This window comes from Leptospirales bacterium (assembly GCA_019694655.1).
Taxonomy (GTDB): domain Bacteria; phylum Spirochaetota; class Leptospiria; order Leptospirales; family Leptonemataceae; genus SSF53.
Genome location: JAIBBN010000007.1, coordinates 1 through 56,071 on the forward strand (window position 1 = coordinate 1; position 56,071 = coordinate 56,071).

At 56.8% G+C, this 56,071-nt stretch carries 59 protein-coding genes and 2 tRNA genes; 27 read left to right on the forward strand and 34 right to left on the reverse strand.

All coding sequences use genetic code 11. From position 1 onward, the window contains the following. A partial coding sequence (locus K1X75_11205; protein ID MBX7058623.1) for a pirin family protein occupies positions 1 to 438 on the forward strand: 438 nt, incomplete at its 5' end. 8 nt (positions 439 to 446) lie between these two features. On the opposite strand, the gene K1X75_11210 is transcribed toward K1X75_11205, so the two are convergent. Then, positions 447 to 938 carry a hypothetical protein gene (locus tag K1X75_11210; protein MBX7058624.1) on the reverse strand — a complete coding sequence of 164 codons (492 nt, stop codon included), beginning with the start codon at positions 936 to 938 and terminating at the stop codon, positions 447 to 449. 91 nt (positions 939 to 1,029) lie between these two features. Between K1X75_11210 and K1X75_11215 the strand changes: the two genes are divergently transcribed. Genes K1X75_11215 through K1X75_11230 form a run of 4 tightly spaced genes read left to right on the forward strand, consistent with a single transcriptional unit; the run spans position 1,030 to position 3,858 of the window. Further along, positions 1,030 to 1,713 carry a heme exporter protein CcmB gene (locus K1X75_11215; GenBank protein ID MBX7058625.1) on the forward strand — a complete coding sequence of 228 codons (684 nt, stop codon included), beginning with the start codon at positions 1,030 to 1,032 and terminating at the stop codon, positions 1,711 to 1,713. After that, entirely contained in the window at positions 1,710 to 2,441 is a 732-nt protein-coding gene (gene ccsA / locus K1X75_11220; protein MBX7058626.1) for a cytochrome c biogenesis protein CcsA, read from the forward strand. Before K1X75_11215 ends, ccsA begins: the two co-directional genes overlap by 4 nt. Then, positions 2,438 to 2,893 carry a hypothetical protein gene (locus K1X75_11225; GenBank protein MBX7058627.1) on the forward strand — a complete coding sequence of 152 codons (456 nt, stop codon included), beginning with the start codon at positions 2,438 to 2,440 and terminating at the stop codon, positions 2,891 to 2,893. Before ccsA ends, K1X75_11225 begins: the two co-directional genes overlap by 4 nt. Beyond that, on the forward strand, positions 2,890 to 3,858 hold the full coding sequence (locus tag K1X75_11230; protein MBX7058628.1) for a hypothetical protein: 969 nt from the start codon (positions 2,890 to 2,892) through the stop codon (positions 3,856 to 3,858). Before K1X75_11225 ends, K1X75_11230 begins: the two co-directional genes overlap by 4 nt. Here the strand turns inward: K1X75_11230 and K1X75_11235 are convergent. The 3 genes from K1X75_11235 to K1X75_11245 are packed head-to-tail and all read right to left on the reverse strand — an operon-like array spanning position 3,839 to position 7,961. Then, complete coding sequence (locus K1X75_11235) at positions 3,839 to 5,677, reverse strand: DUF115 domain-containing protein (protein ID MBX7058629.1); 1,839 nt, start codon at positions 5,675 to 5,677, stop codon at positions 3,839 to 3,841. The two genes, K1X75_11230 and K1X75_11235, sit on opposite strands and share 20 nt — an antisense overlap. Beyond that, positions 5,674 to 6,477 (reverse strand): ATP-binding cassette domain-containing protein, encoded by an 804-nt coding sequence (locus K1X75_11240; protein ID MBX7058630.1) that lies wholly within the window; start codon positions 6,475 to 6,477, stop codon positions 5,674 to 5,676. Before K1X75_11240 ends, K1X75_11235 begins: the two co-directional genes overlap by 4 nt. After that, positions 6,477 to 7,961 carry an HDOD domain-containing protein gene (locus K1X75_11245; GenBank protein ID MBX7058631.1) on the reverse strand — a complete coding sequence of 495 codons (1,485 nt, stop codon included), beginning with the start codon at positions 7,959 to 7,961 and terminating at the stop codon, positions 6,477 to 6,479. The genes K1X75_11240 and K1X75_11245 overlap by 1 nt, the downstream gene beginning before the upstream one ends. Before the next feature lie 96 nt (positions 7,962 to 8,057). Between K1X75_11245 and K1X75_11250 the strand changes: the two genes are divergently transcribed. Continuing rightward, entirely contained in the window at positions 8,058 to 8,453 is a 396-nt protein-coding gene (locus tag K1X75_11250; protein MBX7058632.1) for a hypothetical protein, read from the forward strand. Here the strand turns inward: K1X75_11250 and K1X75_11255 are convergent. After that, on the reverse strand, positions 8,450 to 9,418 hold the full coding sequence (locus tag K1X75_11255; protein MBX7058633.1) for a hypothetical protein: 969 nt from the start codon (positions 9,416 to 9,418) through the stop codon (positions 8,450 to 8,452). The two genes, K1X75_11250 and K1X75_11255, sit on opposite strands and share 4 nt — an antisense overlap. Before the next feature lie 115 nt (positions 9,419 to 9,533). On the opposite strand from K1X75_11255, the gene K1X75_11260 reads away from it, so the two are divergent. After that, complete coding sequence (locus K1X75_11260) at positions 9,534 to 10,619, forward strand: alpha/beta hydrolase (protein ID MBX7058634.1); 1,086 nt, start codon at positions 9,534 to 9,536, stop codon at positions 10,617 to 10,619. Positions 10,620 to 10,656: 37 nt separating this feature from the next. Here K1X75_11260 and rsmG read toward each other — a convergent pair whose 3' ends face one another. Beyond that, the gene (rsmG, locus tag K1X75_11265; GenBank protein ID MBX7058635.1) at positions 10,657 to 12,024 is read right to left on the reverse strand and encodes a 16S rRNA (guanine(527)-N(7))-methyltransferase RsmG; all 1,368 of its coding nucleotides are present in this window, start codon (positions 12,022 to 12,024) and stop codon (positions 10,657 to 10,659) included. Between the two features lie 283 nt (positions 12,025 to 12,307). Between rsmG and K1X75_11270 the strand changes: the two genes are divergently transcribed. From K1X75_11270 to K1X75_11280, 3 genes are all read left to right on the forward strand, one after another. Then, on the forward strand, positions 12,308 to 13,474 hold the full coding sequence (locus tag K1X75_11270) for an iron-containing alcohol dehydrogenase (GenBank protein ID MBX7058636.1): 1,167 nt from the start codon (positions 12,308 to 12,310) through the stop codon (positions 13,472 to 13,474). A 94-nt stretch (positions 13,475 to 13,568) separates the two neighbouring features. After that, positions 13,569 to 14,570 carry a ketol-acid reductoisomerase gene (ilvC, locus tag K1X75_11275; GenBank protein MBX7058637.1) on the forward strand — a complete coding sequence of 334 codons (1,002 nt, stop codon included), beginning with the start codon at positions 13,569 to 13,571 and terminating at the stop codon, positions 14,568 to 14,570. 24 nt (positions 14,571 to 14,594) lie between these two features. Further along, positions 14,595 to 15,851, forward strand: a complete 1,257-nt coding sequence (locus K1X75_11280; protein ID MBX7058638.1) for a diguanylate cyclase — start codon at positions 14,595 to 14,597, stop codon at positions 15,849 to 15,851. Positions 15,852 to 15,865: 14 nt separating this feature from the next. On the opposite strand, the gene K1X75_11285 is transcribed toward K1X75_11280, so the two are convergent. After that, on the reverse strand, positions 15,866 to 16,369 hold the full coding sequence (locus tag K1X75_11285; GenBank protein ID MBX7058639.1) for a tRNA (cytidine(34)-2'-O)-methyltransferase: 504 nt from the start codon (positions 16,367 to 16,369) through the stop codon (positions 15,866 to 15,868). A gap of 120 nt (positions 16,370 to 16,489) precedes the next feature. Here K1X75_11285 and K1X75_11290 point away from each other — a divergent pair, with 120 nt between their 5' ends. From K1X75_11290 to K1X75_11305, 4 genes are read left to right on the forward strand one after another with little or no spacing between them, the layout of a single operon-like run. Beyond that, positions 16,490 to 17,710 carry a pyridoxal phosphate-dependent aminotransferase gene (locus K1X75_11290; protein ID MBX7058640.1) on the forward strand — a complete coding sequence of 407 codons (1,221 nt, stop codon included), beginning with the start codon at positions 16,490 to 16,492 and terminating at the stop codon, positions 17,708 to 17,710. A gap of 3 nt (positions 17,711 to 17,713) precedes the next feature. After that, positions 17,714 to 18,757 carry a phosphotransferase gene (locus K1X75_11295; GenBank protein ID MBX7058641.1) on the forward strand — a complete coding sequence of 348 codons (1,044 nt, stop codon included), beginning with the start codon at positions 17,714 to 17,716 and terminating at the stop codon, positions 18,755 to 18,757. After that, positions 18,754 to 19,491 carry an NTP transferase domain-containing protein gene (locus K1X75_11300; GenBank protein ID MBX7058642.1) on the forward strand — a complete coding sequence of 246 codons (738 nt, stop codon included), beginning with the start codon at positions 18,754 to 18,756 and terminating at the stop codon, positions 19,489 to 19,491. Before K1X75_11295 ends, K1X75_11300 begins: the two co-directional genes overlap by 4 nt. Positions 19,492 to 19,522: 31 nt before the next feature. Further along, positions 19,523 to 20,650, forward strand: coding sequence for a tetratricopeptide repeat protein (locus tag K1X75_11305; protein MBX7058643.1), 1,128 nt, complete (start codon positions 19,523 to 19,525; stop codon positions 20,648 to 20,650). Positions 20,651 to 20,665: 15 nt separating this feature from the next. Here K1X75_11305 and K1X75_11310 read toward each other — a convergent pair whose 3' ends face one another. Next, entirely contained in the window at positions 20,666 to 21,892 is a 1,227-nt protein-coding gene (locus K1X75_11310; protein ID MBX7058644.1) for a CapA family protein, read from the reverse strand. On the opposite strand from K1X75_11310, the gene sppA reads away from it, so the two are divergent. Both sppA and K1X75_11320 read left to right on the forward strand, forming a co-directional pair. Then, positions 21,891 to 22,910, forward strand: coding sequence for a signal peptide peptidase SppA (gene sppA / locus K1X75_11315; protein ID MBX7058645.1), 1,020 nt, complete (start codon positions 21,891 to 21,893; stop codon positions 22,908 to 22,910). The genes K1X75_11310 and sppA overlap by 2 nt on opposite strands. A 5-nt stretch (positions 22,911 to 22,915) precedes the next feature. Then, positions 22,916 to 24,412, forward strand: a complete 1,497-nt coding sequence (locus K1X75_11320) for a hypothetical protein (GenBank protein ID MBX7058646.1) — start codon at positions 22,916 to 22,918, stop codon at positions 24,410 to 24,412. Positions 24,413 to 24,428: 16 nt separating this feature from the next. Here the strand turns inward: K1X75_11320 and K1X75_11325 are convergent, their stop codons facing one another. Genes K1X75_11325 through mutL form a run of 8 tightly spaced genes read right to left on the reverse strand, consistent with a single transcriptional unit; the run spans position 24,429 to position 33,302 of the window. Beyond that, entirely contained in the window at positions 24,429 to 26,381 is a 1,953-nt protein-coding gene (locus K1X75_11325; protein ID MBX7058647.1) for a hypothetical protein, read from the reverse strand. Positions 26,382 to 26,384: 3 nt separating this feature from the next. Further along, complete coding sequence (locus K1X75_11330) at positions 26,385 to 26,957, reverse strand: hypothetical protein (protein ID MBX7058648.1); 573 nt, start codon at positions 26,955 to 26,957, stop codon at positions 26,385 to 26,387. 48 nt (positions 26,958 to 27,005) lie between these two features. Next, complete coding sequence (locus K1X75_11335; GenBank protein MBX7058649.1) at positions 27,006 to 28,598, reverse strand: restriction endonuclease; 1,593 nt, start codon at positions 28,596 to 28,598, stop codon at positions 27,006 to 27,008. A gap of 38 nt (positions 28,599 to 28,636) precedes the next feature. Beyond that, positions 28,637 to 29,392 carry a hypothetical protein gene (locus K1X75_11340; GenBank protein ID MBX7058650.1) on the reverse strand — a complete coding sequence of 252 codons (756 nt, stop codon included), beginning with the start codon at positions 29,390 to 29,392 and terminating at the stop codon, positions 28,637 to 28,639. A 16-nt stretch (positions 29,393 to 29,408) separates the two neighbouring features. Continuing rightward, positions 29,409 to 30,320 carry a hypothetical protein gene (locus K1X75_11345; protein ID MBX7058651.1) on the reverse strand — a complete coding sequence of 304 codons (912 nt, stop codon included), beginning with the start codon at positions 30,318 to 30,320 and terminating at the stop codon, positions 29,409 to 29,411. Next, the gene (locus tag K1X75_11350) at positions 30,317 to 31,003 is read right to left on the reverse strand and encodes a phosphopantothenoylcysteine decarboxylase (GenBank protein ID MBX7058652.1); all 687 of its coding nucleotides are present in this window, start codon (positions 31,001 to 31,003) and stop codon (positions 30,317 to 30,319) included. The genes K1X75_11345 and K1X75_11350 overlap by 4 nt, the downstream gene beginning before the upstream one ends. A 5-nt stretch (positions 31,004 to 31,008) precedes the next feature. After that, a complete protein-coding gene (locus K1X75_11355) occupies positions 31,009 to 31,548 on the reverse strand; it encodes a phosphopantothenoylcysteine decarboxylase (GenBank protein ID MBX7058653.1) in 540 nt (179 codons plus the stop codon). A gap of 26 nt (positions 31,549 to 31,574) precedes the next feature. Then, positions 31,575 to 33,302: a DNA mismatch repair endonuclease MutL gene (gene mutL, locus K1X75_11360; protein ID MBX7058654.1), complete on the reverse strand. Its 1,728-nt coding sequence runs from the start codon at positions 33,300 to 33,302 to the stop codon at positions 31,575 to 31,577. Positions 33,303 to 33,447: 145 nt separating this feature from the next. Between mutL and K1X75_11365 the strand changes: the two genes are divergently transcribed. From K1X75_11365 to K1X75_11375, 3 genes are read left to right on the forward strand one after another with little or no spacing between them, the layout of a single operon-like run. Further along, positions 33,448 to 33,750 carry a hypothetical protein gene (locus tag K1X75_11365; GenBank protein MBX7058655.1) on the forward strand — a complete coding sequence of 101 codons (303 nt, stop codon included), beginning with the start codon at positions 33,448 to 33,450 and terminating at the stop codon, positions 33,748 to 33,750. A 2-nt stretch (positions 33,751 to 33,752) separates the two neighbouring features. Further along, complete coding sequence (locus tag K1X75_11370; protein MBX7058656.1) at positions 33,753 to 34,799, forward strand: Gfo/Idh/MocA family oxidoreductase; 1,047 nt, start codon at positions 33,753 to 33,755, stop codon at positions 34,797 to 34,799. Positions 34,800 to 34,824: 25 nt separating this feature from the next. Continuing rightward, positions 34,825 to 35,976 carry a glycosyltransferase family 4 protein gene (locus K1X75_11375; protein MBX7058657.1) on the forward strand — a complete coding sequence of 384 codons (1,152 nt, stop codon included), beginning with the start codon at positions 34,825 to 34,827 and terminating at the stop codon, positions 35,974 to 35,976. Here the strand turns inward: K1X75_11375 and K1X75_11380 are convergent. From K1X75_11380 to lpxD, 6 genes are all read right to left on the reverse strand, one after another. Then, a complete protein-coding gene (locus K1X75_11380) occupies positions 35,966 to 36,379 on the reverse strand; it encodes a hypothetical protein (protein ID MBX7058658.1) in 414 nt (137 codons plus the stop codon). The two genes, K1X75_11375 and K1X75_11380, sit on opposite strands and share 11 nt — an antisense overlap. Beyond that, on the reverse strand, positions 36,376 to 36,828 hold the full coding sequence (locus K1X75_11385; GenBank protein ID MBX7058659.1) for a hypothetical protein: 453 nt from the start codon (positions 36,826 to 36,828) through the stop codon (positions 36,376 to 36,378). The genes K1X75_11380 and K1X75_11385 overlap by 4 nt, the downstream gene beginning before the upstream one ends. 32 nt (positions 36,829 to 36,860) lie before the next feature. Beyond that, positions 36,861 to 36,948, reverse strand: a tRNA-Ser gene (locus K1X75_11390). A 9-nt stretch (positions 36,949 to 36,957) separates the two neighbouring features. Then, positions 36,958 to 37,042 (reverse strand) — tRNA-Ser (locus tag K1X75_11395). A 67-nt stretch (positions 37,043 to 37,109) separates the two neighbouring features. After that, a complete protein-coding gene (locus K1X75_11400; GenBank protein ID MBX7058660.1) occupies positions 37,110 to 37,403 on the reverse strand; it encodes a ferredoxin family protein in 294 nt (97 codons plus the stop codon). Between the two features lie 164 nt (positions 37,404 to 37,567). Further along, the gene (gene lpxD / locus K1X75_11405) at positions 37,568 to 38,644 is read right to left on the reverse strand and encodes a UDP-3-O-(3-hydroxymyristoyl)glucosamine N-acyltransferase (protein MBX7058661.1); all 1,077 of its coding nucleotides are present in this window, start codon (positions 38,642 to 38,644) and stop codon (positions 37,568 to 37,570) included. A gap of 120 nt (positions 38,645 to 38,764) precedes the next feature. Between lpxD and K1X75_11410 the strand changes: the two genes are divergently transcribed. Beyond that, the gene (locus K1X75_11410; GenBank protein ID MBX7058662.1) at positions 38,765 to 39,478 is read left to right on the forward strand and encodes an endonuclease/exonuclease/phosphatase family protein; all 714 of its coding nucleotides are present in this window, start codon (positions 38,765 to 38,767) and stop codon (positions 39,476 to 39,478) included. A gap of 18 nt (positions 39,479 to 39,496) precedes the next feature. Here K1X75_11410 and K1X75_11415 read toward each other — a convergent pair whose 3' ends face one another. The 7 genes from K1X75_11415 to K1X75_11445 all read right to left on the reverse strand — a co-directional run bounded on the left by K1X75_11415 (position 39,497) and on the right by K1X75_11445 (position 45,627). Further along, positions 39,497 to 40,399: a hypothetical protein gene (locus K1X75_11415; GenBank protein MBX7058663.1), complete on the reverse strand. Its 903-nt coding sequence runs from the start codon at positions 40,397 to 40,399 to the stop codon at positions 39,497 to 39,499. Positions 40,400 to 40,464: 65 nt separating this feature from the next. Beyond that, the gene (locus K1X75_11420) at positions 40,465 to 40,971 is read right to left on the reverse strand and encodes a CAP domain-containing protein (GenBank protein ID MBX7058664.1); all 507 of its coding nucleotides are present in this window, start codon (positions 40,969 to 40,971) and stop codon (positions 40,465 to 40,467) included. A gap of 12 nt (positions 40,972 to 40,983) precedes the next feature. Beyond that, positions 40,984 to 41,340: a hypothetical protein gene (locus tag K1X75_11425; protein MBX7058665.1), complete on the reverse strand. Its 357-nt coding sequence runs from the start codon at positions 41,338 to 41,340 to the stop codon at positions 40,984 to 40,986. Then, on the reverse strand, positions 41,337 to 41,762 hold the full coding sequence (locus K1X75_11430) for a DUF721 domain-containing protein (GenBank protein MBX7058666.1): 426 nt from the start codon (positions 41,760 to 41,762) through the stop codon (positions 41,337 to 41,339). Before K1X75_11430 ends, K1X75_11425 begins: the two co-directional genes overlap by 4 nt. A gap of 51 nt (positions 41,763 to 41,813) precedes the next feature. Continuing rightward, complete coding sequence (gene recF, locus K1X75_11435) at positions 41,814 to 42,929, reverse strand: DNA replication and repair protein RecF (GenBank protein MBX7058667.1); 1,116 nt, start codon at positions 42,927 to 42,929, stop codon at positions 41,814 to 41,816. Then, the gene (gene dnaN / locus K1X75_11440; protein MBX7058668.1) at positions 42,929 to 44,044 is read right to left on the reverse strand and encodes a DNA polymerase III subunit beta; all 1,116 of its coding nucleotides are present in this window, start codon (positions 44,042 to 44,044) and stop codon (positions 42,929 to 42,931) included. Before dnaN ends, recF begins: the two co-directional genes overlap by 1 nt. Positions 44,045 to 44,328: 284 nt before the next feature. After that, entirely contained in the window at positions 44,329 to 45,627 is a 1,299-nt protein-coding gene (locus K1X75_11445) for an ATP-binding protein (GenBank protein MBX7058669.1), read from the reverse strand. Between the two features lie 259 nt (positions 45,628 to 45,886). Here K1X75_11445 and rpmH point away from each other — a divergent pair, with 259 nt between their 5' ends. From rpmH to mnmE, 6 genes are read left to right on the forward strand one after another with little or no spacing between them, the layout of a single operon-like run. Next, on the forward strand, positions 45,887 to 46,042 hold the full coding sequence (gene rpmH, locus K1X75_11450) for a 50S ribosomal protein L34 (protein MBX7058670.1): 156 nt from the start codon (positions 45,887 to 45,889) through the stop codon (positions 46,040 to 46,042). Between the two features lie 2 nt (positions 46,043 to 46,044). Next, positions 46,045 to 46,401, forward strand: a complete 357-nt coding sequence (locus K1X75_11455) for a ribonuclease P protein component (protein ID MBX7058671.1) — start codon at positions 46,045 to 46,047, stop codon at positions 46,399 to 46,401. Beyond that, positions 46,398 to 46,655, forward strand: a complete 258-nt coding sequence (gene yidD / locus K1X75_11460) for a membrane protein insertion efficiency factor YidD (protein ID MBX7058672.1) — start codon at positions 46,398 to 46,400, stop codon at positions 46,653 to 46,655. The genes K1X75_11455 and yidD overlap by 4 nt, the downstream gene beginning before the upstream one ends. A 4-nt stretch (positions 46,656 to 46,659) precedes the next feature. Continuing rightward, positions 46,660 to 48,648 carry a YidC/Oxa1 family membrane protein insertase gene (locus tag K1X75_11465; protein ID MBX7058673.1) on the forward strand — a complete coding sequence of 663 codons (1,989 nt, stop codon included), beginning with the start codon at positions 46,660 to 46,662 and terminating at the stop codon, positions 48,646 to 48,648. A gap of 36 nt (positions 48,649 to 48,684) precedes the next feature. Continuing rightward, positions 48,685 to 49,536, forward strand: a complete 852-nt coding sequence (locus K1X75_11470; protein ID MBX7058674.1) for a KH domain-containing protein — start codon at positions 48,685 to 48,687, stop codon at positions 49,534 to 49,536. After that, positions 49,511 to 50,905, forward strand: a complete 1,395-nt coding sequence (gene mnmE, locus K1X75_11475; protein MBX7058675.1) for a tRNA uridine-5-carboxymethylaminomethyl(34) synthesis GTPase MnmE — start codon at positions 49,511 to 49,513, stop codon at positions 50,903 to 50,905. Before K1X75_11470 ends, mnmE begins: the two co-directional genes overlap by 26 nt. An 11-nt stretch (positions 50,906 to 50,916) precedes the next feature. Here mnmE and K1X75_11480 read toward each other — a convergent pair whose 3' ends face one another. Genes K1X75_11480 through K1X75_11495 form a run of 4 tightly spaced genes read right to left on the reverse strand, consistent with a single transcriptional unit; the run spans position 50,917 to position 54,401 of the window. Further along, positions 50,917 to 51,789, reverse strand: a complete 873-nt coding sequence (locus K1X75_11480) for an alpha/beta hydrolase (protein ID MBX7058676.1) — start codon at positions 51,787 to 51,789, stop codon at positions 50,917 to 50,919. 4 nt (positions 51,790 to 51,793) lie between these two features. Continuing rightward, on the reverse strand, positions 51,794 to 52,738 hold the full coding sequence (locus K1X75_11485; protein ID MBX7058677.1) for a TPM domain-containing protein: 945 nt from the start codon (positions 52,736 to 52,738) through the stop codon (positions 51,794 to 51,796). A gap of 38 nt (positions 52,739 to 52,776) precedes the next feature. Continuing rightward, positions 52,777 to 53,745: a TPM domain-containing protein gene (locus K1X75_11490; protein MBX7058678.1), complete on the reverse strand. Its 969-nt coding sequence runs from the start codon at positions 53,743 to 53,745 to the stop codon at positions 52,777 to 52,779. Positions 53,746 to 53,750: 5 nt separating this feature from the next. Next, positions 53,751 to 54,401: a hypothetical protein gene (locus K1X75_11495; GenBank protein ID MBX7058679.1), complete on the reverse strand. Its 651-nt coding sequence runs from the start codon at positions 54,399 to 54,401 to the stop codon at positions 53,751 to 53,753. An 86-nt stretch (positions 54,402 to 54,487) separates the two neighbouring features. Between K1X75_11495 and K1X75_11500 the strand changes: the two genes are divergently transcribed. Further along, a complete protein-coding gene (locus tag K1X75_11500; GenBank protein MBX7058680.1) occupies positions 54,488 to 55,141 on the forward strand; it encodes a DsbA family protein in 654 nt (217 codons plus the stop codon). 34 nt (positions 55,142 to 55,175) lie between these two features. On the opposite strand, the gene K1X75_11505 is transcribed toward K1X75_11500, so the two are convergent. Next, on the reverse strand, positions 55,176 to 56,069 hold the full coding sequence (locus K1X75_11505) for a DUF4349 domain-containing protein (GenBank protein MBX7058681.1): 894 nt from the start codon (positions 56,067 to 56,069) through the stop codon (positions 55,176 to 55,178). Positions 56,070 to 56,071: the final 2 nt, after the last annotated feature.

Genomic DNA, 56,071 nt, shown 5'->3' on the forward strand with positions numbered 1-56,071 from the left:
CAAATCATGTCCGCTGGCGCCGGCATTCTTCACTCTGAATTCAATCATTCTGCAACGGAAGATCTCAACTTCTTGCAGATCTGGATTCTGCCCCGAATTCGCGACATCGATCCGCGCTACCAACAGCTAGCTTTTCAGCCAGCGGATATCGACAATCAATGGCGCTGTCTTGTTGCCCCGGACCGCGAAGATTCTTTGTGGATCAACCAGAATGCCTGGGTGTCGCTCAGCCGAATCAGCTCCGGCTGCCAACTTGCTGCTACTTTGAATCGAAATGCATCACATGCTTACCTGATGTGTCTGGAAGGCGACTTGATGCTGGAGCAGGAACGGCTTGGTCGCCGCGACGCCCTGGCTCTATCCGGATATAGCGAACTTACTTTGAATACCGAGAGCGGCGCCGACCTACTACTGATTGAGTCCCAGTTTGGCGGATAGAGATGCTCCTAGCTCTGGAAAGCCCTCTCTACCATTTGCTCTGCAATTCCAAACATTTTTGCGAACTCGGAAACAGTGGGCCGCCGCAAGGCCAGCGCGCCAAGGGCAATGGCAACCGCAGCGAGGCTGGATACCTCGCCGCTCAAAAAATAAAGCGCGGAAGACAGCATTCCGGCGCCTTCCACAGCCGCCCATTGAATGATTTTGGCGGACTGATACTGCGGCAATATCTGGCCTAAGTTGGCCCCCGTATCTACAGCGCCGGCAAAGGCTTCGCGCCGGCGCAATACAAGTTGAGGCAAAGTCCAGGCAACGATCAATGCGAATAGCACAGCGCCCGGCCCGCCAAAGCGCCCCGCGACTTCCAATCCTTGCGCAGCTCCAGCGTCTCCGGAGCGTAAATAATAGTGCAGGAGAGCCGCTCCTGCCAGGGCAACACAGAGCGCGACATGTATGATTTGCAGCTGACGCCAGCGCGATGCAAGATTCGCAGGATCCATGAACACGGAATTGGCTCTCCGCCTGGAAAGTCAATCGCACTGAGTAGCGAAAGGACGTTGCCGATTCTCACGCCTTGCCATTTTTGACCCCGTGGTTGCAGCACCCGGATTCTGGAGGACCTTCTGGCGCTCATTGCAGCTTGAAATCAGCGTCGAAAGCCGACGCCCGGGCGGTCTGTTCGGCCCCCTATTGTTTACGGCAAGTCTGGCCTTTCTGTTTCGGGCTTCTCTGAACGACGCCAGCGTTGCCGATGCTGCTAATCGCGCTGCGTTGATGCTGGCCGCACTCTATGTTTCAGCGACATTGGCAGCCAGCCGCCGCATTCACGCCGAAACCGAAGCCGGCGCCCTGCAGATTCAACTCATGGCCCCTGCCGACGCTGCCGCTTTCTTTCTTGCGAAATGCGTCCTCGCCTGGCTGCAGCTCAGTGTACTGGCTCTGCTGCTTGAACCGCTTTATGGCTGGTTGCTGGTTGGAATTCCATCCGTCGCGACGCAAAACACTGTCATATTTTGCACCTGCAGTCTGGCCCTCGCGCCGCTGGCGACACTTGGAGTCTACATTGGTCGCGGTTCCTCGGCCCGTGAACTTGTTACGCCCGCCCTGACTCTGCCGGCCGCTATTCCAATCTTCTTGCTCAGCGCCAGCGCCTTGAAACAAAGCAGCGGCGGTCAGTGGCCGGCGCCGCAAACAATCATTGCTTTACTGGCCTCAGGCGCCCTGTATGCTGCCCTTGGCATTCTGCTTTTCACGGCCCTTGGTTCAGAGGAATGAAAGTCGACATTCACCAGCGCAACACATCAGCTCGCCCAATCTGGCGTCGCAAAGGCGCCGCCGCTCTCGATTGGGCGCTGGTCGCGCTGGCAGCGGGGGCCGCCGTCATCAGCTTCGTCAGCCTCACTTATCCGCCAACGCTTGCCAGCCAGGGACAGGCCAGTCGCATCCTTTTTGTACATGTTCCTGTGGCGTGGGTGGCGCTTTATGCACCGTGCCTTTCGGCGCTTGCCGGCATACTGTATCTGCTCACGAGATTGGAGCGTTACGATATCTGGTCTCTGGCCTGTGCACGCATTGCATTTGTTTTCTCTCTGGCCGTTGTTTTGACCGGCGGAATCTGGGGCTCTGTCGAATGGGGAACCTTCTGGTCCTTTCAGGATCCGCGTTTGATGTCCTTTGCTATTCTGGTTCTGACGCTCGGCGGCTATTTCATGGCCCGCGGACTCAGCGAAAATCCGGCGCGAACAGCAACCTATGGCGCGGCTGCATCCATCCTTGCAGCGCTCGCCGCCCTACTCACCTGGTTCGCCATACGGGTTGTAACTCCGGACCTGCATCCGACGCCTGTGATCGGAACCATGTCCAGGAAAATTGCTCAGACTTTCTGGCTTGCAGTAGGCGCCTACCATTTCGTCTTCCTGGCGCTGCTCCGCGCCGCCGTCCGTCACGAACGAATTGCGCGCGCCACACGATGGTTGAACGAACTGGAAAACACAAACTCATGACCATACTCAGAACGCTAACAAACCGGACGACGATCATTGCCGGTCTTTTGCTGCTTTGCGCAGGCGCGCCCGGAGTTCTATCTGCCGCTCCTCTCGATGCGGAAAGCTTCTTGAACTTGCCTGACGAACAAGCCCGCGAGCAAGTCGGACGATTGACTCCCGAAGAAATCAACGATCTGATCTCAGCATTGCGTCTGCATGTCCGCCGCAGTAATCCAGACCTTGATCGATTTTACCTCGCAATGGAGCACCTCGAGTCAATGCGGGCGACGGAGATTGCTCAAAAACGTGTGGATCGACTGGCTCTCGCTTTTGCCTGCATGTTCGCGCTGATTGTCGCCTTTCAAGGCTGGATTTTCATCGATCAACGTCGACTGACGCGACGCCTCGCCGAGAAAGAGACTTCTCCAGCCAGAGGCTCGCAGCGCGATGAAATCTACCGCGGCGAATGAAGGCTTTCGGCTTCCGTCAGGCGCGGCCGCGGCTCTGCGCCTTCTATCTTTTTTGCGTCGGCCTTCTCGCATTTTTTCTGGACTGCAGTCAGCTACCGGTAGCTAATCTTCAGCGTTGTCACTATGTGCCGGGGATTTCACACCTCCAGGATCTGATCATTGATCGTAGCAGCGGCGGCCTTCCCAGACTGCTACTCAGCGTTCAAAATACGCTCGATCGCGACCCCGGCGGACAGCTGTTGCATCGTGGAATGCTGCTCAGCGTCCCGCTTAACACCGAATCTCCCGATACCGAGCCATTGCAGATCGAAAATCGCGACGATTGGCCGTTCCATCCCGCAGGCATTGCAATCATTGAGCTGCGAGCGCGCGACGGCTGGCTCTACGTCCTGAATCAGGCGCTATCTGATCTTTTTGCAGTAGAACTGTATCGAATACAGGGCAATCGCCTGCAATTTATTGATCGCATTCGATCACGTATGCTAGATCGCCCTCGCGAGATCATTGCAATTGCCAAAGACCAATTTATTGTCTTGCAACGCGACCGATCGATCTTCGGCGGCTCTCCTCTGCTTCTCTTTTATGGGGCGACGGTACGGAGCATACCGCTGAATATCTCAGCGCCCATTTCGATGACGCTCAACGGCAGGAAACTATATGTACTTTCCGAAGCCGGCGATGTGGAGAGCCTTGATCTGCAGTATCTTCCGGCGCCGCCTATTTCTGTTGCAACTCTGCCCGGCCAGGCAGCTGCAATTGCCTTGCGCAGCAGCGAACCCGGCCAACTGATTCGAACAAACGCCAACGGCCTCGGTTACTATCTGGACGGCGACGGCGTCCCGTTGTCGACCGCCTTCGGCGATCCGGAATACACGCGACGCGCTTCGGGTATTCTCCGATACCAGAATCGGATCTACATTGCTCGCAATGACGCGTCTGGCCTGGCTATCTGTCAGGCGCCATGAAATCAGGAGTGGCTGAACAAAGCTTCAAGCACAGAGATAAGTAACGGCGAGCAAAGGCAGCGCTGGCTTCCAGCGAACGATAGAATTCGCCGGATCGCGCCAATACTTCCGCCTCCTCCCTGCCTTGCTGGCCAACGCCAGCTTGAAAGATTGCGCGCTGCATTACCCCGCTCGCAAGCTCCATGCCCGCTTTGTGCGAACGGAGTTCACTATCATACTGCTCCAACTGATTCAAGCCAATTGCAGTAGACCGCCGCGATTCGAATTCGGCCAACGCTTTTGCCTGCATCGCAATCCCACGCAATCGATCCAGCTCAGTCGAAACATTCTTAAGATCAGCAATCCACCCTTCCCGATCCAGTTGAAGCGGAACGAACCTCTCCCCTAAGAAAGTTCGGTCGACCTCCCGCCCGCCTTCCAGTTCAATCGTCGAGCCGGGAACTCCTTCCAGCTTCGCGCCGTGCGAGGTCAGGTTGCTAACGCGAATGCCAGCGGCAATATCGACGGCGATACGTCGCTGAAACCAATGATAGAAGATTAGCAACTTGTCGTTGCTGTGCAGGCCGTTCCCTGCCGATCCTGGCAACCAGCGAACGGGCAGTGCATAGAGCTGGCGGAAATTGTGTAACTCGCGCCTCGCAAGTCGATGCTCCGTGTATCGTAGCCGCTCTTCGAGAGTCGACCCCCGCGAGTGAGCCAGGCCGCCGCTGAAAGCAAAATCCTGACCGATCAGTACAACTCGATTTGCACCCAGCCGTACGGCCAGATCGTAGGCATTCGTAGAAACGGAACCTCCAAAGGCAACTTCGCCCACTGTTTCCCGGCAATATCCGGAAAACCGCCGAGCAAGTGCAAATGGCGTCTCAAAAAACCAAAGTCGATCTGCAGGCAAACGGCGCAGTGCGGCCGCCGCGCAGGAGGGATCGACAATGAAATGTACCTCATCCGGAATGCGTTCCAGGTAGAATCGGTTGATTGGTTGCGGATCAACGCAGACGACAAAGTCAGGCTGAAGCCCGGCGTTCAAGAGCGGCTGTAGAGCTGTGTCTGCGGCTATCAGGACTGAACGATCTCTAGCGCCAGGAATACTAAGAACTCGGGCAGCATCATCGCGCAGGCTCGGTCCTGCGCCGGCCACGATGCAACAGACGCCTTCGAATTTGCCATACAGTCGACCGACCGGACGGGCGTAGGCGAGAATAGGTAGGTTTGCACAAAGGTTTCGCATCCACAACCTGTCAAACCGTGCAAGCGTGGCCTGATTTACGTCGCGTCGATTCAAATATCTTTCCAGATGCTGAAGCGCTCGCTGGTATCGACTATCAGCTTGCGCCAGATTTCGGTTGATGAGGTAGCAGATGCGCGAACTCGGAGTGGACTCGAACAAACTACCGAGCCCCGCGTCGTCTGGCCAGCGCTGCAAACACTGCAAGCGTTTGCTGGCAATTGCCTGACGCAGATCAAGCACCGAAAGAACATGATCGCGAAGTTCTGAGATTGGCTCGAACCAAATTACACTCAGCGACGACATTTCCGCTGCTTGCTCCAGAATGTAGCCCAATCCGCCGCCAAATACGACCAGCAGGCCGTCTGTCCGCCCCTGCAGCGCTCGATCTAGTTGCCGGCGCGCTTCCTGTTGCGGATCGTGAGCGCTGTGCAGTCGCCGTCCGCCCGCAGTCGCCAGCCACCGCCCACTGGCGTCTTGCGCGATGTGAAGATCTGAGCTGTGTTCGCCGCGATCCTCGACAGACTCGCTGCAATTCAAGCCCAGCAATTGCCGCTGCTCATCGGCCAGATCCCTGGAGGCTGCAGAATTCATGACGATTCGCGCCAGGTCGTAGCAAAGCGCCGGCCATTTCGATGCAGCTGCAAGGGCAATCCGTAGAGCTCGCTCAATGTTTCCGAGTTCAGGACCTGGTCAATCGGGCCTTGAGCATAAACCCGGCCGGCCTTGAGCATCAATACATGCGTGCAAAAGGCTGGGATTTCGTCCACGCGATGGACGATATTGATGACCTGGAATCTGTCTGCAGCGTGGCGCGACAGAAGCATTTCCAATTCGTAGCGCGATGGCAAATCGAGCGACTCATAGGGTTCGTCCAGCAGCAGCAACCAGGGAACGGCCATCAAGGCTCGCAACAGCAGCGTCTTGCGACGCTCTCCGGTCGATAGCAGTGCAAACAGGCGCTGGCCATCGAAGAGTCTGTTTTGGCCAAAAGCGCTGCGAAAAAGCTCGCTGGCCCTTGCTTGCTCCTCGGCGCTGTAGTCGCGGTAGGGAGCAAGCGTAGCATCAGCGCCGGTCAGAATGATCTCAAGGACAGTCGCGTCGGGGTGGTAGATCGCATGGCGATCCATCTGCGACGGTTGAAACCAGCCGATCCCTTGTCTTTGAATATGTACGGGCGCCGACTCTGGCGACCGACCACGACGTTCAACAAGCCCGGAAGTAGGCCATTCGTAGCCCAGAATCAGCGCGGCCATCGTCGACTTGCCGGCGCCATTGGGTCCCAGAAACGTCCAGTGCTCGCCGCTGTGCAACGACCAATTGATCTTACTCAGGATCGCCGTCTCGCCCCGCTGGAAGCTCAAGTCGTGCAGCTCAAGCAGAGCCCCGGACATTAGGACTTACTCCGAAATCCCTGTTCCAGATCCGCAGTAAGCTTCTTAAACTGCTCTTCGTTGGAGATATTCAATAGATCCAGAGCTTCAGCTTCCAGCGAGTAATAGTCCGCCTGCCCGAGGATAGCCGCATTCAAGGCGACGCCGGCGTACACTGGCCAAACCCATTCGACCTCCTCCTGCGGCGCGGCAAGCGGCCGAAACTGATAGCGGATACAGGAAACAATTTGTTCCGGAAATTGCCATTTCTCGCCCATAAAGGCGCCGATTTCCGCATGACTGATGCCAAGCAAACTTTCCTCCAGAACGCTTGGATTTCGAATCCGTCCCGAGTTCACAGCTCGAGTAATCGTTTTCCATACTTCCGGGCGCAGCGCAACCAGTACGATCCGCCCCAGCTGGCTGAGCAGACCGGCCACAGCGGCCATATCTTGAGCCTGCTGTTTGCCGCGACTGACCCGTCTTGCAATCCAGGAAATGCGATTGGATTCCTCCCAAATTTGCTCCAGATCCTTGATGCGGTATTGTCGTTCCAGTACGTTGCGCGCCCCGGTCACAAGCAGGATATTGCGAATGACGTTGATTCCCAGAACCTTGACCGCCTCTGCGATACCGGGGTTGCGGTTGTAGCGAATATAGCCTGCGGAATGCACCAGTCGAAGCACTTCAGCGGTGAGCGACGGATCCCTGGATATCTCGCCGGCAATTACCTGCATGGAAGCCCCATCTGAATCACAAAGCTGCATGATGCGGCTCACATGTTCCGGATAGGCTGGGAGCGACTCGATCTCCTTCTCGATTCGATTGTAGAAATCTTGCTCGAAACCCTTGCTGCGTAATGGCAACGGAATGCGAAGTTCATTGATGGTAACGCCGTCCTTGGATTGCAGGCGATAGTTCTCGGCTTGTATGCCTGCGTTTTCCAGCAAGGACAGAATCAGGAAGATCCCAAGGCCTGCGCCCTCCGATTCGTCGCGGAGCTCGGAAAAAGCCTTATTGATGTCCCGATACTTCAGATAGCTTTGGATGCGCGACTTGATTCGATCCCACTCAACCGGGAGAATCTGCACGTTGTTCTCCACCTGGAACAGGATCTCGCTCGCATTTGCCACAACCGAAAATCGAATGTAGTAGTTCGACTGCAGCCGGCGATGCTGGTAGCTGTCCCATTCCGATAGGACATCCGCAGAAAAGTGGCGCATTCCTCTCTGGTATTCGACTGCGTCGCCAAGCTTTAGCCCCTTTTCATCAAAGTAGATGCGCTTGGCGTTTGCCTTGGAGCAGTTTGCAAAAATTTCCCTCAAACATACCAGCGTTAGCTCGCTGAGAAAACCGACGTTGAAGTGGGCGAGCAGTCGAAATACAAACCCAGCAATAAACTGAATCTGCTTGTCCGCCACGGGCGGATACTCAAGGACCACCCGTTCGCCAGCCAGAATTCGTTCCAATTCGCGGCCGGAGCGTAAGAGCGGGATGGCGGGCACAATTCCAGGAATTGACCGGAATCCCGAAGAGCAACCGAATTTCCCGGCCGCCCGCCTGTTGACAATTATGTCACAATGGCCTGCTAGGATCGTCCAATGAAGCAATCTCAGATCGATGGCAGCGCGGCGCCACGACCTCCCGGCCGTTGCTGGCGACAGCTATCCGGTCCTTGGGCGGGATTCCTCCGGATCACAGGCGATGGTCGACTGGAAGTGATGGCGCGGATTCGCGGCAGAGAGCAAACCCTGGCCTTTGCTCAGGCGCTGGTTCAATCGATCCATGCGGAGCTTGATCTTCAAGAAGCCCAGTACGAGGCGCAGACAAGACCGCGCCGCCGCCTATCGGAGGAAGCAATGGCAACCGATCCGGAACTGCCGCTGGGCGAAGCGATTGCCCGGCTGCAGCGTAAGCTGGCCAGCATCCCGCCTCTTGCGCCGCTGTCTGCTATCGGACCGAGTGCAGACCGTCAATCCAGGCGCTTCGCCGGTTAATTGTTCCGCAATGGCTGGTGGAAGCCAAATACCCGCTTATAGAGCAACGCTGACTCGCCGGCAGCGCTCCCGCCCTGCTGTCCGGCTTGCTCCGCCTTTTTTGCATCAAAAACCAAGATGGCAGCGCGATTGAAAAAGGCATAGTTGGGACGAAAACGCGAAAAATGATGCGACCTGAAAATCGCAGAGCGTCGCGAAAACTCCACGGTATACTTGTGCTGAATCAGCGTCTTATGAACGCGATTGGCCCGTTCCTCCTGAGTAGGGGGAATGTAGTTGGTTAAGATACTGCGATCCGTAGGCGGACTATTTTCGCCGCTCAAGGTAATTCGCAATCCCTCCGTTGGATGCTGCATCATATAGTGTTCGTACTTCCAAAACGGGGGATGAAAGTCCTCAATTGGAATTACTCCCGCGACTGAATTGCGCATTCTGTTGAGAATCAATTGCTGGCGCTGAAATTCCGGATCCTGATCCGTCCAGATCTTGTCATCAGGTATATCAGCTGGCGAAATTGCGATATGGCGAACCAGAAAGGTCTCGCGGTCAAAGTCGCGGGGCCGCCACGATGGGTAGGGAATCCACTGACGCTGGCGCATATCGACGGCATCCGTCTCATAGAATGCGGCCACAAAGACAAATAGGTCGAGATCTTGAGCAATATTGCTGCGCAAATCGAAAACGACGTCAAGAAACTCGCCCCAACCGTTTCCGGCAAAGCGCCGATCAAAGTTCACGCCGGTCACAACAAAATTCGGACTGGTGACAGCCAGCGGATTGAACTGTTCCAGCAAGACGACGCCGGCTTGCTGCCCCGCGCCGCTGTCTGGTGCAGAGGTCGGGGCGGGCTGGCCGGACTGAATATTTTGCGACAGGAGCGCCGCGCCGGTTCCAAGTCCGGCGACCAGCAAAATCACGAACAATGCGGCGCGTTGGACAGGGCTTCTCAAAGCGAGAAAATGCATGAGTACAAACCTCTGCGTCTATTATCGAAATTCTGGACAGGCTCAGTGAGCAACAGCCGAAAAAAAGCGGCGCAATTGAGGTTGTCGGGACATAATTCGCTGCTTCAGTGGACCGATGAAGCATCGGATCCAGGCATTCCTTCTCCTCCACGCGCTGGGGGCCTGTCAGTTATTCAGTCCAGATGCCGGGCGATTATTGAATGATCGAATCATTCGCGATTTTGCCTCGACCGAACAGCAACGAGTCTTCTTTGGCACAAACCGAGCAGTCCATGGTCGCCCCGATTGCCTGAACCGATCCTTCACTACCGAAACCGGCGAGTCTTTGCAATTGGGCCTCTGCGAAGTCAACAGTCCCAAACGTCGCGCGGTGGGTGAGCTGCCGCAGGCGGACTCGCGCAACGCCAGCAACGACTCCTTCTTCAAGATTGGCCGCTACAGCGCAGCGGATGGGACCCAACTTGCGGCGGCGCTGGCCGCTGAACCAGGCGAAGAAGTACTGGTCTTTGTTCATGGCTTTAACGTCCGCTTTGAGGAAGCCGTCCTGCGAGCCGCGCAAATTGCTTATGATCTCAAATTTCAAGGGGCGGTTGCCGTCTTTTCCTGGCCGGCGGGCGCCAGCGACGCTCCTCTGTCCGATCTGTTGATCAATCAAACCTACGCACAAAATCGTCAAGCGGCGGCGCAGTCCGTTCATCGCTTCAGCGAGTTTATTGAGCTGATCCATCGCAGCAACAAGCGCATTCACCTGCTGGTGCATTCCATGGGACATCAGGTCGTAATTCCTGGCCTGCTTGAAGCCAGACAAAGGATTGGCGATTCGTTTCTCCGTGAAGCGATCTTCAATGCTCCCGACTATGCTGCTGATGAGTTTGCATTGCAATCCATTCCGCTCCGGCAAAGCGCACGTCGAATCACATTGTATTGCTCGCCGGGCGATAACGCTTTGATCGCTTCGCGACAAACCAATGGCAACTATCGCATTGGACTGTGTAAACGGATCGAGGGCATCGACGTCATCAACGTAAACGAGGTGGACTCGCCAGCGCTGGGCCTCGGCGGCCTCGGCCATGGCTACTACAGCGGCAGAGCAGTGCTAACCGACGTCTATCAAACCTTGCTGGGGATCGATGCTCGTCGCCGACTGTTCGTTCGCTTGAGCGATCCGGGCGGCGGCGAAGAATTTATTCTGCGCCATTGACGGCGCCAGTACACAGCGGTTCAATACGCAGCGAGCCTCAAGCACGGGCACTCGCCGATGCGCATAACGAATACAGCGCCACGGCTACGGCGGCGGCGGCATTGAGCGATTCGACGCTCGGACTCATCTGAATGCGCAGCTTTTCGGCCTGGAAACCGACAGGAAGTCCCTGCCCCTCGTTTCCAACCACCAGGCCGAATGATTTTGGCGCATTGACCTGCCGCAAGTCTTCGCCTGTGGCATCGAGGGCATAAAGGGGCAGCTTTGCATTGCGACACCAATCCGGCAGGCCCCGCAAAGGAGGGCCGGCGTACATTGTAAGCTGTAGCGCCAGGCCAGCTGAGGAACGCAGGCTGCGCGGATGATATGGATTGGCCGCCTCTTGCAGGAGCACAATACGACTGGCGCCCAGGGCTCCGGCGCTGCGCAGTGCAGCGCCAAGATTTTCGGGATCGCCAAGCGGTAAGAATAGCGTGCAGCCGTCCGGCGACTCCTGCGGGACTGCTGGCAAAGCCGGCGCCTTCACAAGCGCCAGCATGCCGGGCGCCCCGATTTGATTCAGTTCATCGAACAATTCGCGACTGAAGACCTCGAGAGCGGGCCCATTGCTACAGCTCTCTTGCCAGGCGCTAGCCTGCTGCAGGGCCGCAGTATCGTGTTCGCGCAGCAGAAAAGCGACGACTCGATCGGATTGATGCCGCACTATCTCGGCAATGAAACGTTCGCCGCAGAGCAGGCTCAGTCGCTCCTGTTTGACGTAGCGCCCGGACCACAATGAGATGTAACGCTTGAAGCGGGCATTGTCGCGAGAGTGAATCAGCAATGGACTCCCCAATCTGTCTTCCTCCCTGCTTGGCAGTTTCTCGTACACCAGAAGCACGCGTCGATCTTCGGAATTCGGAAGCGTATAGCGTCTTTGCAGCAGCTGGCGAAAAGGAAACCTGGCTCCCAGATTCGCCGCCTCCTCCTCCCCCGCCGGACCCTTCATAAAGATGGCCAATCCGCCATCCTCCAGAATGCTCGCGGCGCGCAACAGCGTGCGCTCAACGCTTTCCACGGCGCGCGTAATCAAAGCCTTTGTTCGCAGCTCGCTGCGTTCCGAAATCCGTCCGGTGTGAACAATGACATTCTGTAGTTGTAAGGATTCCACCACGCGCTCAACGAAATCGGTCCGTTGCTTCCGACCATCGGCCAGAATGAAACGATGGTCCGGCAAGGCAATGGCCAGCGGGATTCCTGGAAAACCCGGCCCGGTGCCAAGGTCCAGCATCAACGACGGCCAGGCCAGGCCGGCTTCGTGTATCAGCTGGATTACAATCAACGAATCTACATAGTGTTTGCGAACGATATTCTCGAAATTATGAATCCGGGTCAGATTGAGCTCCGGATTACTGGCTCGCAGCATCTGGTGAAATTTCCAGAGCCGCCCGCCGGCCGTTTCAGGCAGCTCGATCCCGGCTCGCTGCAGCTCGGCGCTTAGCTGTTGCTCATCGATTTGCGACGCAGCTGCCTTTTGCCGAGGCCGGCCGGTCGGACCGCGCCTTCCAGACCCGTCTGCTTGCCGCTTCACAGGCTTCTTGCCGGGTCGCATAGCGCCTTATGGCCGAGGCCGGGCTGCTGTCAAGGACGCCGGAACTTGGGCCGAGTTGCCGATATTGAAATTCAGGCGGGCCGCAAAGCTGGCCGGCATCCTGAGCATGTTTGAATGGGTCCACTATCAGTTTCCGGCGCGCGTCTTTTTCGAGCGCGACGCTACCCACAAGCTTGGCAATCTGATTCGCGACATCGGTTCGCGAGTGCTGGTGCTGGCCATCCGTTCGGAGCTGGCCAATCCCGACGAGCTGGCCGTAATCAAGACGAGCCTGGAGAAGCACACGACCGGGGCGATCATCTATGATGATATCCTGGATTCGCCAGGACCGGAGGAGCTCGACACAGCCGCCTATTTTGCCAAGCAATGTAAGGCAGATGTAATCCTGGCATATGGCTCGCGAAAGACCTTCTACGCGGCGCGCGCCATAGCGACGCTGGCAAGTAACGAGATATTTGCCGCCGATCTGGAGCAATCGATGCTGCCCTTGCGCAAGCCGCCCCGGCCGGTCGTAACTGCGCCGGTAGGGCCATCGATGGGCGAGGAAACTTCCCCGTCCTTCATGATCTACAATGCAGGCAACCGGCGTGCTGTCCATGCCTACGACTACCGACTCTTCCCCGCACTGACCTTTATTGATCCGAATATTTCTACTGCTTTGCCGCCAAACGAAATGGCCAGGGGCGGCATTGCTGTGCTGAGTTCCGCCATCGAAGCAATTCTCTCCAAGCGCTCCAACGAATTTACAAATTCCATTGCGTTGCGTTCCATCGAGTTGATCACCCGCAATCTGGTTCCGTTAATGAATGAACCGGGCAACGCCTCGGCGCGTGCAAACGTTTGTATGGCCAGCGCTCTGGCTGGCATGGCGCATTCGAACAGTATGCTTGGACTCTGCTACAGCATTGCGGGCGCCGCGGCCAGTCTGACCGGACTCGACTTTCAAATGGCAATGGCGATCTTGCTCCCGCACATAATGGAGTACAATTTGACGACCTCCGCGGGCAAGTACGTGCAGATCGCTCGCGCGCTCGATGAGGACATCCGCGACATCACCGTAATTGAGGCGGCGATTAAGGCCGTCGAAGGCGTACGTAAGATTTACCTGGAATTGAAGGTGCCCCAGCGGCTCTCCGAATTCGACATCGAGAAGGCCGACCTGCCGGATATTGCGGAGCTGGCCTATACCATGCCGCTGATCAAGAACACGCCGCGCGAACTCGACCGCAATGAGATCGAAACGATCTTGATTGCCGCATACTAACGCTCAAGCCACAGGTCTGATCGACGCCGCAGCGGGCGCGTTGGCAGCAGGCTTTTGGTTGGCGCCGGAGGCTGGCGCCGGCGTGTGACCGATCATGGCAAAAGTTCTCTACGATAGCGACTGCGACCTTTCTCTACTGAACGGAAAAACCATAGCGGTGCTTGGCTACGGCAGCCAGGGCCATGCCCAGGCGCAGAATATGCGCGACCACGGCTACAAGGTCATCATCGGTCTCAAATCTGATTCCAAATCTCTGGCCAAAGCGAAAGAAGACGGCTTCGAAGTTCTCGAACCGGCAGCCGCCTCCGCCAAAGCAGACATAATTCAACTACTGGCCCCTGACCAGGTACAAGGTCAAATCTACCAGGATTCGATTGCGCCGCATCTGAGCGAGGGCAAGGCGCTGGTATTTTCCCATGGCTTCAACATTCACTATGAAATAATCAAGCCGCCGTCCAATGTCGATGTGTACATGGTCGCACCCAAAGGTCCGGGCCATCTGGTTCGTCGAGTCTACCGTGAAGGCGGCGGCGTACCATGTCTGATTGCCGTACATCAGGACGCCACGGGCAAGGCGCGCCAGCGAGCCCTGGCTCACGCAGCAGGAGTTGGCGGCGGCCGCGCAGGAATTCTGGAAACGACCTTTCGCGATGAAACGGAAACCGACCTTTTTGGAGAGCAGGCTGTGCTCTGCGGCGGACTGACTTCTCTGATCCGCAGCGGTTTTGAAACATTGGTCGAAGCCGGCTATGATCCAGACATCGCCTACTTCGAGTGTTTGCACGAGGTGAAGCTGATTACTGACCTCCTCTATGAAGGCGGCATGGCGCGGATGCGCTTTTCCATCTCCGATACCGCTGAATACGGGGATTACACCCGGGGTCCGCGCGTCGTTGACGCTCATGTTAAAGAGAACATGAAGCAGGTGCTGGCCGAAATTCAAAAGGATAAAGGCATGAAATTTGCCCGGGAATGGCTGGACGAAGCCAAACAAGGGTACCCAAACTTTACCCGGATGCGAGAGAACGGGAAACAACATCAGATCGAAGAGGTCGGCGGCAGGCTGCGCTCGATGATGAAGTTCCTCAAGGGCTGAGGCCTGTCTCGCGGGAGACCGCATTTGGACCACATCCTCATTGTTGAGGATAGCGAATCAATTGCCGCCCTGCTGGCCGAGCGTTGCGAACGGCAGCTCGGACTGCAGGCGCAAATTGCTCCTTCCGTGGCCGCCCTGCAAACGATGCTGGCGACGTCGGAGCATCGCTATTTCGCCGCCATCTGCGACCTGAATCTCCCTGATGCTCCGCCGGGCGCCGCCGTCGATCTATTGCGAAGCAAGGATATTCCGATTGTCGTTCTCACCGGGGAGTGGAGCGAGGAAATTCGCAGCCGGATCTGGGAGCGCCGTGTTGCCGATTACGTCCTCAAGGAGTCGTCCGCGGATATCAGCTATGCGCTGAATGTCGTGCGACGATTGCGCTACAATCCACAGGTTGCAGCGCTGGTTGCCGATCCGCTGCAGAGCAATCGCGAGGCAATCGCCGATATTTTGCGCGATCAAAAGCTGAAGGTTTTGCAGTGTGAATCGCCAGAGGAAGCGCTTCAGTATATTGAATCGCGACCAGATCTACGTTTGGCGCTCATTGACTATGGCATTGGCGGCGATCGCGGCCTTGACCTGACGACGCGAATTCGGCGGCGCAGGAAGCGCGATTCGCTGGCTATCATTGCCCTCACTGATTTTGAATTGAAGCGAGCCAGCGCCCGTTTTCTACGCTCCGGCGCCAATGACGTACTGGCGCGGCCGTTTACGCCGGAAGAGCTGCTCTGTCGAATCAATCTGCACCTCGATACGCTTGATTTGCTTGAACAATTGCGCTCCGAAGCGGAGCAGGACTTCCTTACCGGGCTGGGCAATCGACATTATCTGAATGAGCGCGCGACTGCCGTCTACGCGGACTGCCTCAGTCGCGGCATGCCGTTTGCGCTTGCTATGGCCGACATCGATCACTTTAAATCTATCAACGATCGCTTTGGCCATCTTGTGGGCGACCGCGCCTTGAAGCATCTCGGCCGCATTCTCAGTGCGAATACAAAAGGCAAGGACGTGGTCGCCCGAATTGGCGGCGAAGAGTTTGTCATCCTGCTTCCGGATACGCTGCCGGAAAGCGCGGCTCGTTTCTTCGAATCCCTCCGCCGAGAGATTGCCGGGAGCGCCATTGATACCGATAGCGGGACCCTGGCGTTTACGGTGTCCTTCGGCGTAGCAACCAATGCCGGAGCGTCGCTGCGCGAAGGATTGGAACGCGCCGATCGCTTGCTCTATCGAGCCAAGGCATCCGGCCGCAATCGCGTCGTCACCGATTTGACTGGCTAGCGGATTTGCGTCGCTCAGGTGCGATCTTGCAGGCTGAGGTCCAGGCCTTGAAAGTTCTGCTGGCGAAGAGCTTCGTAAAGCGCCAGCGACGCGGCGTTGGCGAGGTTCAACGAACGACAATTGGCAGAAACAGGAATACGTAACAGACTCGCATCCTGACGCCGGCCAAGCGCTTCGACTATTTCCGCTGGCAGCCCCGAGCTTTCCTGGCCGAAGAGCAAGATATCCGCCTCGTGATATTCGAAATCAGAATATACCTGGCTGGCGAATCGCGAAAAGGCCGCAATGCGCCCGGGTTTTGCCTCCCCTTCCTTCCACTGCAAAAATGACTGCCAATCGGCGTGCAACATCAACGGCAATTGCTCCCAGTAGTCCAGGCCAGCGCGACGCACAGCCGCCTCATCCAGCGAAAAGGCGGGGCGATCAATGATGTGCAAACGGCTGCCAGTACAGTGGCACAGGCGACCAATATTACCGGTGTTGGGCGGGATCTCGGGTTTGTACAATGCGATGTGCATCGCTGTCACAAATTTACTAAAGGCAAAGCGATGCAATTCGATGCTTCAGCCAAAATTCACTATCCGTCCAACCTGACCCGCCAATTCTGGCTTCCACTACTTTGCGGGGTGTCCGGTCCCATGCAATTCTCCGCCCATCGACTCGAGGTTATCGAACCCTCGCCAACTCTGGCCCTCAGCGCGCGCGCCAAAGAATTGAAGGCCGCCGGAAAGGATATTGTCGGCTTTGGCGCCGGCGAGCCTGACTTCGACACGCCCGAACACATCAAGGAAGCAGCCCGACGAGCGCTTGCCCAAGGACAGACGAAGTACACAGCCGAAGGCGGAAGCCCGGCTATGAAGAAAGCCATCATTGAAAAGATGCGTCGAGACAATCATCTGGACTACAGCCCCGCCGAAGTCATGGCATCCAACGGCGGTAAGCAGGTAATCTATAACCTGTTTATGGCCACGCTGAATCCGGGCGATGAAGTAGTCATTCCGGCGCCTTACTGGGTGAGCTACGCCGACATTGCCAGGCTGGCAGAGGCGAAGCCCGTATTTGTGCATGCCCCGCTAGAAAGCAATTATCTGATTCATGCCGACCAATTGCGGGCTGCGATCACGCCCAGAACGCGCCTCGTTGTTCTTAACTCGCCCAACAATCCCACTGGCGCCGCCTATTCAAGGGCGCAACTGCAGGCAATTGTCCAGGTGCTTATTGACAATCCACAGACGCTAGTCATGAGCGACGACATATACGAGCATATCGTGTATGAAGGCTTTGAGTTCGTGAACGTGCTCAATCTTGCTCCGGAACTGCGCGATCGCACTGTCGTTGTCAATGGCGTCAGCAAGGCATACGCTATGACAGGATGGCGCCTTGGTTCGGCGGCCGGCCCGGAGCATATCATCAAGAACATGGAGAAGCTGCAGGGGCAGAGTACTTCCAATCCTTGCTCTATAACACAGGCCGCGGCCATCGCAGCCTTCACCGAATCCCAGGACTGCGTGGAGACAATGCGTATTGCATTCCAGAAGCGCCGCGATCTGGTTGTCCGTATGCTGCAGGCTATCGATGGCGTGCGCACGCCGGTTCCTCAGGGCGCCTTCTACGTATTTCCGAACCTCGCGGAGATCTACAAACTGCCTCGCTTCCAGGCCCTCGCGCGGGAGAAGGGCGGACCATCGCTTTCGCGCGTATTTTGCAACCACCTGCTGGATCATTACGATGTCGCCGCCGTACCAGGCATTGCCTTTGGAGATGATGCGGCATTGCGAATTTCTTATGCTCTTGACGAAGACAGTCTGCGCAAAGGAATAGACCGGTTGGGCGCCATGGTCCAGGATTTACGCGGTTGATCGATGAACCTGAATCGTGAACTGCGAGCCTTTGTCGCAGCCTGCGGCTTTCCAGAGTCGTTTGAGGCGCAAGAGCTGCCGGCTGAGGCCTCGGCTCGCCGCTACGTACGTTTGCGATTTGCCGCACCAGCAGAGCCCGCCAGTCTGATGCTCTGCGTAGGTCTCCCGACGCCGTACCGCGACCAGGATCGCTTTGTCGCGCTCTGCACCCATCTGGAAAAGCAAGAACTTCCGGTCCCGCATATCTATGGTGTGGAGCGAGTGCAAGGGGCGCTGCTCCTTTCCGATGCCGGCGAGTATGATTTGAACTACTACCTGCAACGCGCTCATGCAGCTGGCGAAACCGAGAATAAACGCAAGTTAATTGATCATGCAGTTGATATTCTGGCCAAATTGCAGCGACTACCTATCCCGGAGGAGATAGAAGATCGCAGTTTCGATCTGGAGAAGCTCTACTCCGAGCTGGAATTTTTGTTTGATGCGGTTCGTTCTGCGGCCAATGCCCTGTCGACGCCTTACCTCCAGCTCTTTGAATTGTCGCAATTCGGTCGCGAGTTGTGTCGCTATCTCGGAAAGCTGACCCCGCAGACGCTTGCGCATCGCGACTTTCACAGTCGCAATATTATGGTTCGGAACGCCGGCGGAAAATTGCACTATACGTTGATTGATTTCCAGGATGCGCGAAAGGGATCGCCATTTTACGATCTGGCCAGTTTGCTCTACGACCCCTATGCGCCGCTCGACAGGGAAGAGCGAGGCCGCGCCTTGCATCGTTACCTGGATAGTGCGCAGTATTCCGCCGCACAAAAACCGATCTATCTTGCCGTAGCCCTGCAACGAATGCTAAAGGCGCTTGGAACCTACCTGCACCAGAGCGTATCTGGAAATTCGCGGTACGCCGAGAGCATCGCGCCGGCGCTGGATCGAATTGAAGAGATTGTCCAGGAAGGGAGATTTCCGGATTCAGTTTATCTTTTCGCGCGCGAGGTGCGACGCCGTTTCCTTGAGCCGCTGCGTGAACTGGCATCTGCCAGATCCGCAACATGAAAACCGGATTTGTTCTGGCAGCAGGCTTTGGACTGCGCATGGGACCGCTCACGGCGGCAAGACCCAAGCCTTTACTGCCCGTTAGCGGAATCCCTCTAATCTACTATGCGCTCTTCGCTCTCCAGCGCGCCGGGTGCAAGCGCGCCGTAATCAATCTGCACTATCGCGGAGAAATGATCGAACGCGAACTGCGAGATTTTTCAGCTCTGGAACTGCAATTCACACACGAAGCGCAAATTCTGGGCACCGCCGGCGGCCTGCGCAATGCCATGGAGAGCGTCTTACGGCATGACCTGCAAGTCCTGCTGATCAACCCGGATGTGATCTTTCCGTATGATCTATTTCCCCGCGCCGCCTCCGCCGACCTGCTGCTGAGGCCAGAGCAGGACGATGCCCGACTCTTACTGGGTCGACGCCGACCGGAGAGTAAAGAGACGGGATTGGCTCTTGGAAAAGGGGATCGTGTTCGTTTTGAAACGGATGGCGACCGCTACTACCTTGGATGTGCCGCAGTTCTGCTCTCAGCCCTCTCGCCATTGGTCTGCGGAGTCCAGGCGGAGCTGGGTGCATGCTGGCAGGATAGCGCCCGCACTGGCCGATTGGCGGGCGTAGACATGCCCGGAGAAGTGATCGACGCCGGCTCGCATGGCGCCTATTTGCGTATTTGTGATCAGGCGCCCTATCCGGCAGAGACGATGGCCGAGCTGCGCAGTTTCGCTGGCCGTTCCGCTTGAGTTTGCAACGATTTGCATTCTGCTTTCGGGGGTGAGCATTGTAGGCGACGCCTCGGCGCTGGGCGCGGAAACCATTGGCGCCGCGGCCAATCAGATTGATGGGACGGAAAGGCGCGAGGCGCCATCTGAGCAGTTGAAGCCAGCTCGACCGAGTCGGACCACAACGTCGCTGCCGACGACGACGCCCGGCGTATCCGATTTTTTTGATCTGGATGAATTGCGCCGGGCCCGACTGCGCGTCGATATCCGGCAGGTAGTCGCCGAGCTTGTGGCCGCATACAAGTACGGTTATCCCGGCAGGGCGCCGCCCTTGCTTCGCCGCCTGCAAGAACTGGCGCCGGACTCGGCGGAGGCTGACTACTTTACAGCCTTGCAACAATATGATCGCGGACGAAGGGCAGAAGCGCTGATTCTTGCCCAGAGGGCGGCAGCAAAATCGCCGCGCATGTCGCGGGCAAACAGCTTGATCGGCTTGCTGCTGATGGACGCGCAGCGCTACGAGGAAGCGACGATAGCCTTCCGGGCGGCGGTAGAGCAAAGTCCTTACAATGCAAACTACCTTTACAATCTGGCCAATGCCCTGCACACTCTTGGCAGAAGTTCCGAGGCGCTGACCGCGGCAGACCGCGCAATTGCAGCGCGCAGCAATTTCGCCGAAGCGCTCTACCTGCGAGGTTTGCTCCTGCTTAACATGGGCGAGGCCCTCGCCGCATTGCAATCGTTGAAACGCGCGGAGCATTTTGGCATGCGCAGCGATGGTTTCTATCTTGATCTTTTGCTGGCGGCCGAAAGGGCCGAGCAACAGGAAGATGCGATTGCCGCAGCGCGCCAGCTGCAAAGCACCCGGGATCCCCATGCCTTGCGCGAAACGGCTAGAGTCCATCTGCACTTTGGCGAGTCGCAAATTGCGCTTCGCCGACTCGAGCGATTGGTACAGTTGAAAGAAGCAACGGAGGGCGATTTCGAAATGCTGCTTCGTGCCGCAATTCTGTCCGATGCAAATCCGACGGTCTATATCATGCGCTACACAAGCGGCGAACGCCGGGCCGCCCTGCTGTTGAAGGCGCGCGAACTGGAACAGCAGCTTGCCAATCGGCCGGCGGCTCGCGATTCCGTAGTCCGATCGCCCTACCGGCCGCCGCCAGCAATGCCACAGTGACTATCGCTCAGTCCGTCAATGAGCTGCGGTTTCTGGACCCGGAATCCTGAGTTGTATGGCTCCGCCTATTTCGGGCTCCAGCCGGCTGGCTGTCTCTGGCGAAATGTCAAAGACCTGCCAGTAAAAATCATGGGCAAACGCCCTTGCTTCGGCGGCGTCGAGCGGGGCGGGGCGCGGGTTTTGAGCGCTGAATCTGCCCCAGATTGGAACAAACTGCGCGGCCACAGCCCGCTTTTCTGAAGGAGAAAAGGTCAGGCGTAACAGGATATTGTGAGTTTGGTCCTCATTGGAACTGCCAAACAAAAAGTTTCCTATCGAGTAGACGATCAATCCGTTGCGATAGAGTTCTGCTCCTTGTGGAGTGTGCGGATGATGGCCGATGACCAGATCGGCGCCGGCATTGATCAGAGAACGAGCAAGAGCAACCTGGTCAGGACCGGGCCTCTGGTAGTACTCCGTTCCCCAGTGCAAACTGACTATTGTTATATCCGCCTGGCGATTGACCGCAGCAATTTTCGAAAGGACGGCAGGCGTGTAGATTGCAACCCCCGGTCGGCCCGAATTGGCCGCCGCGTTCTCTTCCTCGATGAGCGTCAGCGCGAAGAGCGCAAATTGCATGCCATGGCTATGAAGCATCAGTGGCGCCTGCGCTTCCTGCAGATTCTCGCCGGCGCCAACGGCCGCGATTCCGCCGCTACGCAGCGTTTCCAGCGTCGATCGCAGTCCCTCGGGCCCAAGGTCCATGCTATGATTGTTGGCGAGAATGGCTGCATCCAGCCGCAGCGCCTGGAGTACGCGCAATCCCTCCGGCGAAGCGTTGAAGATGTACGGTTTGCCCGGCGGCGGCGATCCCCGATCGCTCATTGCTGTTTCCAGGTTAGCGATTCGTAGAGCCGCCGAATCAAACAAGCGTCGAACATGCTCAATCGGCGTCAGCAAGCCGGAACGTTGTTGCTCGCGCACCCCCCACTCAAAATGCATGTCGCCGGCAAACAGTAGCTGAAATTCCGATACGTTCTGCTCGCGCGCTGAAAAGTAGCGAGCCGCGGGCAGCGGCGATTCCACCGCCTCCCGAGTTGTCGCCTCCGGCGAGGTCGCGATGTCGCTGGCGCATTGCACAGTCAGTAATGCGCTGCAAAAAAACAGAATACCGGACAGCGTACGAGCGAACCTGCGATAGGATTGACGTACCGGATGGCCGCCGCCCTCTTCCATGTTCAGTCTAACGATGAGGAACTTCATGCCCCGTGTCCTGATCCCCACCATTTTTGGGTGTCTACTACTCGCCAATTGCATTATTGGCAACGACGTCTCCATTGCACCGGGTGCTATCTCCTCCGACCAGGCGCCGCTGGATGAAGTGCAAATCTATCCGAGCCGAGAAGACCAGGGTCGGTGCCTGAGCGGCGCCATGAGCCGAGGCGGGAGCGGGAAGATTCTGCTGATCAATGCAACCGGCGTCATCGATGAAGGCGATTCATTTCGCTATGGAGCCGCTGTCAGTCCGGGCCAACTTCGTCGGATATTAACGCGGGCCGCACAGGATGATGATATTGACGCTATTTTGCTGTCGGTCAACTCGCCGGGCGGGTCGGCGGCGGCGTCCGACTTATACTACTCTATTCTTAAGCAATTCAAAGAGGAGCGCAAGATCCCTGTCTACGCCCACATTACGAATCTTGGCGCATCCGGCGGATACTACATTGCTATGGCAGCTGATGGCCTGAACGCCGATCCGCTTGCGGACGTAGGCAGCATTGGCGTTATCATTCGCAGTTTTGGCTTTGTAGGGCTGCTGGGTAAATTGGGCGTCGAGTATCGGGCCATCGCCAGTGGCGGAAACAAGGACATGCTTTCGCCGTTTTCTGAGATTCGTCCTGAACAAAGGGCGCTACTGGACGCTCAGGTACAGCGCACCTATGAACGATTTCTGGCGGTGGTCCTTGAGTCTCGTTCAGCCAAACTAACTCGAGAGCAACTATTGCCAATTGCCGATGGTCGGGTGCTGGATGCCAGCGAGGCGCTCAGACTGAATCTCATCGATAGCGTCGGCTACCTCGAGGAACACATAGAGCGAATCAAGACAATGCGCGCCTGGGAAAACGTTCAGGTCGTCGCTTACGTGCCGCGAGGCGGAGCTCCCCTGGAACCCAATCTTTACAATATTACCCGCAGAACTCAGCTGAGTTTGCAGGAAAAGCTGCAATATCTTGCCGTCATTGGACCGCGTACTTTTCTTCTGTACGAGGGAGGTCTGTAGTCAACGTGGAACCGTTGGTAGACTTCGACAGCCGCCCGCCAGTCGCGGGCACTGGTTCCGATCGCTCTGATCTACAGAAGATTGATGACTTCAAACGCGGCTACCAGGAGCCGATCGACCGTCACGTGGCCCTCGTCCGCAATGCCCAGCAAATGCTCGCTTCTGCTTCACTGAGCGGCGAAGATCGGAAGTCTCTGCACGATGCCCGAGCCGCTCTGGACAAATTGCTACTGCACATCCAGACCCTATCGCGTTCACTATCCAGCGATCTTCAGCCGCTCAACCTTGATCGCGATGTTATGCGCGACTATCACACCGTATTTGCCGGGGAGGCCAACGATCACCGATTGAGCTACGTTCGCTTTTTGCGGACCTACGTGCTGCTGAAGCGATTTGCACTGGATGCCAGCGATGCCTGGACCAGTATCCAGAAAATTATCGCCCGCCTGGACCTACAGAGCGGGGCCGAATTTCGCGACCAATTTGTAAGCTTTGGCGTTACGGCAGGCCTGCGCTCCTGCGAAGGATTTCAGATCTTCTGTCAACGCATGGCTATTCTCTTGCAGCTTCAAAAGGATCCAATTGTTACCAAGAAACTCGACGGCGCGGCAATTTACTCGCCTGAAATTGACTATCTGCTGTCCGGAGTTTTCCGAGAAGACCTGGCGGCCTGGATGGAAGCGCGGCGCGATTCGCTGGCGACGGACCGGGCGCAACTCTCTGATTCGGCCCTGCCCACTGCGACCCGCAAACAGTGGATTGGTCCAGAATCGGCGGGTGCGCCGCGCAGTATGGACTGGCGGCTCGACGCATCCGGGAAGCAAAGCTGGAATTCAACGCCTCAGTACTATCTACAATACTCGCCGCAGGATCTAGAGGCCGAACGCGCCGCATTCCAGGAAGTTGTCTATATCGATACCCACATGGGGGCCGATCAGCAATTCATCCGAAGCGACTTTATTTTGACGGTAAGTCGCAAGGATCGCAATGCCGTCGCTTCTGATATTGAGCGCGAATATGTGAATTTCATGCGCGCCTTTTTCACTCTGGTCACTGACATTTCGATGCTAAATGTGAATGTCCCTCCATCAGATCGCTATCTCTTTCTATATCACCTGGGACCTCAGGCCTTTTGCGCGCTGGTGGTCAAGTTCTTGCAAGATGTGAAGACAGGATTTATGCATCAACGTCCGGCAAATCGCAAAGTCATTCGCAAATTCACCCCCATTGAGTTGATCAAGAAGACAATTATCGATTGGTGGCGCACGGAGATCATCCCCGGGGCGGCAGCAAAGAGCGAGGACTACACGGATTACAAAAGGCTTCTGACCCAGGTCAAATCGGCGCATGCGGCTATGGTCAAGCGGGCGCAAGCCGAATTTGAACGTCTGCCAGCCGAAGTTCGAGCGCGTGGAAACAAGCAGCAAATTTTTAAGGACCACATGAATGAGTGGTTCGGCGCTCCCAATATTGTAATTTTCAAGCGCTTCCTGAAGGCTTGAGAACGTAGGCGCGCCGCTACTGCTTTGAGATTTGAAATAACTCCAGGCAATAGTCGCCAGAGGGATGCCGGTACTCTTTTTTCCAACGAACGGTAGAGGACATTTGTGCAGCGCGGTTCTCCAGTTTCTGGCGAGACGCCGGGTCCTGACATTCACTCGCAAGCAACAACGCTTGATCGAAGCGCAGCCAGTCGCGAATTTCAAATTGCGAGTCGTTGCGCAAGTCTCCGCGGCGATAGGTCCGCATGCGCAGCAAGACATCAAAATCCCAGGCGCGCAAAGGTCCCTGCATCAGACGTCCTTCCAAAGTTGCTCGCTGCTCAGGCGTCGCGTCGCCCAGGCGGGAGTAGAGCGTCGACAAATCGTGAAATTGATTGAGCAATACGTAGCGACCATCCGCCGGTAAACGCTGGGCAAACCATCGAACCGGTTCAAAAAGCCGGGCATCATTCCCGGTGAAACACATGCTGCGCGCCCTTACGTAATGCGGACGAATTGCAGCAAACAAACCGTCCGCAAATAGCCCGCCTTCTCCAATGCATAACATGACCGACGAAATACATACGCTGGCGCCGCAGGCTACGAATCCTCGGCGGAACCACGACCACGCACGTCCGCTTGAAGGCAGCAGCATATCGCCAGCGCGCAGGCTCAGAACGGCCAGAGTCAGCAGCCCCGCGGGCAACAGATGATAGAGATGACGCAGCTGTTTGTTGCCAGTAAGCGCTTCAAGCACCAATAGCTGCAGCAGCAGAAGGATCGCGATACTGACGAGCGGTCGCCGCAGCACATCCATCCAGGCAATAGCGCCTGGACGGCGCACCCGCGCGATCGCTGCCATCAGGATTGCCAGCGCAACCAGCGCCAGCAAGGTTGCGGCAAAGCCAGAGTTATCAAATACCTGGTCGCTTAAACTCGCCAGATAGCTGCGACCGGCCTCCTGGCTTCGTTGCTGTGTGCCCAGAGTGCTGCTCAGACGATCCGGCTGTAGATAGAGCCAGACAAGGATCGGCATTGCCATCCAGGTCCAGATTCCCCGCCACGCTCGATCCAGCAAAATACGCATGGTAGCTCGGCGGACATAGTAGATCCGATGTAGTTCGACCCAGGCGAGCATTGATAGGACATAGAAAGCGTACTTCATCGTTTTTGAATTGAGGGCCGGCCACTTTCGACTGAGTGCATAAGCTGCTACACTGATTGAAGCCAGCAGCCAAACCGCACGCGAGAGTACACCGGCGCTTCGCCAGATGTGAACTCCGGCCTCCCACAATTGCAGCGGAGAGCGGAGAAGTTCCAGCGCCGTCCAGGCCATGACCAGCATCAAGCCATAGGGATACTTGGTCTGCAACAGACCCTGGCTGCAGAGCAACAATCCCCAGTAGAGTCGCCGATCAGGCAGTCCGACCGAAGCGCCTTCCCGTCGCAATTGTTCCCGCTCGTAGACTTTGAACAGAAAGTACATGGTCCAGAGTAGAAAGAACATTCCCTGTGTTTCAAGCATTGCGCTCGCCGCATACGCTGATAGCTCCCGACTCTGCGTCAGCATAACACAGGCAAAGAGACCGGCGAGCGCTCCATGCAGCCAATCTCGCGACAACTCCGCGGCAACAGGCAAGAGCGAAGCCAGCGTAAGAGCGTAGAATGCAAGACCGATGGCAGCATCCAATCGCTGGTCCGGTCCTGCTGGATTGAGAGCAAATACTACGACCGCGATCAAGTTATGGAGCATCGGCCAGGTTGGCGCATCAAAGAATGGCCGCAGGGCGTCGAAATATCGCTCCTGATGAAAATCGCTCAAAATGTTCAGAGAAAGCAGGTAACGCAAAGACGGATCGGCGGAGAGCACATCCGTGTTCGGACATTGTTCCCAGAATACCCGCCAGATCGTCTGCAGAACAACTGCGCCAATGTACAACGCTGCTCCGCCGAGCGCCAGAACAGAGACCGCGCGAATGGCAAATCGCATAAATCAAAACAGACGGAGAATATACCAGACGCCGTCGCGCTTGATAAAGATCGGATTATTCAAGTAGTAACTGCGCTCGGGGGCGTCTGCCAGTTCCAATTTCGCCTCGCAGGTCTGGCCGGACGCTTCCATGAACAGCGTCGCCCGGAGTTTTCTGGTAGTTCGCAAGACATCGCGTACGGAGAGACTGGATTCGTTGCCGGAAAGAGCGCGAAGTCCGCGCGTATCAAGGTATGCGGTACGCAGGTAACTGCCAGGATCGGCGAGTTCGGCCTGTAACTCAGCAAAACTTCGATGGGCCTTAAGATCTACCCAGAGACCATCTTGCTGGCTCACCCTTTGCGGCAGCTCGCTCAAGTCCTGCCGAAAGGTCATTTGGACCATAGCATCCAGCAGCGCGAACACGGCCTGCACATCGGCCTCGCCGCCCGGCGGAGCGCCATCGGGCCCCCAGCGGACTTCCGCGACTTCCACGGAGGGCGCAGCGTCATATGTCTTGCGTTGGCCCAGGGGCAGATCCTCGCCGCTGCGGTTGCAACAGAGAGCGGCAGTCAACATTCCCGCCAGCAGCGCCATAAACGCAGTTTTCCCTTTGCCGCGCCCGCCGCCTGTCATCGCCTTGACCTACTGCAGAATCCTCTGCAGAATCTCGGCGAAGGCCATATCATTTACAATCGTAATTTTTTTCAAGTTGGCCGAAGCCGTTTCGGCGCCGGTAGTCAACCGCGCGCCCGCCACCACAAATCCCTGATTGACTTTCAACTCGTTCATGTAATTCTGCTGGTCGCGCAAGAATATATCCGAAATGGGCTGATTTCGCCACTGTCGAATGCGAAACAAAGCCTTCACCTTCTTATCGGAAAGGCTATTGGCAATGAAATCAGCGCCGTCCTTGTCGCGATAGTTCAGATTGCTGGCCATTTTAAATCCGAGATTGGCCATGATACTCTGGCAGGCCTGCAAAAAGGAATCGCCCTTCAAATTGTTGAAGCGCTCAATCAATGCATCAGGGTCAAGTTCCTGGCGTCGTTCCGGCCGGGAGCGCATCTGTCCCTCGCGAGTGAAGAAAGACAGCACATCAAATTCCTCTTCCTCGCCCAATCCGGACAGTTTGAATATGGAATCTTCGGCGAAGCGATTGCGCACCCAATCTTGCATGTGAGCGCGGAAGTCAAAGCCTCGCGGGCTGACCCGATCAACCTCGGCCACCTGCTCTTCCAGATCCATTCGAAAATCCGAAATCTTCATGACCAGATCATCTGCAGGATTCCGAATTTCCAATTCGAGCAGATGTTCGTTTGCCTTTTCCAGATCGCTGTTCAATATCGAAAGGTAGGCTACGCTCAAGCGCGCGTCGTACTCTTCCTTCTCCCAGTCCTGCCGAACAGCCAGCTGCAAACAGCTTTCAGCCAATTGCAGCGCTTTCTGATACTCGCCGCTCATATAGTAAATTGCGGCGCCCAGACGGCTGACGATATAGGAGACCAGCTCGTCCTCCACAGCGGGGAGCAGCTTATCGAGAATTTCCTTGGTTCGCTCATATTGCTGTTCGCGATAGAGGTGCAGGGCGTACAGGAACTGCGCTGTTTGGTTGCGCGGCGACAGACTGATAGCCAACTGAAATTCCTCATTGGCTTCTTTGGAGCGCAACATCGACAGGCAAACGCCGCGCGCTATGCGATAGTCCACAACGCTTGGAGCGGCCTTCACCAACCGTCGGAAGAAGCCATCGGCAATTTGAAACTGCTCCTGGCCTACGGCCATGAAAGCAACGTGAGCAAGAGCTGTCTCGTTCGCGGAATCGTAATTGAGAGCGTCGAGGTAGCTTTCAAATGATTCCGCAAATCGGTCATCTTCATAGTAAAGTTGACCGATGCGGGCCAGTACCTCCGCCGGCTTGAAGCCGACTCCGGAATAACGTCCGATCCGTCGAACCTCGCGCAAGTGCTCCAGTTCCTGATGGGTATTGCCCTCAAACGCATAGATCCTGGACATTACATAGTGCGCCTGAATATCATCGGGATCACGATCCAGCCGCGGCCGAACGATCGTTCGGGCGTCAACATAGGCGCCTTTCTGAGCAAGTTCGAGTGCGCGCTCCAGCAAGCCGCCGCGGTCTCGCAGAAACATGAAGTAGATCAGCGCCGTGGCGGCCGCAAGGGCCAGGGCGGCAAGAAGGAGCATCGGCAACATGACGCTGGTTCTATTATCGAACAAATTGGGCTGCGGCGCGCCGCAAAGTCTCTCCGGCAGGGTCAGTTTGGCATGAAAACACTATCCGCCCAGTCGCCCGGGCCGCCGCCGGCCAGCAAGCGACGGATTAGAATTTCTCCATGGCTGGCCAGCGATGCCAGCCCGCGCTCTTTGGCCTGCAGCAGCTTGCGCAGCCGGAGCGGGCCCCCTGGAAATCGCAGCGCAATGGCCAGTTGTTGCAGCCGACTTTTTCGGGCCCAGCCCCTCGTCAGACTTTCATCTGCGTAAAGATTCCACGCCTCCGGACGATCGCCAACCACCTTGCAAAGTATTACAACCGTGTCTTCGGAGGAAGCCTCGCTCTGCCCGACTATTCGCAACAAATGAGCCGCTTCCATGTCGCAGATCTGCGACCGAGTTTGTACCATAAGGTCGTGCTTCTGCCATGGTTCAAAAAGCGGGCGATGCACGGTAGCCAGGCGAGCGCTGCCTGGACCTCCCGGATATACTATGGATTGAGCGCAATCCAGAACTTCGGCTATGCGAACCCGATCGCCAACTTCAAGTTCGCTGCGCTCGTCCAGCAGGCCGACTAGCCCCAGGGAGACGATGACCGTCGGTTGGTCCTCTTCCAGTATACGGCGCAGCTCGCGCCGACGATTCAGTCCAGCGCCGCCAACAAAGAAGCTCAGACTCCGGAAGGCGCGACAACGATGTAAACGTAGCTCGCTATCAAAGGAGCACGGGATTCGGTTCAGCAGTAGGAGCAGCTCCTCCTGAACGCCAACAACTGCAAGTATGCGCGGCGAATGCAACACCGCTAGCTGCAGCCGTTCATTGCCGAACGTCGAATCGAAGCGTAAGCTGATCTTCCTCTACGCCCATGTGCAGGGACTGGCCCGACGACGGACGGTAGATCACTACATCCACCAGGTTCCAGGCGTAAAATGCGACGAGTGCAGTACGGAGAAAATTGGCCCGACGCGAAGCCTGCTCCTGCCGAAAGCGGGCATCGCCGACGTCGCGCGCTTGCAAGAAGCCGCTGATTTGAAATCCAGTCAAATCCGTAATCGGAACGCCCAGAAAGGAAAGCGCCACTGGAGAAGTGACAAGAAATAGATTGGCTCGATCGGAGTACTTTCCTCGAAGGCGATAGTAGGCGCTTTCCGTTGCGATCGTTGCGCCGGCGAGGGCCAGGTAGCTGCCAGCGTAAATATATCCAGTGGTGGTCCGACCCTGATAGTATTGTCCCCAACCAGGAAAAATCAGACTGCGCATGAAGGCAGCTATCAAACGGTCGCTGTCAGTTGGATTGGAAACTGTCGGCGGGCGACGGCCGCTATCCTCGCGTCCGCGATCCAGACGGGCCCATTCCTCATCTATTCTTCGCCGCTCTTCCTCTAACTTGTTTCGCTCTGTATCCAGGCGACGCCATTCGTCTTCCATCAAGCGTCGATTTTCGGCGCTGAGCGCTTGTGTCTCGCGCAGACGATCCCGCCGCTCCTGCTCGGCGCGAGCCTCTGCGTCGCTTTGCGTCGGACCGTAAGCAATCCGACGAATATCGGACTTGGCAATGGTCCGAACCGCGCCGGTCACAGGGCGAAAGGTAACTGAAGTGCGCGTCTGACCTATGACCTTTCCCTCCAGTTGCTGTCCATTTTTCAGGAAGACCGTATCTGCCAGCAATGCAGCCGGAAGTAGAATCGTCGCCGCGACCAGAATTGCCAGTATGTAGCTAAGTTTCATGAATTGTTGCGCTGGAGAAGCTGGGGCATTGCACTCTCGATTTGATCGAGTAGCGCCGGCGCCAGTTCGCTCTTTTTGAGAGGTCCGATCGTTTTTGAATTTCCGGCTCTGTCAATAAGGAAAATGGTATTGACACGATCTCCGAAGCCCTGCTGGTCCCGGAAGACCTCGTTGGCACAAATAAAGTCCAGATCCTTTGCTTTCATTTTTGCCGCCGCGTATTCCAGCAGATTGTCAGTCTCCGCAGCAAAACCAACGCGAATCAGATTCTGGAGGCCGGAAGCGCGAGGGATCAGCGAACGCAAAATATCCGTCGTGGGGGCCAGATCCAGACGCAGCATATCTGTCTGAGTTTTCTTAATCTTGCTGGAGGCGGGATTGGAAGGCCGGAAATCGGCAGGAGCGGCGGCCATGATCAGCAGGCAGTCATCGCCAATTGCGGCCGCAGTTGCTTCGGCCATGTCTGCCGTCGTTTCTACGCGTCGTGTTTCGGCGCCATGCAGCGCGCGAAACTGCTCTTCCCCTGGTCCGCTGATCAACAAGACCGAAGCAAATCGAGAAAGCCCGGCGCGGGCCAATTCCCAGCCAGTGCGTCCGCTGGAGGCATTGCTAATGTAGCGCACTGGATCAATCCACTCGCGGGTTGGCCCGGAGACAACCACCAGGCGCATTGTCTGAAACATTCGATTCAAGCGCCGCCTCGCAGTGTCCGCTGGATAGCTGCCTCAATTTGAGTCACCGAGGCCAGCTTTCCTTGCCCTTCGTCGCCGCAAACCGCCTCCCCATTTTGGGGATCGATAATTTGCACGCCATCTTCTCGCAGGCGTCCAAGATTCCGCTGTACTGGACGCGACGCATACATAAAAGGATTCATCGACGGCGCCACGAGTACCGGGAAGTTCGCGGCCAGGTATATGGAACTGATCAGGTCGTCAGCAATTCCATTGGCCATTTTGCCGATGATGTTCGCTGTTGCTGGCGCAACGCACATCAGAGAGATTCGCTGACGCAAGTCAATATGCGGCATGCCTTCCTCCCATTCTGACACAAAGACTTTTTGTCCGCTGAGCGCTTCAAAGGACAGCTTGCCGACAAAGCGCGTGGCATTTTCGGTCATTACAACGCGGACGCGATGGCCAGCCTTCGATAGATTTCGGACCAGATCACATGCGCGATAGGCCGCTATGCCGCCGCTGACCGCCACCAATAGATTTGATTCATTGCTCATGATCACGATTCTCCGATCTCAAGCGGTCAAGAACGCTGGAACATTGCATCAAGGTCGTTTCTACTGATGCGCAGGATGGTTGGTCTTCCATGCGGACAGCGCGAGGGATCTTCGCATTCCGATAGCTGTTGCAGTATCTGACTGATCACCTCGCCGGATACGATGTCATTGCGCTTGATTGAAGCCTTGCAAGCCTTCATTGCCGCGTACTCATCGTAGAGTCTGACGCCGGACTCCCCGTCCAGGATACGAGAAATGAGCATGGAAAGCACATCGCGCTCTTCGCCAGGTTCGATGTAGTCCGGGCATTCGCGGATCGCGTAGGCCTGCGGACCAAGGGCCTCAATTGCAAATCCGCTTGCCTGAAGGTCCGTCATGCGATCAACAATACTCTCCAGCTCTTCCGGTTGACAGTGGATAGCAATCGGCGTCAGCAGGGGCTGACGTTGGTCGGCGCGCTGCTCAAGGCGCCGACGAAAGAGCTCATAGTTGATTCGTTCATGCGCCGTATGCTGGTCGATGATGCAAAGTCCCTCGTCATCCTCCGCCAGAATATATACGCCGGCAATTACGCCAAAATGACGTCGGGGAAGAAAGGCGCTGCGCTTTCCCGGTTTCGAGCGGATCGGAGACTGCGTCGCCAACGCAGCATCGTCGGCGACAGCGCGCAAGATCGGGTACTCCTGCGGCGCTGGCGGCGGCGACGCAAGCAACTCGCCCGTTTCCAGATTGATCTGCGCGAGGCTGTGTTGCACGCGATTCGGAACCTGAAACCGCTCCGTAGCAGCCAGCATCGGCGCATCCGTCTGCAGGGCTCGCTGCAACGCGTCGGTTACCAGGGGGTAAAAATGTTGTTCATCGAGCATGCGCACTTCGCGCTTGGCCGGATGGACATTGACGTCGACACGATGGGCGTCGATTTCAAAGAACAAGCAGAAGCCCGGATGCATTCCAGCCGGCAAGAGTTCGCCGTAAGCCTTGCGCACAATGAAGGATAGCGAGCGAATGTCTACAGCACGACCATTTACAAACTGGAACTGCCAGTCGCGCATTCCTCTTCGAACCTGCGGCGCCGTCGTGTATCCGGTCAATCGAATGCCTTGACGCTCGCCTTCCACTGGCAGCAGCAGAGAAGCCTGCTCCAGCTGGCAGACAGACTGGATACGCTGCCGCAGTTCCTGATGCGCAGGCAGCCTGAAGCGCTCGCGGCCTTCGCGCAGGTATCGAAATTCGACATCTGGCCTTGCAAGGGCCAGCCGCTGCAATGCTTGAAGATTGCGCAGATTTTCGCTGCGTTCGCTACGCACAAACTTGCGACGCGCCGGCGTAGCAAAGAAGAGTTCCTCGGCCTGTACCTGTGTACCACGGGGCCAGGCGTCTGAATCAATGTGCAGCTGCTCGCCGCCGCGACATACAAGTCGCACTCCATTATGAGCGCCTGCGCGGCGACTCCGAATTTCCAGCCTGGAAACTGATGCGATAGACGCAAGGGCCTCGCCGCGAAAGCCAAAGGAATAGATCGCCTCAAGGTCATTCAGATCGGCAATCTTTGAGGTCGCGTGGCGCTCGACTGCAGCCGCCAGATCTTCCGGGTGGATCCCAAGGCCATTGTCACGGACACGCACCAAATCCATGCCAGCGCCGGCCGTTTCCACTTCGATCGAGCTGGCGCCGGCATCGAGCGCATTTTCCACCAGCTCTTTGATTACCGAGTAGGGCGCTTCAATGACCTCGCCGGCTGCAATGCGATCCACGAGCACTGATGGCAGGGACCGTATTCGAGCTTCAGCCGGCGGCGAGCTACGAGAGAAGCCAACCATCGGCCATCGGCTCCCCTTCCGTCGCTCCGGCAACAGATTTCCGTTATTGACTGCCCGTTCTTGCCGGGTCAACTGGCGTATGCTCATTGGCTGGCGGCAGAATCTAGCACGCGGCGGCATGCCGGCCGCTGTTGTTCACCTGATCATGCTCTACAGTCGCTTTTTCTGGATCGCAGGCAAAGGCCCGGCATGCGCTTCGGAGGGGTGTCCGGACTTGCTTCTGCCCGACCTGCCGCTCAGTCTCGTCTATTTCTTTCTTCCAGATCTCGGCATTCTGATCTTCTCACTCGTTTTCGGGACATTCTACTGGTGCGTTGCAGGCGCGGGGATACTTACCCTGATTCAACGAGCGCTTGGCACCAGCGCCGTGCGTCGGGTCTGAATTTGAAAACACGGTGGCGAGTCGCCCTGCTTGGACTGGGCCGCATTGCCTGGACGCTGGAAAAGGATCGTCTGCGGCGACATCCCTGCACCCACGCTGGCGCTCTGGCGGCGCTCCCCGGTCGATTTGAACTTTCGGCCGTCTGCGATCGAAATCCAGAACGCATCGCTCAATTTGCGCGCTGGTGGAAAAAGCCGATTGCCGCTCAAGGCGTAAGCGCCCACCGGCTGCTGCAAGACGGTCCCTTTGACCTGGTCATCAATGCAGCCTCCTCGGAAGCGCACCTGGCTCTTGGACTTGCCGCCGCCCGCGGCGCGGCCGCCGCCCTGGCGCTCGAAAAGCCGCTGGCAGCCAATCTCCGTCAGGCCGCTCGGCTAGCCGATCAATTGAAGCGCAGCTCCGCTCTGGTCTGGATCAATTTTGAGCGCCGCTACCACAATAGCTACCGAACTGCCAGACAGTACATTGCCAGCGGCGAACTGGGCGCACTGCGCAGCATCCACGGACAGGTCTTGACCGGCGCAACGCCCGCCGACGCCGCTCTTGGCCCATTGACACACGACGCCGTCCACTGGATTGATCTGTTGCTCTGGTTTTGCGGCTATCCCGACCGAACTTCGGCGCGCGTCGTACGCTCTGCACGCCTGGTGCAACGGGAGGATCATGTATTTTGCGACTTTGAATACCCGGGCTTCAGTGCGCGACTGGAAGCCGGCGGAGGCCGCAATTACTTTCAATTTGAAATGCAACTCGACTTCAGCGACGGACGTATCCAGGTCGGAAATAGCGGCGCCCGATTCTTTCGAAGTTCGACATCGCGTCGCTACGAAGGATTCCGCGAACTGAAAGAATTCAAGCCGCGCATCATTGCCGAAAATCCGTGGGTCGAATTTTATCGCGACATCGATTTCCAATTGCTGCGCTCTAAGGACGATCCTAAGTCAGCAAAGCATAGCTCGCAGTTGCGCATCATGGATGCGTTAAATGGAATGCAGCTGATCCATGAATGCATTCAGCGCGGGCGCAGGACTCTAAGTCCCAACCATTGACGACTACAGCAGGCTGAACAGGGAAATGATCCGATTCAAAAAGCAAACACCCCATGCCGACACGACGACGGTCAAGGCCCCGACCAGAGTCCTTTTTGATGCGCGTATGCTCGGCCATTCCGGAATCGGAGTGCAAGTTTACAATGTGCTGCGTCAGCTAATCACACTGGACCAGGTACGGCTGCGATTGCTGGGCGACCCTCAAGTAATACGGAGGCTCCTGCCCGAATACGATGGACCGATTATACCTTTTACGGCGCCCATCTATTCGCTTCGGGAACAATTGAACTTTCCGACGCCGGCGCCGGGCGAATTGATTCATGCTCCCCATTACAATGCGCCTATCTTGCGGCTGCGTAGAACAGTAGTTGTTGTTCATGACTTGATTCACTTGCAATCTCAAGAATTCGCGGGCGTCCACTACCGATTCTACGCCTGGCTGCTTTTGTGGCTGGTCAGCCGCTTCTCATTGCACATTGTAACCGTAAGCGAATTCACGCTGATTGAGCTGCGGCGGAGATTTCCATCGGCTGCTGGACGCAGCAGTGTAGTCCACAATGGTCTGGATCATCGCATCTTTCGACCGGCGGCGCGCGCTGCAGTGCAACGCTTCCGCAAGCAGCATAGTCTGCCGGCCAGTTACCTGCTGTGCGTTGGCATCGCTAAACGTCACAAGAATGTCGATTTTGCTGTACGCAGCCTCGCTAAATTCTGGCGCGACGGTTCTCTAAGGGCGCCGCTCTGCATTGGCGGCGCCGGGGGCCGCTTGCCAGACTATGTTGCCTGCGAAGCCCAACGGCTGGGCGTCGAGTCCATGGTTCGACCCATGCCGTTCCTGGAAGACAGGGAGCTTGCCTTGCTTTATGCTGGCGCCGATTTGTTCCTGATGCCCTCGCTTTTAGAGGGATTCGGATTCCCGCTTGTGGAAGCAATGGCCTGTGGTGCGCCAACCATGGCTGCGAATCGCGCCAGCCTGCCGGAACTTGCGTTGAATTCGACGCTCTACTTTGACCCGACCGACGAAGAATCCTTTCAGAAGGTATTCTGGAAGTTGTACCGCGATCGAGCCCTGCGTCGAAAGTTGAGCGCTGCTGCGAAAAAGGTAACGATGCGCTTTGACTGGCGCAAACATGCCGCTGAACTCCTGGCGATTTACCGCCAGACAACTAGCGACTGAAGCGCTCTTCGGCCCAGAAGTAGCTGCGATCAATCCAGATGGCGCTGGCGGCGCGCCCATGCCATTCGCGGTAGGCCAGCCAGAATGAAACGCCGGCGTAGGCAAGCGCCAGCGCGCTATGAATTCCAAATGCAACCCAATCCAGAACCAGCGCAGCGGTCCCCGTAACACTGCTCATACTACGTATCGCATATAATAGTGAAATTGCTATCAAAAAGGCTGCGGCTAGAGTTAGACTGCGTCTTCCAGCTCGCAGACAGGCTTCGTCGCGTTCTACGGCGAACGGAATAATCCACAAAGCCAGAAGCGGCAGTGAATAGCAGGCAGCTCTATGTGCGGATTCGATTGAGCGCTCCAGCCATTTGCGCAGGGCCTCAATTTGCAGCCCCGGATGGATGCTCACTTCTTCTCTTCCCGGTCAAAAAGCTCGCGCAAACGCTGACGCCCTTGGGCAATCAGATCTTCCAGATAAGGTATTTCCCAGCGCTCGCCCTGAAAGGCCTTGGCGGCCGCAGCCGCCGAAGCCGCAAGGAATCCGGCCACCGATACATACAGAATGGTTCGCGTGATGGGGTGCAGCAGAGAATCGGGGCCAAAAAACCAGGCCGTTATGGGAAATGTTTCCAGAAACCATACCGCGAAATAGATCAGGCCGATCACAGCGTTAAGCTTAAGACCCTGTCGAGCATGGAACTGGCAGTAGTCGTCTTCCTTCTTGCTGAAGTAGGCGTAGGCCCAACCCACCAGAGGGATATAGGCAGCCGCTGCGGCGGCATGATCGCCGGATTCCGCGCCGCCCGGACTTGCGTTGCCCAACATGCGGGCGCGTATGTTGCGAATGCGATCAGACATAGAACGGAGCGCCTCGACTTGGAACTTGACTGCGGAGAGGGGGGGATTCGAACCCCCGGCACCCTTTAGGAGTGCGACAGTTTAGCAAACTGCTCCCTTCGGCCTCTCGGGCACCTCTCCTGACTCATTCGGAGGGAGTGGGATTCGAACCCACGGCGCCTTGCGGCGCAACGGTTTTCAAGACCGCCTCCTTAAACCGCTCGGACATCCCTCCGCAAGCAAGCGCCTGCGAAAAAGGGCCTGTGTCAACTAAATAGCCCGAGGGAGCCTGCAAGCAGCGGTCAGCCCTTGTGCTTGTGTCCGTAGAACTCGTAGTTCTGGCCGATAAAGCCCTTCCATTTTTCTGGAACCTCGTCCTCGGCAAAAATCGCCTGTACCGGGCATACTGGCTCACACGCGCCGCAGTCGATGCACTCCTCAGGGTCGATGAACAGCTGCTTGCCAGCAAGCTTGCCTTCTTCCATGCCTTTCGAGGACCATTCGTCCTTGGTAGGATGGATGCAATCAACCGGACATACTTCCACGCAGGCTGTATCGCAGACTCCCACGCACGGCTCAGCAATAATATAGGGCATGCTCTCCTCCGCTCTCTCTGGTTTGCGCCCCTTGATCAGGCGCCGCCAGTGTGGCTCGTTGCAATGGCCGATCTGCGTCGCATGGCGCCAACCGTTTTCCAATGCGTCGCGGCTGCTGGAAAGATCGGCGCACGTTGCTGGCGGACTGGCCGGAATATGACGGATCAACTCGACGCGCTGGTCCCCTTCTCCAATTTTTCCAGCTTTGCTTCTAGGTCTTTGATACGCTTGAGCATTTCATAGCTGCGCTTGAGAGTGGGGTGGTTACGCATATAGTCCTGGATCGGCGTCAGAGGATTGCCGGCGTACACCCCGCTCCTAGGTATGTCCGAGAACACCGCCGGCCGATGCAAAAGGATTACATCGTCCGCAATTTTTAGATGGTCCACAATTCCGCATTGCCCGCTCAGAACGCATCGCTTGCCGATCGTTGTGGAGCCGGCAACGCCCGTCATAGCAACAAGAATGGAGTCTTCGCCAATTTCAGCGTTGTGCGCCACATGACAGAGATTGTCAAAAATTGCGCCGGATTTGATGCGCGTCGTCTGGTATGCCGCTCGATCAATGCAATTGTTCGCGCCAATCACAACTCTATCTTCAATCACCACGATGCCAGTTTGGGGAATACGATGGTGATGGCGCGCATCGTCCTGGGCAAAGCCAAAGCCCTCGCTGCCAATCACGGCGCCTGATTTCAGAATGCAATTGCAACCGATGATGCAGCCATAGCCAACGGTCACATTGGGATGCACTACCGTTCCTTCGCCAATCTGAGCATCGCGCTCAATGACCGAGCCGGCCATGATTACGGCGCGACTGCCAATTGCAACCTGCGCGCCAATCACTACGCGCGGTCCGACTACGGCATCGCTCGCCACGGAAGCGGTGTCGTGGATTACAGCGGATTCATGAATGCGACCAAACTCCGTGTCGAATAGATCACGGTCAGCATAGCGCTGCTTGATCCAGGCTTGTGCAAGATTGACATTCTCTACAATCAGAACTGACAGATCGGCGATCCCCTCCAGCGCTCTGGCGGCTTCGGCGCTGGCGACGGCAATGGCCGGCTTCCCCACGCGCACGATTTCAGCCAGCTTTGGCTTGCTTACAAAGACCAGGTCTCCCGGCCGACAATCCTCAATCGGCGCAATGCGCGTGGCGCGATTGTCCGGGCCGCGCCGATCGCTGAAAAGCTTCTGACTTTCAAAGGCGGCAAAGATCTCGCTTGCGGATGCATCCATGGACGCAGCGAAAAATGGCAGCCGGGACCCGGGCAACTGTTTTCAATAGACGAAGCGCACTGACAAAGCTCCTTGACAGCTCTGGATTGAGCGCGGCCAGGGTGGTGCATCGCAAGGCTCATGGAGCTTACCTTTGTAACTTACAACATCCACAAGGGAATCGGCAATGACGGCCGCTACCGCCTGGAGCGGATCGTCGAAGTTCTCCGTGACATTGATGCCGACGTAGTCGCCCTGCAGGAAGTGGATCACAATGCCCCGCGCTCACGCAGCGAGGATACAGCTCGTATTCTGGCGGAAGAGCTGGGAATGCACTATCATCTTGGTCTCAATGTGAAGTTGAAGCACGGCGCCTACGGCAATGCTACCCTATCCAGGTATCCCATCCTGGAATCTAGAAATATGAACATCACCTGGGCCATCAAGAAGCGCCGCGGCTGCTTGATCACCAGGATACAATGTCCGCGCCATGAGATTGGCGTTATGAACTTCCATCTTGGGCTTGCATCCTTCGAGCGACAGTGGCAGGCGCGCAAGATACTGAATTCGCACAGCCTCAAGAGCCTGAATCGATTGCCGCTCATTATTCTGGGCGATTCCAATGATCGCAACGATCGGCTTCGGGCGCCATTTGAAGCGGCTGGACTGAGCGATGCTTCGGCGGACGCCCAGAAGGCATATACATGGCCCAGCTATGCGCCTCTCTTTCGCCTCGATAAGGTATTCTACTCAGGCCACTGGCGACTTGCCAGACGGGAGGTGGTTCAAAATAAGAAAACTCGAGTCGCTTCAGATCATCTGCCCCTGGCAGTGACCTTCTCCCTCGGACGTTGACGCGTCTCGCAACTTGCCTCAAACAAAGTGCGAAAGCTCGGGGTCCTTTTCTACCACTTCTCTTAAAAATGCCTCAACTTCATCGTAGTGAGCGTTGAGCGGCTGTGGCGCGACCCCCTGGCGCCGTTGCTGGACAAGCCCTGCCAGGCGTAGCAGAGTCTGATGTACTTCAGCAATTTTTGCTTTGTGCTCTTGTGGAAAGTCACGCCGCAGCGAGACGCGAACCCCGTAAGGATACATTTCACGGATCAACTGTGCCAGTCGCGGCTTATAGTTCTCCGGCGGAAGAACCATCACTTCTTCGCGGGTCGCGGCTTTGTAGCGCGGCACCGCAAAAGGAAAGCCAAACAATTCCTTTTCAATTGCGTCGCGGCGCGAATCCCCTTGAAATCCGCGCCGGTAGGCGGCCAGCTTCTCATCTGCAGACATCGTCTGCAGCGTCTTCCCGGCAAGTTCGTCCCTGGCCACGGGGCCGCTGCTGCCGCTCTCGTAGAGCTGAAAACTGCTGGAGTAGGTCTTAACATGAACGACTGCTGGCGCTCGCAATTGATCCTTATCGTGCTGCGTAATCAGAAATAGGCTGAACTCATCGTCGCGCAGGCTATGGCCCGGTCTGCTGCTGAGGAACCGGCGTTCCGGATAGTCGCGCAGCATATTGCCTGACATAACAGCGAAGGGTGAATCAGGATCGCGCCGGTTCACTACAAAAATCTCAAGGCGACCGCGTTCGCTGCGCATTGCAATGATGCCAACGTCGCCCCTTTCCGGGTGCATCAGCGAATTGAGGACAATCTCCTCATCGGGAACCAGGCCGCTGATGCCCACGCCCTTTCTGGCCTGTAGAGAATTCGCGAGGCCCAGCAAGACCGATCGCACTTCGGCTCGTTCCTCCGCAGTCAATTGATCAATTCCGACGTCCATAGCTCAGTCCGCAATTCAGATTGATAACAGTCCTAAACTGAATCTTTGCCAATAATTTTGCATATTCAATCGCTCAACAGCAACAATGCCAGACAATCGCCATCAGTTGTTGCAGTTTGAGCAAATCCAACGCGTACGAAGGAGGCATCGAGCAGGTTGGCCCGCTCCTGGGCGCCATTGCTCCAGGCCGCGAAGGCCCGACGGATAAAGTCGGCGCCGCCTGCAAGGCGCACAGCGTTCTCTCCGACTGCGTTTCGGACAATGCCCTCGCGTTGCAGTCGCTGGGCCGGGGTCAATCCATCGGCGCGATGATCCAGGCCCGCTGCAACAGCCATCTTGTTGGCCCGTCGCAACGCAATCCGGTCTAGACTGCTGTCGTCGATCAACGCGTTTCTGCCATTCTGGCGGCGCAATCTGTTGGCCGCCTCGAGAATCCACTGCCCGCTGAGTCTGACATCCGGGCATTCCGCCGCCGCTGTTGCTCCCGAGGACTGACAGCCAAATGCAATCACAGAGGCCACAGATAGACTGGCCAGCAGCGCCGCGACTCGCTTGATCCGATCACAAATCATACGCGGGGAGACTCAGACCACGGCGTTGTGGATCTGATCATATCGGCTTAGGTTCACGCCGTCAGTCAGGAAGCAGTGTGGGCAACCGTAGATATGCACCTGTCGTTTCTGGCTGGCGCCTCGCTCCGCGTCCATGGCGCAGATCAGATATTCTTCGCGCGTCAATCCCGTCTTACATACGGGGCAAATGCGGCGGTCCGGCGCGCTGCGCAAGATCCGTTCGCTACGGCCGGCGCGATCCCGCTGCTCGCCGTCCGCCAGAACGGAAGCGGGCAACGGACCACGCTCCAGGCGGTCCCTGGCCTGCAGCAGATTGAGAAAGACGACAACGGCCACGACGATCCCGGCCAGCGATAGCAAGGTCATCATAGCAGCCTCCGCAAGCCTTCAAGCATCTGTTCACGGTCCGCATCCATGCCGGGCTCCGTCTTAGTATCGGTTGGACCGGGGGCGCTTCCTGGCTGGCCGGACGGAGGAATTCTTCGGCGACCCGCTGCATTCCAGTCGATCGGTCCGTTTTCGATCCGCAGGTCGCGCAACTCGATGCCAAGCAAAGTAGCGGCGCGCTGGACGATTTCGCGACCGCGCAGTTGCAGCTCTTGAGCATAGACCGATTGCTCAATGCGTACTATGAGTCGCCTTTCCCGAAGGGATTGTGGCTCGCAATGTTTGGCCAGAGGGCCAGCAATGTCAGGCCAGAAACACTGCAGTCGCACCAACTGCGCCTCAGCAATGTTCTCCGAGCTGTCCCTCAATACCAATGATAGCAAGGCATCACGTTCGGCCGACATAGCTGATTGGACTGGATGATTCGCCAGGATGCAAGCGATTCACAGCCGCCATTAACGACGGCTTTGAACAATTCCGGGTTCGCTAACTTCATAGATGCTGATGTCCCCTGAGAACTCGGATAGGTCTCGTTCCATTCCCTCGAGGTCGGGCGTCGTAAAGAGCGCCTGTCCGGACTCGCGCAGCAGCATGACAAATGCGGCGCGACGGCGTGCATCGAGTTCGCGGATGACATCATCGATCAACAACAGCGGCGGATAGCCCAACGACTCCCGCAAGTAGAAGAACTGGGCGATGCGCAGCGCAAGCGCCAGACTGCGCCTCTGTCCCTGGCTGCCAAAGCGCAGTACGTCCCGACCGCCGGATTCGAAGAGCAGATTATGTCGATGAGGACCAACGGTAGTAAATCCAATAGCGGCGTCACGAACTGCGTTTTGCTGCAATGCCTGCGCGAGATCGTTCTCCTCCGCGGGCGATGAGAATTGCAGTCTCAAACTGAGACTATCTCGGTCGCCGGAAATCCGTCGCAAGGCCTCCTGAAACACGCTCTGAAAGTTTGCAATAAAGGCCTGACGGGCGGACACCAGATCCTTTGCCGCCATCGAAAGCGGCGTATCCCAGATGCCGACATCGCTGAGGCGCGCCTGTCGCGCCTTAACCTTCTTCAGCGCAGCGTTGCGCTGCCGCAATGCGCGATTGTAATGTAACAATTGCTTGAGATAGGACGGACTCTGGTAGCTGAGCACCATATCCAGAAAGCGCCGACGGTACGCCGGACCTCCTTCGGCAATCAGGATATCATCGGGACTGAATATTACTGCAACGATGTGCCCGATCAATTCCTGGCGGCTCTGTAATTGCTTTCCGTTCAGACGGACGCGACGGCGAATCTGCGCGCCAGCCAGCGATACGCCGTAGGACAGCTCGAATTGGGCGCCGCCTTTTTCAAAGCGCGCGCCGGCGTAGTAGCCAGAAGCGCCATCGCGCTGCATATCCTGGTCGCTAGCGCCCCGAAAGGATTTACCCAGGGCCAGAAGCGCGATGGCCTCGAGTATGTTTGTCTTCCCATTGGCGTTGGGCCCCGTCAAAAAAGTGAGCCGTGAATCAATAGAGAGATCTAGCGTCGCATAGTTGCGAAAGTCGCGCAACTCCAGCGCCTGTAAGCGCATTAGATTTTCATTGGCATGATCACAGCCACGAAGTCCTTATCATCTGGATCCTCAATGACTGCTGGCGCAGAAGAAGTGGAGAAGCCTGCCCGAATTGCGCCGCCGCCGATCGTTTTCAGGACATCCAGTAGGTAATTTGAGTTAAAGGCAATAGTGATTTCCTCGGCGCTGTAGTCAGCCGGCAGCGTATCCTGTCCTTCGCCAATATCCGGGGTGCTGGCGGCTATATTAAGAGCCCCGCCGCCAAAGCTAAGACGCACCTGACGCGAGGGCTCGGCGGCCATCACTGCTACCTGGCGCAGTGAATTTTCAAAGGCTGCGCGATCAAGGCTGATGCGATGAGCCAGTTTTTTCGGTACGACCTGCTCGTAGTCCGGAAACTGTCCATCGATCAATTTTGTAATGAGATCAACGCCGCCTATGCGCAGGTAAACGCGTCGGTCTTTCTCATCGAAGGCAATACGGCCCTCTTCGCTGGAATCCAGCAGCTTGAGCATCTCGCGAACTGCCTTGTTGGGCAGAATGACGCCTTCCTTGAACGGCAAGGCCTGGGGAAATTCGCGAACTACGCGGGAAAGTCGACGTCCGTCGGTGGCAACGAAGGCAACCCGCGGTCCATCACTGGTGACGAAAAGTCCATTGAAGACGTAGCGTGCGTCTTCTTCTGCCATGGCGTAGGCGCACTTGCGGATCATCTCCACCGCCATTGAGACAGGAAAGGCATTGTAGCGGTTGTCTGGCAAAGTTGGGATCTGTGGGTAATCGTTGCTGGCCGATCCCATCAGTGTAATTCGCGCTTTGCTGACGCCTGTTGCGTCTTGAATTGTGATGCGATTATCGGCGTCTGATTGAAAACTGATTTCAGCGCCACGAAACTCGCGAATGGCCTGGCTCAATTTCTTGGCCGGCAAGGTCAGCTGTCCTTTGCGCTCCGTCTGCACTGGCAGCGAAGTCTTGATGCCCATTTCCAGATCTGTAGCTGTGAGTGTAATCCGATCCGGCTCCGCTTCAATCAGGATGTTCGATATGATCGATCGAATCTCGCGAGCAGGGATGATGCTGTCGACGGTGGCAATGGCCTTGTGGAATTCTTGTCGGTCTACTTTGAACTTCATAGAATCTGTGCGGTTGTACTAGATGTACTTTAGCGTTTCCTTGCTCTTGTTGGCCCTGTGGATAAGTGAAAAATGCCCAGGGTAGGCCAGATACTGGGCCGTAGACGCCTTTCTGGCGACGCGCCCGGTGAGCAATGTAAGCTGAGACGAAGCAAATCGAAAGGCCGGGAGCCCTGTAAAGCTTCTATTTGTGCAGAATCACGTTCCCGGCGAAACTCTCCAGATCGCCATTCTCAGCCGTAATTTTGACCGGATTGCCGCTTCTGCTAACCACTCTGCCGAAGTTATTCGCACTCTATTCGCAAGCGCTCCAGGATTTCTTCGAGCTGTCGTTGAAAACCCAGTTCGGTCTGTAGACGCTTGGCGATATTTCTTTCCGCATTGATAACTGTGGTATGATCGCTCTTTCGAAAGTAGCGAGCAATAGCCGATTTGTTCAAATTGGCATATTTCAGTCCAAGAAACATTGATACGTGACGGGGCAAGGTGTACTCGGCGCGTCGTGAGGAGCTCATTACATTGTCGCGGCTCACTTTGTATCGTCGGCAAACGGCGTCGACGATTTGATCCATGCTGTAGTAGGCCGGACGGTCATCTGATGCCAGCTCGCGCAGCTCTTCGCGCAGCAGCCCAGGCTGATCCATGGGCATTCCAGCCCGCAACAATAGTTCTACTTTGTTCAGGGCCGACTCCAACTCGCGGATACCGCCCAGAATTTGTGAAGCCAGATAGCTTCGGACCGATGAAGGCAATTCGATTCCCCGCTCTTTGCAGCGCATGGCGAGGAATTGTTCGCGCCCATCGCGCGCTGGCAGGCTTAAGCGAACCACCAGACCGGACTGCAGTCGGCTGAGCAAGCGTCGCGGGGCCATCAATTCCGCCGCAGGCCGGTCGGCGGTAAAAATCAATTGCCTGCCATTGTCGACATAGTGATCAAAAACATGGAACAGCTCTTCCTGCAGCGCTTCGGCTGTATTGCGCATGCCCTGCAGGTCTTCTAAAATCAAAACATCAAAGCCGCGGTGGCGGGTTTTGAAATTCAGCATATCGCCCTTTTGCAGCGAATCGCTCATTTCGTCTCGAAAATCGACGAGAGCTACATGTTCGATGCGCAGCTCGGGCCGGCGAGCCAGAGCAAGATGGGCAAAGGCGTGGGTCAGATGCGTTTTGCCCGCGCCGGATTCGCCGTAGACATAAAGCGGCGTCGCCTGTCCCGGTCTTGTTGCGACGGCTTCAATTGCTGCACAGGCCAGCTGGTTTTCTTTTGTCCGCAAAAACCGCTCCAGCGTCCAGTGCGGATTTAGCCAGCTGCTCGTTGGAGAGGCCTTCGCTGCTTGTATGCTTTGAAATTCAAGGCGAATTCGGCGGCCGGTAAGCTCGCTGAGTCGATTTTCAATGGTCTTCGACCATTTACCGCGCAGCTGTGGGGCAAGCGATGAGTCGCGCAGCTCCAGGTAGAGGCTCTTACGTCCCGAATTGCCGCTCATTTCGCGCAGCGAACTGTCTGCCGAGAGCGCTTTGTGCAGCGCAGGCGGCATTTCGGGTCTGAGATCGCGCAACGCTTTTTGCCAGATCTCTTTCAACTGCTTAACCCGGGCCGATCGCATGATCGACCAGAGCGGAAAGTTCCCGATCGCAGCCTGGCGCCTTCAAGTCAAAAAAGAAAGGGTTCAACAGATTACGCGACGCAGGGGCTTGAAACCGCCCGGTCGGGATTGCGCGCGCTGAAGAAGACTCAACCAGGAAATGCTGTTGACCCGTTGTACCTTGAACCCAACCCTGGCAAGGTATACTCGTTTTATCTGAAAGCCGTACTGCACGCGCTTTCCCCAGAGACTCGCCATGAAAAGAACGTATCAACCTCACAAATTGCGCCGGGTTCGTGTGCATGGATTTCGCGCCAGAATGGCCTCCAGCGGCGGCCGTAAGGTCCTCTCCATGCGCCGGGCTAAAGGGCGCTACCGGCTTTCGGTTTCCGACCAGGTATTCAAGAAGTAGATTTGGGAACCGGCAATCTTCGCAGGGCTACGCTTCGCGATCGAAAGGATTTCGGTCGGCTTTTCGATGATGGTCGCTACCAGAAGTATGGCGGCTTTACACTGCTGACTCATCGCGCGGAGGGCCCAAGCCTGGCTGCAGTCTGTGTCGGACGTCGCTCCGGCAATGCGGTTGTACGTAATCGACTGAAGCGGATCACGCGCGAGGCGCTCAATCCATGGATGAACGATCTGCTGCCCGGATGGAGAATCGCTATCTTGCCCTTTCCACGCTGGGCCAAATGGGAGTCTCAAGAGCGATCCGAAGCGCTGCGCAACGCTCTCCAGAAATCCGGAGCCCTGAAAACCGAACCGCCATGAATCACACGGCCATTGCATTGATTCGATTTTACCAACGCTACCCGGGCCGAATCCTCGGCAATCGCTGTCGATTCTATCCGACCTGTTCCGAGTACGCCGCCCAATGCTACGAACACTACGGTTTTGGTCGGGCTACGTGGAAAAGCGCCTGGCGGATCCTGCGCTGCAATCCGCTGTCTCAAGGCTATTTCGATCCCGCCGTCCCCGATGATTCAACGGCAACCGTCGCGCCAAACCAACAACCGAGCAATTAGAACAATGGAAAATCAGGACCAAAATCAGAAAAAGCCAGGAACCTCCTCCTTTCTTGCCATAGCTGTGATTGGAGTGCTGGGAGTGATCCTCGTTCAAAACTATTTGAAAAAGGATCAGACGCCGCCGCCGCCGCCAAACCCGGATGTGCAAAGCGAAACTCTCGAATCGGGCGGCGAGCAGTTTCAGTTTGCACGGCTGCCGGATGGAAATCCAGGGCAGATTACGCGGATCGTCACCGAAAACCTCATCGTCGAACTATCTACTCGAGGCGCACGCATCGCCCGGCTGTATTTGAAGCAGCACGATCTACTTACAATACCCGGACACGTAATTCAACGCAGCAACGATCCCACGGGCCTTGCGAACCACGCGCTGGAAGTTACACGCGGCAATGGGATGGATTTTCAATTGCATGCCTACTGGGGCGGCCCCCGCGATGAAGTTGGAGATCCGCCGCTCAATGCCGCCAACTTTCGGCTTGTACACGTGAAGAAGGATCCAGACAGCGGAATTGTTGAAGTGCGTTACACACTGCCGGTCTCGCTGAAAGGCTACAAGTTTGAACTGACCAAAATCTACCGCTTTCTTCCGGGAGAGAATTACTTTCACCAGCTTACTGCCTTTCGAAATCTGGAACACCGAGAATTTCGTTGGGGCGCGGAAATGTACTTTAAGACTTTCGGCGATCTTGGGCCGCAAGTCGGTCCTGGCGAAGACCCGGCACAGTATGCCTACGGACGCTTCTATTACTACAATGACAGCCTCGACATTCTGATGAACACCGCCGGCGGCGGAGGAATGTCATGCGGCAATCCCTTTAGCTGCAATAGCCGCAATGAGGGCGAGGAATACCACACGGTGCAGGGCGCCGATAACAGTCTGGAATTGATGGGCAGCAAGAGCCGCTATTTCTTTGCCTACGATCAGTTTCTCGGGGACAACCTGAATCCAGTACACACGCCGGACGGACTGAAGGATCGAAACAAGGAAGACGAAAGCGGCAAACGCCGTTTCACAGCATTCTTCAAACAATTCCGCCTTGCCGCCAGTCAGGACCAATCGGTCGATTTCGGAGGGCCGGATCGATTGATGCAAGCAGACGGCAGCTTTGTCGGCGCGGACCGCGGCAATCGCGCCTTGATACTCTCGCAGCAGAAATCCCGCAGTGATCTGCTGTTGATCGACAACAAAGTGTACGTTGGTCCGCGCAATGACGATGCGCACCGCTTTCAGAATCCGGCCTTGATGGCGGCCGAATTTGGTCAGGCGGCGCCCGATGAGCATGCTCGCGGCGTGCTTTATAACTCCAGTTTCTTGCGCTATTTCTCCACAATTCGCGATGGTATTGTCTGGCTGATGCGATTTCTGTATCAGTATGTTGGTAACTATGGTTGGGTAATCATTATCATTGCAGTAAGTTTCAAACTGGTCACCTGGCCGCTCAATCAAATCCAGGCGCGCAGCATGAAGAAGATGTCTTTGCTGCGACCGGAAATGGATAGGATCAACGAAAAATACGCGGACAATCCTCAGGAGAAGCAAAAGAAGGTGATGGAGCTTTACAAGAAGCACAACATCAACCCGATGAAAGGCTGTCTGCCGATGCTGATTCAGATGCCCATCTTTATTGCATTGTACAGCGCCTTTTCTGAATCGATTGAACTGTGGCAGAGCCCGTTCATATTCTGGATTCATGATCTGAGCGTTCCCGACACAGTTGGTCATCTGCCATATCTAAATGTCGCGATCAATATATTACCGCTAATCATGGCAGCTTCGCAGCTCGTACAGCAGCGACTGACGATGGTGTCCGTTGACCAGCAGCAAAAGACAATCATGTATATGATGCCAATCATGATGCTGTTCTTCTTCTGGCAAATTCCCAGTGGTGTTACGCTGTACTGGACCGTGCAGAATTTGATCGCGATTATCTGGCAGCTGGCTACCAACCGTTTTGGAAGAGATGATGCCGCTGCCGTGGCTCGCAGTTGAGCGGCTGATAAGCAGTCTACTAACAGGGAGAATTCAATGAGCTACTACTTGCTGGAAATCGAGGGAAAAGCGCGCGGCGATGCCGAGGCATACGCACTGGACCAATTGCAGGCATCGCGCGAGCAGGTAAGTTTCGAGAGCGCCGGTCAGACTACAGGGCTGATGCGTTTGGTGAAGCGAGATCAGGGGGTCCTGCGCGTATTGCCCGTAGACGCTACGCCTTTCGAAGTACATGTGCGCGGCGCGCTGCTCAGCATAGTGGCGCGCCTTGGCGTGGATGCCTGGATCATTCGCACCGGAGAGCGCGATGAGAATTTCTATGTTGAGCTGGGTTCCGAAGAGTCTGGATTTTTGATCGGCAAACACGGACGCACGCTGGATGCGATTCAGTTTCTAGTTAACCTGATCGTTAATACCCGTACGCGCAAGGGGCAGCGTGTAATGGTCGATGTGGAATCGTACCGCGAGCGGCGCCAGAAGAGCATTACAAAACTTGCCGAGCGGATGGCAGAGCGAGTGGCTCGCAGCGGTCGCGCCGTGCTGCTCAACTATATGAACCCCTATGAACGCCGAATCGTTCACCTCACCCTGGAAAAGGACGAGCGTGTTTTCACTGAGTCGGATGGCAACGGCGTGTACAAGCGAGTTCGTGTCATACCCGCAAATCAGCGCGGTCGTTCGGCGGAAGGCCTTGAGGAAGGCGGTCGTCGCGGGCGCGGCGGGCGAGGTGGTCAACGCGGCCCTGGTCGTCGCGGCGGAGAGACAGCCGGCGGCAACCGCGCTCCTCGCGGCGATGATGAATTTGGCGAATTCCCCGGCGATGACAGCATTGGCAATCGCGTGACGGAAGAGCGGCCGCTGGATGACGATATCGGCAATCGCCGATAAGGCGACGATCGTTGCAATTGCCAGCGCTCAATCGCAGGGCGCTGTTGGCATCATCCGGCTATCCGGTCCGGATTCGCTGGCAGCGCTGCGTCGGCACTGTCTGAGCGCTGGCCGCCAAACAACTCCGGACTTTGCGGCCCGGCCGCGCCATAGTTTCTATTGCGAATTCAGCGATGGCGGCAGCCGACTAATCGACGATGGGCTTGCTGCCTACTATCCGGCGCCAGCTTCCTATACCGGAGAGGATTGTGCCGAGCTATCGCTGCATGGCAATCCGCTGCTACTGGCGCAAATGACCGGCGCCATTCTGGATGCCGCGGGCGGAGCGATTCGACCGGCGCGCCCAGGCGAGTTCACACGTCGCGCCTATCTGAACGGCAAGATGGACCTCAGTCGAGCAGAGGCCGTACATCGTATCGTCACCGCACGCAGCGAGTGGGAGCTGCAGGCAAGTCGCAAGAATTTTCAAGGCGAGCTGTCCCGGATCAGTTCGCGGGTGCGATCAGCGCTGATTCATTTGAAGGCAGAGACAGAAGCTGAAATCGATTTCGCAGAGGAAGATCTGAGTTTTGAAAGTCTTGCACAGCGGATGGAGCGCGCTCGTCTCCTGATAAAGGAAATCGAGCTCCTGTTACAACGCGCGCGAGAAACCGAGCGACTACGCGCCGGCGTTCAGGCGGCGCTGGCTGGCGCCCCCAATGCCGGCAAGTCTTCGCTGATGAATCGCATTCTGGGTTGGGATCGATCGATCGTTTCTCCGATTGCCGGTACGACACGTGACTATGTTAGCGAGGAAATCGATTTTAAAGGAGTGCGTTTGCGATTGGTGGATACCGCCGGGCTGCGCGAGACGGGCGATCACATTGAAAGCCAGGGAGTGCGCCTGGCGCGAGAGACAATGGCGCGCAGTCAGCTGGTTCTGCACATCATCGATGGATCGGAACCGCTGGAATCCATCGAAGACTTTGGCATCGATGGCGCCGTGCTGCGCATTCTCAACAAGAGCGACCTGTCCGGCGTAAAACAGCGCGCCGCCGATGCCAGTAAACAATGGCCTGGCGAGCGCTGGCTGTCGCTTTCCTGCGTCACCGGCGAAGGACTTGAGGATCTACGCGCCGCCCTGGAGGGCGAGATCTTTCAGCTGCATTCCAGCGAGGCGCTGTTGCTCGAGGAACGTCATCGCTTTCACCTGCAGCGAGTGATCGAGTCCTTGCAGCGCTGCCTGCAACACTGGTCCGTGGGCGCGCCACAGGAGATTGTCGCTCTCGATCTGGATCAAGCGTTGGAAGACGCCGGCGCGATTACCGGCCGCATTGACAATGAGGAAATCCTTGGGCGGATCTTCTCTATTTTTTGTGTCGGCAAGTAGTCGACTGGCGATCAGTCTCCCTGCGACCGATAGAAGGCATGAATAGCATCCAGTACTGCCTGCGCATCTTCCCACTGCGGATAGTGACCGAGTTCAGGCAAAAGGACAATATCTGGATTGGCGATCAGCTCGCCATAGCGCCTGGCCATGTGTGCGCCGGAAACAGGATCGGCGCCGCCGTTGATGAAGCGCATCGGTCGCTTGAACTCTTGTAGAGCGCCGACCCAGCGCTGCCGATGACGGCGACGCTCGTTTAAGTAGCGTATCAAGAGGTGATAGATGGCCGGCCCGCCCTTGTATTCGATCAAACTCCAATGTTCTTCCAGGTCTGTCCGAGAGGGCTGCGTGGAAGCGCCAAAAATTTCCGAAAAACTGCGTTCGAATCGGCGAGCGTTCAGCAGCCTGGCGATCAGTGGTCCGGCCGGACCAAGCAGCAATCGTTGGATCATTCGCGGCTGATGGACTTCGGGAAAGAGCCCGCCGTTCAGCAAGATCACGCTGCGTATTCGCGTAGAGCCTCTTTCCAGTTCGCGGGCCAGCAGCTCTTGAGCGACTGTATCGCCGTAATCATGGGCGAGCAGATGATATTTGGAAATGCCGCGCTTATCCAGCAACATTTCGATTTGGTCGGCATGCTCCCCTACCAGGTACTTGTGACGGCGCGGTTTGTCCGAAAATCCATACCCAAGAAAATCGACACAGAGCGTTCTCCAATCCGCTTCCAGACCTGGCGCAATTTTCGCGAAATCGTAGCTGCAAGTGGGAAAACCATGCAGCAGCAATAGATCCGGCCCCTGGCCCGCCTGACGATAGAAACATTGATGCCCTTGAAAATCAAAAAAGGCGCCTGCGTCGCGCCACGCTCTTACGTTGCTGGAAAACATAGTTTCACCAACTATCACTGGCCCCGCCGCCGGAGAAATCGCCGCCTCCGCCGCTGAAAGAGTCGCTTGAATCGCTGCTGCTGGAAGAGCTGCTGCTGTTGTAACTGTCCGAGCTGCTAGACGAGGACCAGAGACTGTCGCCTGTGTCCGAGTTATCTCCTGTCGAGGAGGATCCTCTCCTGCTCCTTCCGCCCTTTGCCGACTGTACAAGCTTGTAGAGAATCAGCAGCGGGAAGGCCAGCGCCGCAAGCCATATCGCCATTGCATCGAGCGGCGGCCAGTGCAGCCAGTAGAGCGGATAGGCCAGCAGAACGAGCCGCAGGGCCGTCAGCGTAAGAAACCATAGCCATGCTACTACGCCGCGAGCATACAGCGCTGGGCGCCAGAAAACGTGCAAAAAAATGGCCGGAATCCAGCAGAATATCAGCACTCGAATCAATCCGACCCAATCCAACGAATCCAGTTCATCGTCGGCCTGGTACTCCCCGGAAATGCTGCCAAGGATTGCATCAACGCCGGCGCGAACGCCGCCGTCGAAATCGCCCTGGCGAAATCGCGGTTTCAATTCATCGCGCAAAATGCGAGAACATCGGGCGTCGGTCAGAGCGCCTTCCAGTCCCTGTCCAACCTCGATGCGCATCTTGCGATCGTCGCGGACAATCAACAGGAGCGCGCCGTTATCCTTGCGCCGATCGCCCAGCTTCCATTGCTCAACTACGCGGATGGAAAACTGTTCCAGGTCCTCGCCCTGCAGGCTGGCGATAATCAAGACGGCAACTTGATTGGATGTCGCGCGTTCATGGTCTTTCAATTGTGCAATCAGCTGCGTTCGCGCATGGGCGCTGAGCATGCCAGCCTCATCGACAACGCGGGAGCTCAGCGGCGGAATGGGTCGAGCTGCCAGCGTGCCTGTGGCAAGCAGCGCCCAGAGTACAGGCGCCCACCGCATGCCGACGAAGCGCTTGCGGCGCGCAATCATCTGCCGGCTTACCATGATCCTGAAGCGCCTCCGCCAGAGAATCCGCCGCCGCCCCCGGAAAAGCCCCCGCCGCCGCCAGAAAATCCGCCGCCGCTGCTCCAGGAACTACGGCGCCCGCTGCGCAACAGGATCTGCAGTCCAATATCAAGAATGCCGCCAACGATAACCTTTTCTGCTTCTGGATGGGGACGCCCGCTACGTTGCCAGCGAAGCTTGTAAAAGATGAGAAGCGCAAAGAATCCAACTGCAATGGCGGCGCCAAAGCTTGCAAGGACAGCGCCGCGAACCAAGAGCGTGGGACCAACCAGCAGCAGAGAAAAGACGCCATTCAGCGGAAAAAAAAAGGGCCAGCTCATTGTGCTGCGACTCCAGAGGGCGTGGCGCAGCATCAGCCATGCTACGAAAGCCAGCGCCAGAGAGACAATGAAGGCAAAGGGCAGTTGACTCGCGTCTAACGCATCTTCGGAGGACGATTCAGACCGATCGCCCGGATCGGCGACGTATTCGCCGGCGACGGCGGCCATGATTTTCTCCACGCCGGCGACAACTCCGTCATCCATGCGACCTTCGCGAAAAAGCGGCGCCACAGTTTCGCGAATGATACGCGACGCCTGGGCATCAGTCAAGGCGCCCTCAAGGCCCTGGCCCACTTCGATGCGCATGCGTCGATCTCCCGTAGAAATCAAAAAGAGAATGCCATTGTCATTCTTGGCTGTTCCCAAACGCCACTGCTCGGCTACCCGGATAGAATAATCTTCTATTGGATCGCCTTCCAGCGACGGCACGATCAAAATGGCAATCTGGTTGCCTGTCTCCCGCTCATGATCGGCCAGACGCTGTTCCACCGAATGGATCGTCGCTGGCGAAAGCGCGCCAGCCAGGTCAACGATACGCCCGCTTAGCGGCGGAACTTCACGCGCAACGAGTTGCCCGACAATCCAGAATTGCAGCGCCAAAATGAGCAGAAACTTGCGCACAGTCTTCAATCGCCAACAATCAATTCATTGGCCAGTTCGTTGCTATCGTCGTTTCGCAAGGCGACCCCCCTTCGTTTCAGCAACTCGCCGCAGAGGGCGATGGCTTCGAGCAATCCGTCGGCGGCGCGACCCTGCTTGATACCCTGTACGACGCGAGCGACAACACTCTGCCATTCCTCTTGCTTGACGCGTGCATTGATACCGCTGTCGCCAAGTACGATGACCATGCGCTCAAAATTGCTGATGAATATCAATACACCGGTCCGATCGCGGGTCTCGAAGATTTCGCGCTCTACAAAGGCCTGCATTGCTCGGCTTCGAACGCGATGTTCCAGAGCCGCCCTGCCGGCCAGAATGCGGCGAAGTCCGGGTATCAGACTGACAAGCAGCGCCGCGGCTGCGCCGCCAACGATGACCAGGGCGGAGAGCGTCTCCATGCCAAAGGGAGACCAGAGCTCGGTGAATTGATAGAGACCATAGACTCCGGCAAGTGTTACCAGCATGCCAATGGCCGCGCCACGCCAGACAGCCTCTGGATAGCCGTCGCTGGCCGCCACGTAGTAAGGCACAATTTCTCCGGAGGTCCTGCCTTCGGCGCCAGCAATAGCCTGGGAGATGCGCTTTTGGTCCTGCGGACTGAAGGGGTTACGAGGCATACTGTGTTTGGTTCAGCGGCCCGCCGCAGTGCAAGCAAAATCGATTGCCGAAACCGAAGGGCGGCGGGCGCGTCTGCCTGAGTAATATGGAAAGCGAGTTTCTCTACTTTTCGGACCCGATGTGTTCCTGGTGCTATGGATTTTCAGAAGTCGCTGCCAGACTGGCGCAAGACTATGCGGATCAAACGCCCATGACGGTCTGCCCCGGAGGGCTGCGCATCGACGAGAAAACGCCAATGCCGGAACCGATGGCACAAGAAATCAGCCGCCACTGGCAGGCTGTGGCGCAGGCTTCGCAAGCGGTCTTCGATTTCGACTTTTTCCAGAAACACCCCGGTTTCGTTTACAACACAGCGCCCGCCTGTCGCGCCGTGGTAGCCGCAGGCCGCATTGATCGTTTGAACGCCCTTCGCTATCAAAGCGCTTTGCAGCATCGGTTTTACGCCGCGGGCGAAGACCCAACCGATCATGCGACCTTTCTGGCGGCGGCACAGGATGCTGGCATTGCAGCCGAAACATTTGCCCTCGCTTACGATGATCCGGCAACCGAGCAGATGACCCGCGAACTATTTGATTTTTCTCGTCGTCTCGGAATCCACGGTTATCCCACGCTGGTACTGAGGCTCCAGGATCGACTGCTGGCGATTACACGGGGCTACATTCCTTACGATGCTCTCCGCCAGCGCGTTGCAATTGCATTTCAGCAAGGCGCGGCCGACGCTTCGGTGGCAGAAGAGTGAAGTTCCAGCCGCCGTGCTGCTGATAGAAGCGTGTTCAATTCCATCCAGCGCCGCGAAACAGACGGACCAGGCGCTGGCGATAGAGCCACAGCGGAATCAAGACGATCAACAGCGGCAAGAGATAGATGGCATAGTAAAGCAGCATCAAGCTCAAGTTAGCCAGATCAATGAAGGCATTGGCGTAAAGCGGGGCTCGAATCCCCTGCGGGGCCTCGGGACCGCGCAGCGATACTTGCAAGGTTGCCCAGGCTGCTCTGTCGCGAATTCCCCATTGCTCGAGGTAGGCTTGATCGCCGGCATCTTCAGAAGAAGAAATCAGGCGTTCACGATCCGCCCAACTGCGCGTAGTTGCCGGTCCCTGCAGGCGTCGCTGTGTACGTAGATTCTCCCGGCGTTGCAGCAAAGTCTGACGGAGCAATTCCGCAGTATGGTCTGTAGTCTGAATGCTCTCTGATTGGAGCGCGCCAATGGCATCCAATTCATCAAGCGCTTGAAACAGATCGCGGACGCGTACCCGCACCACTGCATTCATGTCGCTGCGCTCGCCGACGGCGGCTTCCGATGAGCTCAAGTAGCCATACTTTCGGGCGATCGTAAACAGTGCGCGACGAGACGCCGGAAAATTGTCGACTCGATAGTTTAAAGCGATTGAGTATTCAAGAGTTCGGTCGGCTGCCGCCGCAAAAGGTCCCAATTCAGCGCTTTCCAGGCTTCCGCCGGAAAAGCGCGAGTTGAGCTCCTGCTCCTCGCCGGCCGATTCATCCCCGGCAAGTTGATCGGCAGCGCCGCCCGGCGGCGCCGGCGCGACGCTCTCCGAAGCGCGTCTTTCAGCAATGCTGGGCGCCGCATCCTGCGCTTCTCGCTTGCAGCTGGCAAAAAGCGAAAGGAAAATGAAGGAGAGTACGATGGCTCTTGGCGTCCCGGTCATAG

Coding starts and splice junctions, on each gene's coding strand:
- sppA (MBX7058645.1), top strand. CDS start 21,891: ATGCCCCGTGTCCTGATCCCCACCATTTTTGGGTGTCTACTACTCGCC.
- K1X75_11500 (MBX7058680.1), top strand. CDS start 54,488: ATGGAAAGCGAGTTTCTCTACTTTTCGGACCCGATGTGTTCCTGGTGC.
- K1X75_11430 (MBX7058666.1), bottom strand. CDS start 41,762: ATGTCGGCCGAACGTGATGCCTTGCTATCATTGGTATTGAGGGACAGC.
- K1X75_11260 (MBX7058634.1), top strand. CDS start 9,534: ATGAAGCATCGGATCCAGGCATTCCTTCTCCTCCACGCGCTGGGGGCC.
- K1X75_11250 (MBX7058632.1), top strand. CDS start 8,058: ATGAAGCAATCTCAGATCGATGGCAGCGCGGCGCCACGACCTCCCGGC.
- K1X75_11410 (MBX7058662.1), top strand. CDS start 38,765: ATGGAGCTTACCTTTGTAACTTACAACATCCACAAGGGAATCGGCAAT.
- recF (MBX7058667.1), bottom strand. CDS start 42,929: ATGCGCTTACAGGCGCTGGAGTTGCGCGACTTTCGCAACTATGCGACG.
- ilvC (MBX7058637.1), top strand. CDS start 13,569: ATGGCAAAAGTTCTCTACGATAGCGACTGCGACCTTTCTCTACTGAAC.
- K1X75_11350 (MBX7058652.1), bottom strand. CDS start 31,003: ATGTTTCAGACAATGCGCCTGGTGGTTGTCTCCGGGCCAACCCGCGAG.
- K1X75_11225 (MBX7058627.1), top strand. CDS start 2,438: ATGACCATACTCAGAACGCTAACAAACCGGACGACGATCATTGCCGGT.
- K1X75_11330 (MBX7058648.1), bottom strand. CDS start 26,957: ATGGCGCTGCTGGCGGGAATGTTGACTGCCGCTCTCTGTTGCAACCGC.
- K1X75_11290 (MBX7058640.1), top strand. CDS start 16,490: ATGCAATTCTCCGCCCATCGACTCGAGGTTATCGAACCCTCGCCAACT.
- K1X75_11235 (MBX7058629.1), bottom strand. CDS start 5,677: ATGAATTCTGCAGCCTCCAGGGATCTGGCCGATGAGCAGCGGCAATTG.
- K1X75_11230 (MBX7058628.1), top strand. CDS start 2,890: ATGAAGGCTTTCGGCTTCCGTCAGGCGCGGCCGCGGCTCTGCGCCTTC.
- K1X75_11345 (MBX7058651.1), bottom strand. CDS start 30,320: ATGAAACTTAGCTACATACTGGCAATTCTGGTCGCGGCGACGATTCTA.
- K1X75_11285 (MBX7058639.1), bottom strand. CDS start 16,369: ATGCACATCGCATTGTACAAACCCGAGATCCCGCCCAACACCGGTAAT.
- K1X75_11415 (MBX7058663.1), bottom strand. CDS start 40,399: ATGGACGTCGGAATTGATCAATTGACTGCGGAGGAACGAGCCGAAGTG.
- K1X75_11295 (MBX7058641.1), top strand. CDS start 17,714: ATGAACCTGAATCGTGAACTGCGAGCCTTTGTCGCAGCCTGCGGCTTT.
- ccsA (MBX7058626.1), top strand. CDS start 1,710: ATGAAAGTCGACATTCACCAGCGCAACACATCAGCTCGCCCAATCTGG.
- K1X75_11485 (MBX7058677.1), bottom strand. CDS start 52,738: ATGCGGTGGGCGCCTGTACTCTGGGCGCTGCTTGCCACAGGCACGCTG.
- K1X75_11300 (MBX7058642.1), top strand. CDS start 18,754: ATGAAAACCGGATTTGTTCTGGCAGCAGGCTTTGGACTGCGCATGGGA.
- K1X75_11385 (MBX7058659.1), bottom strand. CDS start 36,828: ATGTCTGATCGCATTCGCAACATACGCGCCCGCATGTTGGGCAACGCA.
- rsmG (MBX7058635.1), bottom strand. CDS start 12,024: ATGCTGCGAGCCAGTAATCCGGAGCTCAATCTGACCCGGATTCATAAT.
- K1X75_11255 (MBX7058633.1), bottom strand. CDS start 9,418: ATGCATTTTCTCGCTTTGAGAAGCCCTGTCCAACGCGCCGCATTGTTC.
- K1X75_11365 (MBX7058655.1), top strand. CDS start 33,448: ATGCTCATTGGCTGGCGGCAGAATCTAGCACGCGGCGGCATGCCGGCC.
- K1X75_11420 (MBX7058664.1), bottom strand. CDS start 40,971: ATGATTTGTGATCGGATCAAGCGAGTCGCGGCGCTGCTGGCCAGTCTA.
- K1X75_11355 (MBX7058653.1), bottom strand. CDS start 31,548: ATGAGCAATGAATCAAATCTATTGGTGGCGGTCAGCGGCGGCATAGCG.
- mnmE (MBX7058675.1), top strand. CDS start 49,511: ATGACGATATCGGCAATCGCCGATAAGGCGACGATCGTTGCAATTGCC.
- K1X75_11425 (MBX7058665.1), bottom strand. CDS start 41,340: ATGATGACCTTGCTATCGCTGGCCGGGATCGTCGTGGCCGTTGTCGTC.
- K1X75_11240 (MBX7058630.1), bottom strand. CDS start 6,477: ATGTCCGGGGCTCTGCTTGAGCTGCACGACTTGAGCTTCCAGCGGGGC.
- lpxD (MBX7058661.1), bottom strand. CDS start 38,644: ATGGATGCATCCGCAAGCGAGATCTTTGCCGCCTTTGAAAGTCAGAAG.
- K1X75_11210 (MBX7058624.1), bottom strand. CDS start 938: ATGGATCCTGCGAATCTTGCATCGCGCTGGCGTCAGCTGCAAATCATA.
- K1X75_11505 (MBX7058681.1), bottom strand. CDS start 56,069: ATGACCGGGACGCCAAGAGCCATCGTACTCTCCTTCATTTTCCTTTCG.
- K1X75_11310 (MBX7058644.1), bottom strand. CDS start 21,892: ATGAAGTTCCTCATCGTTAGACTGAACATGGAAGAGGGCGGCGGCCAT.
- K1X75_11325 (MBX7058647.1), bottom strand. CDS start 26,381: ATGCGATTTGCCATTCGCGCGGTCTCTGTTCTGGCGCTCGGCGGAGCA.
- K1X75_11495 (MBX7058679.1), bottom strand. CDS start 54,401: ATGCCTCGTAACCCCTTCAGTCCGCAGGACCAAAAGCGCATCTCCCAG.
- K1X75_11470 (MBX7058674.1), top strand. CDS start 48,685: ATGAGCTACTACTTGCTGGAAATCGAGGGAAAAGCGCGCGGCGATGCC.
- K1X75_11480 (MBX7058676.1), bottom strand. CDS start 51,789: ATGTTTTCCAGCAACGTAAGAGCGTGGCGCGACGCAGGCGCCTTTTTT.
- dnaN (MBX7058668.1), bottom strand. CDS start 44,044: ATGAAGTTCAAAGTAGACCGACAAGAATTCCACAAGGCCATTGCCACC.
- rpmH (MBX7058670.1), top strand. CDS start 45,887: ATGAAAAGAACGTATCAACCTCACAAATTGCGCCGGGTTCGTGTGCAT.
- K1X75_11375 (MBX7058657.1), top strand. CDS start 34,825: ATGATCCGATTCAAAAAGCAAACACCCCATGCCGACACGACGACGGTC.
- yidD (MBX7058672.1), top strand. CDS start 46,398: ATGAATCACACGGCCATTGCATTGATTCGATTTTACCAACGCTACCCG.
- K1X75_11465 (MBX7058673.1), top strand. CDS start 46,660: ATGGAAAATCAGGACCAAAATCAGAAAAAGCCAGGAACCTCCTCCTTT.
- K1X75_11400 (MBX7058660.1), bottom strand. CDS start 37,403: ATGCCCTATATTATTGCTGAGCCGTGCGTGGGAGTCTGCGATACAGCC.